This window comes from Streptomyces sp. NPDC007856 (assembly GCF_042868225.1).
Lineage (GTDB): Bacteria > Actinomycetota > Actinomycetes > Streptomycetales > Streptomycetaceae > Streptomyces.
This window is the reverse complement of record NZ_JBIAEC010000011.1, coordinates 110042-165232: the sequence shown is the minus strand read 5'-3', so window position 1 is coordinate 165232 and position 55191 is coordinate 110042. Positions and strand designations below refer to the sequence as shown.

General features: G+C 72.1%; 55 protein-coding genes and 3 pseudogenes (2 of these 58 only partly in view). 33 read left to right on the top strand and 25 right to left on the bottom strand.

Translation table 11 applies throughout. From position 1 onward, the window contains the following. Positions 1–1113: the 3' portion of a transposase gene (locus ACFYOH_RS25760; protein WP_388629717.1), read on the top strand. Its footprint begins 1050 nt before the window's first position; only the last 1113 of its 2163 coding nucleotides appear in the window; the start codon falls outside the window, past its left edge; its stop codon occupies positions 1111–1113. Here ACFYOH_RS25760 and ACFYOH_RS25755 read toward each other — a convergent pair. Both ACFYOH_RS25755 and ACFYOH_RS25750 read right to left on the bottom strand, forming a co-directional pair. Continuing rightward, on the bottom strand, positions 1110–3302 hold the full coding sequence (locus tag ACFYOH_RS25755; RefSeq protein WP_388629714.1) for an MMPL family transporter: 2193 nt from the start codon (positions 3300–3302) through the stop codon (positions 1110–1112). The two genes, ACFYOH_RS25760 and ACFYOH_RS25755, sit on opposite strands and share 4 nt — an antisense overlap. 254 nt (positions 3303–3556) lie before the next feature. Continuing rightward, a complete protein-coding gene (locus ACFYOH_RS25750) occupies positions 3557–4210 on the bottom strand; it encodes a maleylpyruvate isomerase N-terminal domain-containing protein (protein ID WP_388629711.1) in 654 nt (217 codons plus the stop codon). 372 nt (positions 4211–4582) lie between these two features. Between ACFYOH_RS25750 and ACFYOH_RS25745 the strand changes: the two genes are divergently transcribed. From ACFYOH_RS25745 to ACFYOH_RS25735, 3 genes are all read left to right on the top strand, one after another. After that, positions 4583–5017 (top strand): septal ring lytic transglycosylase RlpA family protein, encoded by a 435-nt coding sequence (locus ACFYOH_RS25745; RefSeq protein WP_388629708.1) that lies wholly within the window; start codon positions 4583–4585, stop codon positions 5015–5017. A gap of 136 nt (positions 5018–5153) precedes the next feature. Then, positions 5154–6260, top strand: coding sequence for a glycoside hydrolase family 19 protein (locus tag ACFYOH_RS25740; RefSeq protein WP_388629706.1), 1107 nt, complete (start codon positions 5154–5156; stop codon positions 6258–6260). Positions 6261–6417: 157 nt separating this feature from the next. After that, positions 6418–7200 carry a hypothetical protein gene (locus ACFYOH_RS25735; protein WP_388629703.1) on the top strand — a complete coding sequence of 261 codons (783 nt, stop codon included), beginning with the start codon at positions 6418–6420 and terminating at the stop codon, positions 7198–7200. 147 nt (positions 7201–7347) lie between these two features. On the opposite strand, the gene ACFYOH_RS25730 is transcribed toward ACFYOH_RS25735, so the two are convergent. Then, positions 7348–8199 carry a helix-turn-helix transcriptional regulator gene (locus ACFYOH_RS25730; RefSeq protein WP_388629700.1) on the bottom strand — a complete coding sequence of 284 codons (852 nt, stop codon included), beginning with the start codon at positions 8197–8199 and terminating at the stop codon, positions 7348–7350. An 87-nt stretch (positions 8200–8286) separates the two neighbouring features. Here ACFYOH_RS25730 and ACFYOH_RS25725 point away from each other — a divergent pair, with 87 nt between their 5' ends. Then, on the top strand, positions 8287–9075 hold the full coding sequence (locus ACFYOH_RS25725) for an SDR family NAD(P)-dependent oxidoreductase (RefSeq protein WP_388629697.1): 789 nt from the start codon (positions 8287–8289) through the stop codon (positions 9073–9075). Between the two features lie 13 nt (positions 9076–9088). On the opposite strand, the gene ACFYOH_RS25720 is transcribed toward ACFYOH_RS25725, so the two are convergent. Further along, positions 9089–9961, bottom strand: a complete 873-nt coding sequence (locus ACFYOH_RS25720) for an SGNH/GDSL hydrolase family protein (protein ID WP_388629694.1) — start codon at positions 9959–9961, stop codon at positions 9089–9091. A 361-nt stretch (positions 9962–10322) separates the two neighbouring features. Here ACFYOH_RS25720 and ACFYOH_RS25715 point away from each other — a divergent pair, with 361 nt between their 5' ends. Next, positions 10323–11318 carry an NAD-dependent epimerase/dehydratase family protein gene (locus ACFYOH_RS25715; RefSeq protein WP_388629691.1) on the top strand — a complete coding sequence of 332 codons (996 nt, stop codon included), beginning with the start codon at positions 10323–10325 and terminating at the stop codon, positions 11316–11318. 500 nt (positions 11319–11818) lie between these two features. Here ACFYOH_RS25715 and ACFYOH_RS25710 read toward each other — a convergent pair whose 3' ends face one another. Beyond that, positions 11819–12928 carry a sensor histidine kinase gene (locus ACFYOH_RS25710; protein WP_388629688.1) on the bottom strand — a complete coding sequence of 370 codons (1110 nt, stop codon included), beginning with the start codon at positions 12926–12928 and terminating at the stop codon, positions 11819–11821. Positions 12929–12930: 2 nt separating this feature from the next. Then, the gene (locus ACFYOH_RS25705) at positions 12931–13698 is read right to left on the bottom strand and encodes a response regulator transcription factor (protein ID WP_388629685.1); all 768 of its coding nucleotides are present in this window, start codon (positions 13696–13698) and stop codon (positions 12931–12933) included. 70 nt (positions 13699–13768) lie between these two features. Here ACFYOH_RS25705 and ACFYOH_RS25700 point away from each other — a divergent pair, with 70 nt between their 5' ends. Genes ACFYOH_RS25700 through ACFYOH_RS25690 form a run of 3 tightly spaced genes read left to right on the top strand, consistent with a single transcriptional unit; the run spans position 13769 to position 15866 of the window. Next, a complete protein-coding gene (locus ACFYOH_RS25700) occupies positions 13769–14503 on the top strand; it encodes a glycosyltransferase family 2 protein (protein WP_388629682.1) in 735 nt (244 codons plus the stop codon). Next, positions 14500–15114 carry a DUF2064 domain-containing protein gene (locus tag ACFYOH_RS25695; RefSeq protein ID WP_388629679.1) on the top strand — a complete coding sequence of 205 codons (615 nt, stop codon included), beginning with the start codon at positions 14500–14502 and terminating at the stop codon, positions 15112–15114. The genes ACFYOH_RS25700 and ACFYOH_RS25695 overlap by 4 nt, the downstream gene beginning before the upstream one ends. Then, the gene (locus tag ACFYOH_RS25690) at positions 15114–15866 is read left to right on the top strand and encodes a methyltransferase domain-containing protein (protein WP_388629676.1); all 753 of its coding nucleotides are present in this window, start codon (positions 15114–15116) and stop codon (positions 15864–15866) included. The genes ACFYOH_RS25695 and ACFYOH_RS25690 overlap by 1 nt, the downstream gene beginning before the upstream one ends. A gap of 313 nt (positions 15867–16179) precedes the next feature. Here the strand turns inward: ACFYOH_RS25690 and ACFYOH_RS25685 are convergent, their stop codons facing one another. After that, positions 16180–17412 (bottom strand): molybdopterin-dependent oxidoreductase, encoded by a 1233-nt coding sequence (locus ACFYOH_RS25685; RefSeq protein ID WP_388629673.1) that lies wholly within the window; start codon positions 17410–17412, stop codon positions 16180–16182. 113 nt (positions 17413–17525) lie between these two features. Here ACFYOH_RS25685 and ACFYOH_RS25680 point away from each other — a divergent pair, with 113 nt between their 5' ends. Further along, the gene (locus ACFYOH_RS25680; RefSeq protein ID WP_388629670.1) at positions 17526–18860 is read left to right on the top strand and encodes a hypothetical protein; all 1335 of its coding nucleotides are present in this window, start codon (positions 17526–17528) and stop codon (positions 18858–18860) included. A 670-nt stretch (positions 18861–19530) separates the two neighbouring features. Here ACFYOH_RS25680 and ACFYOH_RS25675 read toward each other — a convergent pair. Then, positions 19531–19974, bottom strand: a complete 444-nt coding sequence (locus tag ACFYOH_RS25675) for a DNA-binding protein (RefSeq protein ID WP_388629667.1) — start codon at positions 19972–19974, stop codon at positions 19531–19533. Positions 19975–20053: 79 nt separating this feature from the next. Next, complete coding sequence (locus tag ACFYOH_RS25670) at positions 20054–21547, bottom strand: long-chain fatty acid--CoA ligase (protein WP_388629664.1); 1494 nt, start codon at positions 21545–21547, stop codon at positions 20054–20056. Between the two features lie 160 nt (positions 21548–21707). Between ACFYOH_RS25670 and ACFYOH_RS25665 the strand changes: the two genes are divergently transcribed. Then, positions 21708–22874, top strand: a complete 1167-nt coding sequence (locus tag ACFYOH_RS25665; RefSeq protein WP_388629661.1) for a PucR family transcriptional regulator — start codon at positions 21708–21710, stop codon at positions 22872–22874. A gap of 38 nt (positions 22875–22912) precedes the next feature. Here the strand turns inward: ACFYOH_RS25665 and ACFYOH_RS25660 are convergent. Together ACFYOH_RS25660 and ACFYOH_RS25655 are read right to left on the bottom strand one after the other, a co-directional pair. Next, positions 22913–23657 (bottom strand): annotated as a pseudogene (locus ACFYOH_RS25660) (class I SAM-dependent methyltransferase). A gap of 207 nt (positions 23658–23864) precedes the next feature. Continuing rightward, on the bottom strand, positions 23865–24530 hold the full coding sequence (locus ACFYOH_RS25655; RefSeq protein WP_388629658.1) for a ScbR family autoregulator-binding transcription factor: 666 nt from the start codon (positions 24528–24530) through the stop codon (positions 23865–23867). Positions 24531–24684: 154 nt separating this feature from the next. Between ACFYOH_RS25655 and ACFYOH_RS25650 the strand changes: the two genes are divergently transcribed. The 4 genes from ACFYOH_RS25650 to ACFYOH_RS25635 all read left to right on the top strand — a co-directional run bounded on the left by ACFYOH_RS25650 (position 24685) and on the right by ACFYOH_RS25635 (position 27439). Next, positions 24685–25659 (top strand): TIGR01777 family oxidoreductase, encoded by a 975-nt coding sequence (locus ACFYOH_RS25650; RefSeq protein WP_388629656.1) that lies wholly within the window; start codon positions 24685–24687, stop codon positions 25657–25659. Positions 25660–25739: 80 nt separating this feature from the next. Next, positions 25740–26138 carry a DUF1731 domain-containing protein gene (locus ACFYOH_RS25645; protein ID WP_388630167.1) on the top strand — a complete coding sequence of 133 codons (399 nt, stop codon included), beginning with the start codon at positions 25740–25742 and terminating at the stop codon, positions 26136–26138. A gap of 117 nt (positions 26139–26255) precedes the next feature. Then, a complete protein-coding gene (locus ACFYOH_RS25640; protein WP_388629653.1) occupies positions 26256–27125 on the top strand; it encodes a class II glutamine amidotransferase in 870 nt (289 codons plus the stop codon). Positions 27126–27205: 80 nt separating this feature from the next. Then, positions 27206–27439, top strand: coding sequence for a hypothetical protein (locus ACFYOH_RS25635; protein ID WP_388629650.1), 234 nt, complete (start codon positions 27206–27208; stop codon positions 27437–27439). A 158-nt stretch (positions 27440–27597) separates the two neighbouring features. On the opposite strand, the gene ACFYOH_RS25630 is transcribed toward ACFYOH_RS25635, so the two are convergent. From ACFYOH_RS25630 to ACFYOH_RS25620, 3 genes and pseudogenes are all read right to left on the bottom strand, one after another. Beyond that, the gene (locus tag ACFYOH_RS25630; RefSeq protein WP_388629647.1) at positions 27598–29304 is read right to left on the bottom strand and encodes an LCP family protein; all 1707 of its coding nucleotides are present in this window, start codon (positions 29302–29304) and stop codon (positions 27598–27600) included. Positions 29305–29625: 321 nt separating this feature from the next. After that, positions 29626–29988, bottom strand: coding sequence for an ArsR/SmtB family transcription factor (locus ACFYOH_RS25625; RefSeq protein WP_388629644.1), 363 nt, complete (start codon positions 29986–29988; stop codon positions 29626–29628). A gap of 626 nt (positions 29989–30614) precedes the next feature. After that, positions 30615–31172: pseudogene (locus ACFYOH_RS25620) on the bottom strand (TerD family protein); the annotation flags it as partial. Positions 31173–31426: 254 nt separating this feature from the next. Between ACFYOH_RS25620 and ACFYOH_RS25615 the strand changes: the two are divergent. Further along, positions 31427–31693, top strand: coding sequence for a GlsB/YeaQ/YmgE family stress response membrane protein (locus ACFYOH_RS25615; RefSeq protein WP_388629641.1), 267 nt, complete (start codon positions 31427–31429; stop codon positions 31691–31693). Between the two features lie 194 nt (positions 31694–31887). Here the strand turns inward: ACFYOH_RS25615 and ACFYOH_RS25610 are convergent. After that, positions 31888–32406 (bottom strand): annotated as a pseudogene (locus ACFYOH_RS25610) (transcriptional regulator); the annotation flags it as partial. Between the two features lie 62 nt (positions 32407–32468). On the opposite strand from ACFYOH_RS25610, the gene ACFYOH_RS25605 reads away from it, so the two are divergent. Then, complete coding sequence (locus tag ACFYOH_RS25605; RefSeq protein ID WP_388629638.1) at positions 32469–32714, top strand: hypothetical protein; 246 nt, start codon at positions 32469–32471, stop codon at positions 32712–32714. Positions 32715–32893: 179 nt separating this feature from the next. Beyond that, positions 32894–33304, top strand: a complete 411-nt coding sequence (locus ACFYOH_RS25600; RefSeq protein WP_388629635.1) for a hypothetical protein — start codon at positions 32894–32896, stop codon at positions 33302–33304. Positions 33305–33667: 363 nt separating this feature from the next. On the opposite strand, the gene ACFYOH_RS25595 is transcribed toward ACFYOH_RS25600, so the two are convergent. After that, positions 33668–34270: a hypothetical protein gene (locus tag ACFYOH_RS25595; RefSeq protein WP_388629632.1), complete on the bottom strand. Its 603-nt coding sequence runs from the start codon at positions 34268–34270 to the stop codon at positions 33668–33670. 407 nt (positions 34271–34677) lie between these two features. Between ACFYOH_RS25595 and ACFYOH_RS25590 the strand changes: the two genes are divergently transcribed. Continuing rightward, positions 34678–35190 (top strand): pyridoxamine 5'-phosphate oxidase family protein, encoded by a 513-nt coding sequence (locus ACFYOH_RS25590; RefSeq protein ID WP_388629629.1) that lies wholly within the window; start codon positions 34678–34680, stop codon positions 35188–35190. Here ACFYOH_RS25590 and ACFYOH_RS25585 read toward each other — a convergent pair. Together ACFYOH_RS25585 and ACFYOH_RS25580 are read right to left on the bottom strand one after the other, a co-directional pair. After that, positions 35177–35911 (bottom strand): TIGR03943 family putative permease subunit, encoded by a 735-nt coding sequence (locus tag ACFYOH_RS25585; RefSeq protein ID WP_388629626.1) that lies wholly within the window; start codon positions 35909–35911, stop codon positions 35177–35179. The two genes, ACFYOH_RS25590 and ACFYOH_RS25585, sit on opposite strands and share 14 nt — an antisense overlap. After that, on the bottom strand, positions 35908–36948 hold the full coding sequence (locus ACFYOH_RS25580) for a permease (protein ID WP_388629623.1): 1041 nt from the start codon (positions 36946–36948) through the stop codon (positions 35908–35910). The genes ACFYOH_RS25585 and ACFYOH_RS25580 overlap by 4 nt, the downstream gene beginning before the upstream one ends. Before the next feature lie 191 nt (positions 36949–37139). Between ACFYOH_RS25580 and ACFYOH_RS25575 the strand changes: the two genes are divergently transcribed. Then, positions 37140–38012 (top strand): serine hydrolase, encoded by an 873-nt coding sequence (locus ACFYOH_RS25575; protein ID WP_388629620.1) that lies wholly within the window; start codon positions 37140–37142, stop codon positions 38010–38012. Here ACFYOH_RS25575 and ACFYOH_RS25570 read toward each other — a convergent pair. Then, complete coding sequence (locus ACFYOH_RS25570; protein ID WP_388629618.1) at positions 37972–39096, bottom strand: nitrilase-related carbon-nitrogen hydrolase; 1125 nt, start codon at positions 39094–39096, stop codon at positions 37972–37974. The genes ACFYOH_RS25575 and ACFYOH_RS25570 overlap by 41 nt on opposite strands. Here ACFYOH_RS25570 and ACFYOH_RS25565 point away from each other — a divergent pair. From ACFYOH_RS25565 to ACFYOH_RS25555, 3 genes are all read left to right on the top strand, one after another. Beyond that, on the top strand, positions 39080–39265 hold the full coding sequence (locus tag ACFYOH_RS25565) for a hypothetical protein (RefSeq protein ID WP_388629615.1): 186 nt from the start codon (positions 39080–39082) through the stop codon (positions 39263–39265). The genes ACFYOH_RS25570 and ACFYOH_RS25565 overlap by 17 nt on opposite strands. Beyond that, complete coding sequence (locus tag ACFYOH_RS25560) at positions 39262–39933, top strand: response regulator (RefSeq protein ID WP_388629612.1); 672 nt, start codon at positions 39262–39264, stop codon at positions 39931–39933. Before ACFYOH_RS25565 ends, ACFYOH_RS25560 begins: the two co-directional genes overlap by 4 nt. Before the next feature lie 190 nt (positions 39934–40123). Beyond that, the gene (locus tag ACFYOH_RS25555; RefSeq protein ID WP_388629609.1) at positions 40124–40354 is read left to right on the top strand and encodes a response regulator transcription factor; all 231 of its coding nucleotides are present in this window, start codon (positions 40124–40126) and stop codon (positions 40352–40354) included. A gap of 31 nt (positions 40355–40385) precedes the next feature. Here the strand turns inward: ACFYOH_RS25555 and ACFYOH_RS25550 are convergent, their stop codons facing one another. Further along, positions 40386–42191, bottom strand: coding sequence for an alkaline phosphatase family protein (locus tag ACFYOH_RS25550; protein ID WP_388629607.1), 1806 nt, complete (start codon positions 42189–42191; stop codon positions 40386–40388). A gap of 244 nt (positions 42192–42435) precedes the next feature. Between ACFYOH_RS25550 and ACFYOH_RS25545 the strand changes: the two genes are divergently transcribed. The 10 genes from ACFYOH_RS25545 (at position 42436) to hypA (ending at position 50122) form a co-directional block, all read left to right on the top strand. Beyond that, complete coding sequence (locus tag ACFYOH_RS25545) at positions 42436–42849, top strand: SRPBCC family protein (RefSeq protein WP_388629604.1); 414 nt, start codon at positions 42436–42438, stop codon at positions 42847–42849. Positions 42850–42917: 68 nt separating this feature from the next. Then, positions 42918–43124: a hypothetical protein gene (locus ACFYOH_RS25540; protein ID WP_388629602.1), complete on the top strand. Its 207-nt coding sequence runs from the start codon at positions 42918–42920 to the stop codon at positions 43122–43124. A 416-nt stretch (positions 43125–43540) separates the two neighbouring features. Then, positions 43541–45085: a hypothetical protein gene (locus ACFYOH_RS25535; RefSeq protein WP_388629600.1), complete on the top strand. Its 1545-nt coding sequence runs from the start codon at positions 43541–43543 to the stop codon at positions 45083–45085. 144 nt (positions 45086–45229) lie between these two features. Then, positions 45230–46318: a hydrogenase expression protein HypE gene (locus ACFYOH_RS25530; RefSeq protein ID WP_388629597.1), complete on the top strand. Its 1089-nt coding sequence runs from the start codon at positions 45230–45232 to the stop codon at positions 46316–46318. 63 nt (positions 46319–46381) lie between these two features. Beyond that, a complete protein-coding gene (locus ACFYOH_RS25525; RefSeq protein WP_388629594.1) occupies positions 46382–48175 on the top strand; it encodes a nickel-dependent hydrogenase large subunit in 1794 nt (597 codons plus the stop codon). After that, on the top strand, positions 48168–48728 hold the full coding sequence (locus ACFYOH_RS25520) for a NifU family protein (RefSeq protein ID WP_388629591.1): 561 nt from the start codon (positions 48168–48170) through the stop codon (positions 48726–48728). Before ACFYOH_RS25525 ends, ACFYOH_RS25520 begins: the two co-directional genes overlap by 8 nt. Further along, positions 48725–49321 (top strand): DUF5947 family protein, encoded by a 597-nt coding sequence (locus tag ACFYOH_RS25515; protein WP_388629589.1) that lies wholly within the window; start codon positions 48725–48727, stop codon positions 49319–49321. Before ACFYOH_RS25520 ends, ACFYOH_RS25515 begins: the two co-directional genes overlap by 4 nt. A gap of 21 nt (positions 49322–49342) precedes the next feature. Further along, on the top strand, positions 49343–49549 hold the full coding sequence (locus ACFYOH_RS25510; protein ID WP_388629586.1) for a hypothetical protein: 207 nt from the start codon (positions 49343–49345) through the stop codon (positions 49547–49549). 32 nt (positions 49550–49581) lie between these two features. Beyond that, entirely contained in the window at positions 49582–49758 is a 177-nt protein-coding gene (locus ACFYOH_RS25505) for a hypothetical protein (RefSeq protein ID WP_388629583.1), read from the top strand. 7 nt (positions 49759–49765) lie between these two features. Then, entirely contained in the window at positions 49766–50122 is a 357-nt protein-coding gene (gene hypA, locus ACFYOH_RS25500; protein WP_388629581.1) for a hydrogenase maturation nickel metallochaperone HypA, read from the top strand. Between the two features lie 41 nt (positions 50123–50163). Here hypA and hypE read toward each other — a convergent pair whose 3' ends face one another. The 5 genes in view from hypE to hypB are tightly spaced (at most 3 nt apart) and all read right to left on the bottom strand, a layout consistent with a single transcriptional unit that may run on beyond the window. After that, entirely contained in the window at positions 50164–51237 is a 1074-nt protein-coding gene (gene hypE / locus ACFYOH_RS25495; RefSeq protein WP_388629578.1) for a hydrogenase expression/formation protein HypE, read from the bottom strand. Next, positions 51230–52345 carry a hydrogenase formation protein HypD gene (gene hypD, locus ACFYOH_RS25490; RefSeq protein WP_388629575.1) on the bottom strand — a complete coding sequence of 372 codons (1116 nt, stop codon included), beginning with the start codon at positions 52343–52345 and terminating at the stop codon, positions 51230–51232. The genes hypE and hypD overlap by 8 nt, the downstream gene beginning before the upstream one ends. Next, the gene (locus ACFYOH_RS25485; protein ID WP_388629573.1) at positions 52342–52632 is read right to left on the bottom strand and encodes a HypC/HybG/HupF family hydrogenase formation chaperone; all 291 of its coding nucleotides are present in this window, start codon (positions 52630–52632) and stop codon (positions 52342–52344) included. Before ACFYOH_RS25485 ends, hypD begins: the two co-directional genes overlap by 4 nt. 3 nt (positions 52633–52635) lie before the next feature. Then, positions 52636–54981, bottom strand: coding sequence for a carbamoyltransferase HypF (gene hypF, locus ACFYOH_RS25480; RefSeq protein WP_388629570.1), 2346 nt, complete (start codon positions 54979–54981; stop codon positions 52636–52638). After that, a protein-coding gene (gene hypB, locus ACFYOH_RS25475; RefSeq protein ID WP_388629567.1) for a hydrogenase nickel incorporation protein HypB crosses the window boundary here: on the bottom strand, positions 54978–55191 show its end. Its footprint extends 509 nt past the window's final position; only the last 214 of its 723 coding nucleotides appear in the window; the start codon falls outside the window, past its right edge; it ends in the stop codon at positions 54978–54980. The genes hypF and hypB overlap by 4 nt, the downstream gene beginning before the upstream one ends.

Below are 55191 nucleotides of genomic sequence, written 5' to 3'. Positions count from 1 at the left end.
CGGATCGGGGGCATCGACAGCAACGTCTCCAACCTTTCGGTCGTCTCCTTCCCCAGCACCTTCGAGCCCGCCGACGGCGACATCGAAACAACCCGCATCGAGCCCAGCGACGCGGAGCTTGCCGCGCTGGCGAAAGCCCGCCGCAAGGACCGCGGACGCAGACGCGCCCTCGACCGCTCCCGCCGAGCGTCCAACCCTGCCCAATACCGGCCGTCGAAACGCCAGCAGGCCCGCACCGAACGACGCCAGGCCGCAGGCCTGCCCGCCCGGGCCGTCGAAACCCCCGGCGGGGCGAGGGCAGCGAACAAGGCCGGGGTGCCCAAGCAGGCATTCCGGCGCGATAGCCTGTCGGCCGGCTACCGGCTCAACCGCGCCCGCCTCGCCGAAGCCGCCGCCACACAGGCTGCGGCAAAAGACCACCAAGCCCGCCGCATCGCCGAGACGATCACCACCTACCACGGTGCGAACCTCGTAGTCGAGGACTGCGACATCCGCACCTGGTACCGCAGGTGGGGCAAAGCACTGCAAGCAACCACACCCGGACGGCTCATCACCGCTATCGGCCGGGAATGCGAGAAGACCGGCGGGCGGATGCTCCGCGCTTCCATGTTCACGACGAAACTCTCCCAGACCTGCTTCTGCGGCGAGAAGGTCGCTAAGACCCTCGCCGACCGCATCCATGTCTGCACCGCCTGCGGGCTGACCGGCGACCGGGACAAGGTCTCCGCCGCCCTCTGCGCCCACGTCCACCTCACCGCCCCCGACGACCCAAGCACCGCGCGCCTGGACATCGTCCAGGCGCGCCACACACAGATTCTTTTCCATGAAGGGCTGCAAGAAGCCCTGTCGAGTCAACCGCAGCGCGGTGCCCGCCCCACCCGGGGCCGCACCCACGCGGCAGCCCACAAGCCGGATGCTTCCGGCAGCGGGCCTCTGCTCGACAAAACACCACCACCCGGTACCGGACTTACCCCGAATGAGACCCGACCCGCGAACGAGCGGCACAAGGCCCACGTCGGAACAGCCGGCTGCACGGAGCTGACACGCCACCCAGGCATGCCAGCCCCGCACAGACATCGGGCGGACATCACAGCATCACGTGATGGCTCTTAGTTGCGGCGCCCCGCGGGGTCGTGGGCGATGGAACCCCGGTCGGCGCCGGGCGCCGGCCCGGAACCGCTCACACCGGTGCCCGCGTCGGCCGTCGCGGCCTCGGCCCGGTCGCCGTGCCCCGGCCACCACGCGGCATGGCCGATCAGCGCGGTGAGGCTCGGGGTGAAGAACATCGCCATGACGAAGGCGGCGACGGCGATGCCGAAGGAGACGGCGAAACCCATCTCCGTGAGCAGCGAGTTGCCCGCCAGCATCATCGTGGCGAAGGTCGCCGCCAGGATGAAGCCGGCAGCGGCGACCGTCGGACCGGCGTGCCGCAGCGCCATGCCGGCCGCCTCACGCGGCTCGCGGCCCTCGCGGGCCTCCTCGCGCAGCCGCGCGATCATGAGGATGTTGTAGTCGGTACCGATGGCGACCACGAACAGATACATGATCACCGGGAGCATGAACATCAGACCCGGGTTTCCCTGCCCCTTCTGGAAGATCCACACGGTGGCGCCGAGGGTGGCGCCGAAGCCGAGGCCCACCGATGCCATCAGGTACCAGGGGGCGACGACGCTGCGCAGCAACAGACCCAGGATCACCATGATGAGGAGGGCGGCCACCGGGAAGACCGTCTTGTAGTCATGGTTCACCGCGGTGTTGATGTCCTTGAAGATCGAGGACATGCCGCCGACGATCGCCTCGGTGCCGTCAGGGGCGTCGGCGTGTGCCACATCCCGCACCCGGCCCACGGTGTCGATCGCCTTGTCCGTCGACGCCTCGTACTTGAGCGTGACGGTGAAGTCCGCGGTGCTGCCGTCCTTGTTCACCTGCGTCATTCGGGCGCTCGCGACCCCGTCCACGGCGCCGAGCTTGCGCGCGTACGCGTCGAAGGCGGTCTTGTCCAGCGGCTTGCCGTCGGTGCTGGACAGGTAGACGTCGGTGGGGGCCGCGGCGCCCGCCGAGTACGCCTTCTGCATCTGGTCCTGGACGACCATGGACTCCTTGGTCTTCGGCATGGCGCCCGACGCCAGGTCGAACGTGGCGTGGTAGCCGAGGATACCGAGCGACAGCGCGACCAGGATGAGACCGGACACCCCGGCGGTCAGCGCGGGGCGGCGCTGCACACCGCGGCCGAGGGCGGCGAACCGGGCGTTCTCCGGCTCCTTCTGCCAGGACTTGGAGGGCCAGAAGACTTTCGGTCCGATCAGCGAGACCACGGCGGGGATGAGGGTCAGGCCCGCCACGAGGGTGGCGGCCACCGCGATGGCGAGCGCCGGGCCCATCTGCTTGAGGAAGCCCAGGGTGGACAGCACCAGTGCGAGGAACGCGATGATGACGGCGCCGGCCGCCGAGGCGATGGCCTCACCGACCCGGTCGACCGCGTTGACCATGGCCTGCTTAGGTTCGTCTCCGGCGCGCAGGCGTTCGCGGTACCGGAACATCAGGAAGAGGAAGTAGTCCGTACCCACGCCGAAGAGCACGACGATCAGGATGGACGAGATGGAGCTGTTGGCCTGCAGGTCGAACAGCTTGGTGGCGTACGCGATCAGGCCGTTGGCGATGGCCGAGACCAGGCCGATCAGCACCAGGGGCAGCACGGCCAGAATCGGCGCTCGGAAGATGATCAGCAGGGTCACCAGGATGATCACGAAGGTGCCGATACCGATCAGCGCCTGGCCACGCTTGGACGAGTCCTGCTGGTCGAGCGCCTCCGCGGCGGAACCGCCGAGCTTGACGTCGAGATGCGTGCCCTTGGCCAGCTGCTTGACCTCGTCACGTAACGCCTTGGCCGCATCCGCCTGTTTGGGCTGGCCGGCGTTCTTGCTGTCCATCTGCACCAAAGTCAGGTCATACCTGCCGTCCTTGGACGGCAGGCCGGGGACGACCTTCTGCACCTGGTCGATGTGCTTGTTGCCCAGTTCGGTGGTGATCCGGGCGACGTCCTGCTTGTCGGCGGCGGTCAGTGTGCCGCCGTCCGTGCGCTGGTACAGCGCGATCGCGGACGGGGTGAAGGCGCTGGGGAACGCCTTCTGCTGGAGATCCGCGGCTTTGATGGACTCGTAACTCTTGGGCAGAAAGCTGCTCTCGTCACTGTTCGAGGGCAGACTTGGAGCGGTGGCGACGATCGCCACCGCGGCAATCAGCCATGCCACGATCGTCCACACGGGATGTCGGACGACAGTGCTGCCAATACGTCGGAACATGCGGAAGGTCCTCCTGGACAGGAAGATCACCGCAGCCCGGGGAGCGGTCCCTGGCATCGGCGACCCCGATCGGCACGTATGGAACGGGCCGGTCGAACGGTTGTCTTGCGGCCATATGGTAGTGACCGAACGCGAAGATAATCTTGTCATCTGGTCTCGGTTTCCGGCCATGTCCGAGTGCCCGGGGGGCGTTTGAGCACTCGTCCGGAGAACGACGACAGGGCCGGTCAGGCCGGTCGGGCCGGTCGGGCCGGTCAGCCGAGAACGAACGGCAGCCTGTCGGCCAAGTCGCCCAGCGCGGCCTGCTCCTCCTCGGTCGGCGTCCGTCGTCCGGTGCCGATCAGCAACGCGTCCTTGTCGGAGAACGAGGCGGGGAACGGAGCCCCGGCGATCTTCTCCAGCGACACGCGTGCCGCCGCGAGCGTCTCGGCGGGCGGCTCGGCAGCCGACGACAGATGGGCGATCAGGTCGAGGTGGTGCAAGGTCCACTCGACCACGTAAGCGGACAGGTAGTCCCCGACGGTGAGCACCTCGTCGCGGGTGCCGACACGGGCGGCGGGATCGGCGAGCTGGGCGGCGCGGCCCGCCGCGGAACCGACGTCCGCCAAGTGGAACTTCAGCCACCGCGGCTCGCCGTAGGCGGCAGCCAGCCGAGGGATCAGCGCGTCGAGCGGATCCTCGCCGGTCGGGGGTTCGACCAGGTTCCAGTAGGTGACCGCGTCCACGGTCGGTTCGGTGTCGGCGGGTGTCACCAGGGTGATCAGGACGTCCTGGGCGTCGATGACCAGGTGGCACACCAGGTCCCGTACCAGCCAGCCGGTACAGCCGGACGGCCGCTCGAAGTCCTCGTCCGGGAGTTCCGCGACGGCTGTGCGCAGTGCGGTCCATGAGCGTAAGAAGAGATCCACTGGCCGCACGCTAGTGCGGGGCCGACACGGTGGACAACCGAATTCGGTGAGCCGTGTCCGGTCCCCGGTCGGCGGCTCAGTGCACCGACGGCGAAAGCCGGTAGGAGGCGGCGAGGTCGCGCACCTCCACCGAGAGGAACAGCCGATCCCGCCCCCTTGCTCGCCGTGTCCCCGTACCTCACCCTCGGCTACTCCTCCAGCGAGCCGCAACTCCCTTTCCTCATGGCTTACTTCAGACCTTGACCCTCAATGGTCTGTACCTCTAGCTTCACAGCTCAGCCATGCATCGTGCGCCGTGCTCACCGTCGGCCCTCCCTTCCGGAGGCGCACGCTGCCCGATGCCCACCCCCCACCCGAAAGGCCGCCTCCCCCATGGCCAGGTCCGTTTCTGTCGCCGTTCTCACAGCTGCGCTGGGCCTCTCCGCATGCCTGCTCACCCCTTCCCCGGCCCAGGCAGGCGCGGACGCGCCGGCAGCGCAGGCATCCGACACCTGCTGGGCGACCCACTACGGTCCGCAGCCGCCCGGCGCCCTGACGGCCAGCGGCGAACTGTTCGACAACAACGCCGACACCGCGGCGACCTCGCTCAGCCGTCAGCCCCAACTGCCCTTCGACACACGGGTCCAGGTGACGAACACCGCCAACGGCAGGTCGCTGGTGGTCCGCATCAACGACCGGGGCACGTTCGCCTGGACTCCGCAGGTGCCCAAGTGCCTGGACCTGACCGACGGCGCCTTCGGCCGGCTCGGCGGAAGCCTCGATCCCGACGCCGGTCACATCGTCGTCACGGAGACCGTACTCGGCTGACGGCCCCGTGCCCACACCACCGTCCGGCAGCACGGCACATCCGCCGGCACCGGCGCCGAACCCCGTCCCCCGACCAGGACAGGAGCACCTGTCGATGCACCCCCGCCTCGCCGAACTCCCGTACAGACCCATACGCTTGGGGCGTCTCGGACGCTCGCTGACCGGCGGCGTCGTCGCCGCCCTGCTCGCCGCGCTGTTCGTCGCCATTCCCGCCCGGGCCGCGGACGGCCAGATCACCGGGCTGGCCGGCAAGTGCGTGGACGTGGCAGGAGCCAACAGCGCCAACGGCACCGCCGTACAGCTCTACGACTGCAACGGAACCAGCGCCCAGAACTGGTCGAACCCGGGTGACGGCACCCTTCGGGCGCTCGGCAAGTGCCTGGACGTCGTCGACCGGAGCACCACCGACGGCGCGGCGGTCCAGCTGTGGGACTGCTCCGGCGGCGCCAACCAGCAGTGGGTGGTCACCTCGGCCCACGACATCGTCAACCCGGCCGCGAACAAGTGCCTGGACGTACGGGACAACAACAGCGCCAACGGTACGCGGCTGCAGATCTGGACCTGTACGGGTGGGGCGAACCAGAAGTGGAACGCTCCGCCCGGCGGCGGAACCGGCACTCCCTCCGGATTCGTCGTCTCCGAAGCCCAGTTCAACCAGATGTTCCCGAACCGGAACAGCTTCTACACCTACGGCGGCCTCGTCCAGGCCCTGAGCGCCTACCCCGGCTTCGCGAACACCGGCAGCGACACGGTCAGGAAGCAGGAGGCCGCCGCCTTCCTCGCCAACGTCAGCCACGAGACCGGCGGGCTGGTGTACGTCGTCGAGCAGAACACCGCCAACTACCCCACCTACTGCGACTGGAGCCGGCCGTACGGCTGCCCCGCCGGACAGGCCGCGTACTACGGGCGCGGCCCGCTCCAGCTCAGCTGGAACTTCAACTACAAGGCCGCCGGTGACGCACTCGGCATCGACCTGCTGAACAACCCCTGGCAGGTGGAGAACAACGCCGCCGTGGCCTGGAAGACCGGCCTGTGGTACTGGAACACCCAGTCGGGACCGGGCACGATGACCCCGCACAACGCCATGGTCAACGGCGCCGGATTCGGCCAGACCATCCGGTCCATCAACGGCTCCCTGGAGTGCGACGGCAGGAACCCGGCCCAGGTGCAGAGCCGCGTCGACGCCTACCAGCGCTTCACCCAGATCCTCGGCGTCCCGCCGGGGAACAACCTGTACTGCTGATCACGTCTCCCAGCCTGGGGGCGCATGCCCCCAGGCGCTTGGCCGCCCGACAAGATCAAGACGCGTTTCATCACAGGTTCACCGGCGTGTACGGCTTCGGACCGAGCATCCCAAGGGTTCGGCATCCCAGCCCATTGACGACGGAAGGCCCGGCCTCATGGAACGACGTGCACTCGCCGCCTACCTTGCAGCCGCTCTCGCCGCACCGGCGGTCCTCGACATGCCTCCGGCCGAGGCCGCCGAGGAGGCTGCTGCTGGCGCGGCCACGGGGCTCACCGAGCACATGGGGACGGTGCTGGGCCGGGAGATCGACGACCGGGACACGGCTCGCGCGCTGGTGCCGGAACTGTACGACGTCGGTTTCGAGTGGCACCCGGAGACGGCGGAGCTGGACCGGTTCGACTTCATCGTCGGCTACTCCTTCGGCAACCGGCCCGCGCAGTCGGGTGACCAGGAGGAGGTGCTCCCCGAACCCGGCCCCGTCAACGAGGAGTTGGCGGACACGATCGCCCGGATCCGCGAGCGGCGGAACGTGCCCGTCTACGCGCAGTGGGAGATCGCCCGGTTCCTGCGGTCCGCGCACGGCATGGACGACGTGACGTCGATCGAGCCCGTCGTCGCGGAGGACGGCACGATCACCTACCTGAGCACGGACGGGGTCGCCGGACAGGTGCTGGCGTACCGCAAGAAGGCGTCCGGCGGCATCGGCACCGCCTGTGTGGTCGGGTTCCGTGATCACCACAAGCGGTGTGTTCGGACCACGCGGGACCGGGGGATGTCCGCGTACGCGCCGCGCGGCTTCACCATGCCGCACACCTACGACCCGCACTCGGGGCAGCCGTGGACGCGGCGCCGGGATCTGTACCTGGTGCACGACATGGCGGCCCAGTGGCAGGTGCTGCGAGCCAAGCTCGTCGCGCAGGCCTACCCCAACGGGTGAGGCGGCCGGAGTCCGGGCGCGCCGGTCGGTCCGCCCAGGGTGGGCGCGGGCGCGGTCCGGATCGGGTGGGCCTGAATCAGCTCGGCGCCGGCCGAACGCTTCGCCGAGGCCGACCCGGAAGAGCCGGCACCGTACGGTGGGTTCGGCTCAGTGGGCGGTGTCCATGCGCTGGGTGCCGATGACCGCCAGCAGGCGCAGCGCCTCCTCGGACGGGGTGTCGGGGACGGCGGTGTAGATCACGACCTGCTGGTCCCGGTCGGTGAGGTCGAGGGCGTCGCAGTTGACGGTGACCGGCCCGACCAGCGGATGCCGGAACGTCTTGCGGAGTGTGCGTTCCCCGTCCACGTCGTGGGAGTCCCACAGCCGGGCGAACTCCTCGCTGCCGGCGCGCAGTTCGCGGATGAGCCCGGTCACTTCGGGATCGTCGGGGTAGCGGGCGGCGGCCGTGCGCAGCCGGCGTGCCGCGTGCCGGGCGAACGCGTCCGCGTCGGACACGCCGTACAGCCGCTGTCCCTCGGAGCGCGGCCCGAGAAAGACGCGCCGCGCGAGGTTGCGCTCGCGGCGCGGCAGGGCCGAGAAGTCCTCCATCAGGGCGGCGGCCAACTCGTTCCAGGCGAGCACCTCCAGCGTGGCCGAGGTGACGAAGGCGGCGGACTGCGGCAGCCGGTGGATCAGGTCGAGGATGCTCTGCCGCACCTCGCGCGGGGGGCCGGGCGGGGGCTCCGGCGGGGCGCCGGCCAGGAGGTGGAGGTGCTCGCGCTCGGCGTCCGACAGCCGCAGGGCGCGGGCCAGCCCGGCCAGCACCTCACGGGACGGACGCGGGCCGCGGGCCTGCTCCAGCCGGGTGTAGTACTCGGTCGAGATGAACGCCAGATGCGCCACCTCCTCACGGCGCAGCCCCGGTGTGCGGCGGCGCGGCCCGGCGGCCAGGCCCACGTCGGCCGGACTGATCCGCTCGCGCCTGCTGCGCAGGAACCCCGCCAGTTCTGCTCTGTCCATTCCCTCAGTGTGCGCGGGTGCCGCGCGACCGATCCAGGTACTCCCGGTGCCTGGATGGGTCCGGGACCCGGGCGCAGGCTCGCTGCCATGGACAACACCACCAAGGACACCCCTGGCCACGGCCTGCTGGCCGGCAAGGTCGCCTTCATCACCGGTGCGGGGCGCGGGATCGGTGCCGCCGCGGCGCGGCTCTTCGCCCGGGAAGGGGCCCGGGTCCTGCTCGCGGCCCGCACCGAGGCCCAGCTGAAGGCGGTCACCGAGGAGGTGCGGGCGGCGGGCGGCACCGCGGACCACGTCGTGTGCGACCTGGCCGACACGGCGAGCGTGCGGGCCGCCGTGGACCGTACCGTCAACCTTTACGGCCGCCTCGACATCGCCTTCAACAACGGCGCCACGATCCAGCCGCCCGGCCCCATGGACCAGCTGCCGGAGGCCGAGTTCGACCATGTGTACACGGTGAACCTCAAGAGCGTCTGGCTGGCCATGGTCGCCGAGGTCGCCGCCATCCGGGCCACCGCCGGAACGGGCGCCATCGTCAACAACTCCTCCGTCGGCAGTCTGCGGGGCAACCCCGAACTGCCCGCGTACGGTGCGATGAAGCGGGCGGTGAACAGCCTCACCGAGTCGGCGGCAGTGACGTACGGTCCCGAGGGCATCCGGGTCAACGCGATCGCGCCCGGCAACACCCTGACGGAGATGATCCGGGCCTGGGAGGCCGAGGCTCCCGGACTTCAGGACCGGCTCACGGCGCTCACCCCGCTGCGCCGCGCCGCCGTCCCCGAGGAGATCGCCGAGGCCGCCGCCTGGCTGCTCAGCGACCGATCCTCCTTCGTGACCGGCACGGTGCTGCGGGTCGACGGCGGCGCACGCGCCTGAGCGACCGGGGGAGTCAGCCCAGGCCGAGAACGCCCACGGCGCGCTCGGCCATGCGCTGCTCGCCGAGCGCGTTGGGGTGGACCGGGACGAGGTTCTGCCCGAAGAGGAGCGGCTCGATCCACCGGGTGCCGACGGCCTGACACGCGTCATGGCCTTCGGACGCCTCGGAGAAGTCCACGTACGTGGCGCCGGTCTCCTCGGCGGCGCGCTGCACGACGGCGTTGAGGTGGGCCTGCAGCGCGTGCAGGTACGGCACGTCGCCGGACGCGATCGGCATTCTGGCGAAGCAGGACGGGTCTGCCTCGGCCGGCGTGATCCACGGGTAGCCGAGCACCGCCACACGGGCGTCCGGTGCCTTGGCCCGCACGGCACGCAACGCGGTCTTCAGCGCGGGGTAGGTCTTCGCGTCGATCGCGTCGTCGAAGGAGGTGCCGTACGTGTCCTTGCAGGGGCTGCCCTGGCCTGCGCTGAGGAGGCCCGCGGTGCCGCAGGCCAGCATGGCGTTGATGAAGGTGCCGTTGTCGTTGCCGCCGATCGTCAGGGTCACCAGATCGGTGTCCGCGGCGACCGCGTCCGCCTGCGGGGCGACCCCGGGGTACTGGGACTCGGTGAAGTCCTTGGTCCGGGCGGCGCCACAGGTGACGTCCGTCAGCCGGGCGGCCGTGCGGGCGGCGATGACGTGGGGGTAGTCGGCGGTGGAGCGCAGGCAGATCGGATTGCTCGCGTCGACCGGCAGGACCCCGGAGCCGGCGCTGTAACTGTCGCCCAGAGCGGCGTAGTTCAGGGGTGTCGTGGCGTCGGCGGGTACGGCGGTGAGGCCGAGGGCCAGCGCGCCGGCGAGCGCGGACGTCGCGGCGACGGCACGGCGCAGGGCAGGCTTGGGCATGGGCGGGTGCTCCCTCTTCTCGGGTGGGGACACGGAGCAGGCGGGCATGGCAGTGCCCGCGTGGGTGCTGGTGCGCGAGAATGCGGCGGCTCGGAGCAAGGAGAGGTACCGGCGTGGGGTGCCGGATCGCGGGATCACCGCTGAGTTCTACCGCTAGGTAATGTGCGGGCATCCACCTGCGGAGTCAACGTTGTTGACACGGATTCTTGAAACCGCCACGAACGGAAGTGAACCGCGGCGCCGGGGCCTCCGTGGGCGCGTCCGACGTCACCCCGCGACTCACGGCGTCGACCCCTTACGGAGTCATGACGTGCCGGTCGCGTCGCCCGGTCCCGGTGCCGTCCGCATCTAGCGTGGCCGTATGCGTGTACTGGTCACCGGCGGTGCCGGGTTCATCGGATCCCATGTCGTCGAGGCGCTGCGGGCGGGCGGGCACGAGCCGCTCGTGTACGACGTCCGGCAGGATCCCGGCGCGGACGTGCGCAACCCGGCGTCCATGGCCCGGGCGCTGGCCGGGGTGGACGCCGTCTGCCACCAGGCGGCGATGGTCGGGCTCGGCAACGGTGTCGTCGACGCGGCGGAGTACGTCTCGCGCAACGATCTCGGCACGGCCGTGCTGGTCGCGGCGATGGCGGAGGCGCGGGTGCGGCGCCTGGTGCTGGCGGGGTCGATGGTGGTCTATGGGGAGGGGCGCTACGAGTGCCCTCGGCACGGGGTCGTACGGCCCGGTCCACGGGCCGTGGCCGATCTGGACGCGGGCCGCTTCGAGCCGTCCTGCCCGCGGTGCGGCGCGGAGTTGAGCCCCGGGCTGGTCGGTGAGGACGCTCCGGCCGATCCCCGGAACGTGTACGCGGCGACCAAGCTGGCCCAGGAGCACCTGGCCGCGGCCTGGGCCCGCAGCACGGGTGGGTCGGCGGTGTCGTTGCGGTACCACAACGTGTACGGGCCGCGGATGCCGCGGGACACCCCGTACGCCGGGGTCGCATCCTTCTTCCGCTCGGCACTGGCCCGCGGCGAGGCCCCGCGGGTCTTCGAGGACGGCCGCCAGCGACGGGACTTCGTGCACGTGCGGGACGTGGCCGCAGCCAATGTGGCGGCGCTGGAGGCAGAGGCGGCGCCGGGCGTCCTCGCGGCGTACAACACCGGGAGCGGTGAGCCTCGTACCGTCGGCGAGCTGGCACGGGCACTGGCCGCCGCGTGCGGCGGACCGGAGCCCGTGGTCACCGGGGAGTACCGGCTGGGGGACGTACGGCACATCACCGCCGACTCGTCGCGGCTGCGGGCCGACCTGGGGTGGAAGCCGCAGGTCGAATTCACGGCAGGCATGCGGGAGTTCGCGGCGGCCGGCCCGGTGTAGGGGCCCGTGGACGCGTGAGGGCCACACGGATTGCTCGGCGAGCCAGCCGACTCTGGCCCGGCGGCCGGCGAGCCCCCCTCGGCGCGGCGCGGAACACGCGCCGGCCGGGGTACGGTGCCGGCCGGGACTGCCGAGGATTCCCCAGGGTGCCACAGCCACCGGACCACCCGGGATGCGGCAGCCACTCGATCTCGCCGGCCTCCCGCAGCCCCCAGACCGCCCAGGACGCGGCGTCCACTCTCACTCCGCAGCCACCCGCACTCCGCCGGATGCCATAGCCCCCGACCGCCCACAACGCAGCAGCCGCCCAGACCCCGCAGCACGCCGCAGCCCCCCGCACTCCGCCGGATGCCATAGCCCCCGCTCTCCCCAGGGATGCCACAGCCCCGCACCGCCCACAACGCGGCAGCCGCTCACACTCCGCAGGCCGCCGGAACCGCCCGCCCCCCGAATGCCGCAGCCCCCGAACCCCCCCAGGATGCGGCAGCGCCCCTGACTCCCTAAGGCGCCGCAGGCAGTGTCACCTCGAAGCGGCAGCCGCCTGGGATGTTGCGGACCGTGGCCTGGCCGTGGTGGGCCTCCACGATGCCGCGGACGATGGCCAGGCCCAGGCCGGCGCCCGCCGGCGGGGTGCGCGCGTCACTGCCGCGCCAGCCGGTGTCGAATACGCGCGGCAGGTCCTCCTCGGGGATACCGCCGCAGCCGTCCGTGACGGAGAGCACCACGCCGTCGTCGGTGCGCTCGGCGGCGACCGCGACGGTGCCGTCGGGCGGGGTCCGGCGGATCGCGTTGACCAGGAGGTTGCCGAGGACTCTGGTCATCTCCTTGCCGTCCACCTCGACCGGTACCGGTGCCACGCGGTCGCCCACGAGGCGGACACCGTTTTCGCGGGCCAGCGGGTCGGCGCCGGCCAGTGCGTCGCCGACCAGGTCGTACAGGGAGATCCGGGAGGGGCTCAGCGGGAGGGTGCCCGCGTGGATGCGGGAGAGTTCGAAGAGGTCGCCGACCATGCCGTTGAGCCGTTCGACCTCGGTGCGGATCTGCTTGAGGTAGCGGCCGGGGTCGGCGGCCACGCCGTCCTCCAACGCCTCCGACATGGCGCGCAGTCCGGCGAGCGGGGTGCGCAGGTCGTGCGAGATCCAGGCGACCAGCTCGCGCCGGGACTTCTCCAACGCCCGCTCCCGTTCACGGGATTCGGCGAGCCGAGCGCTGGTGGCGGCCAACTCCCGGCTGAGCGCGTCCAGTTCGGCGGTGGCCGGGCCGTGCGGGGCGGCGAAGGCACCCGCGTCACCGAACGAGCGGGCGGCGTCCATGAGTTCACGGCTGCGCGCGACGACCCAGCGCCCCAGGAGCAGCGCGGTGGCCAGGGAGACCACGGCCGCCATCGCGACGACGGTGGTGACCACGGTCAGGTCGTGCGAGGACAGGAACATCGCCCAGGCGACGGCGAGCGTGCCGGCGAGCATCGCGCCGACGCCGACCGCCGCGACCACGGCGACGGAGGCGGTGAGCGAGCGGCGCCGGATCAGGCGCAGCACGCCCGCGCCCGCCACCCCCGCGGCGGCGGCACCGGCGAAGGCGTAGAGGGCGATGAGAAGAGTGGCGGGCATGGTCAGAGCACCGCCTCGCCGGGCCCGAAGCCCGACTCGAAGCCGGGCCCGAAGCCGGGCTCGAAGCGGTAGCCGACGCCCCACACGGTCTGGATCAGGCGGGGCCTTGCCGGGTCGTCCTCGACCTTGCCGCGCAGCCGGCGGACATGGACGGTGACGGTCGACAGGTCGCCGAAGTCCCAGCCCCAGACCTCGCGCATCAGATCCTCACGGCTGTAGGCCCGGCCGGGGTGCCGCAGGAAGAAGGCGAGCAGGTCGAACTCGCGGAGAGTGAGGGCGAGTTCGGTGCCGTTCTTGGTCGCCCGGCGGGCGTCGGGGTCGACGCTGAGTCCGGCCGCGGCGAGCCGGTGCCCCGTGGCGGCGGGCCGGCTGCGGCGCAGCACCGACTCCACGCGCAGGACCAGTTCGCGGGGGCTGAAGGGCTTGGTGACGTAGTCGTCGGCGCCGACCTCCAGGCCCAGGATGCGGTCGTCCTCGTCGCCGCGGGCGGTGAGCATGATGACCGGCACGGGGCCGCCGTCCCGCATCCGCCGGCACACCTCCAGGCCGTCCATGCCGGGCAGCATGAGATCGAGCACCACGAGGTCGGGCCGGTGCGCGGCGGCGCGGGTGAGGGCGGTCGGGCCGTCGTCGGCGCGGTCGACCAGATAGCCGGCGCGGTGCAGATATCCGGTGACGACCTCGGCGACGGTCGGATCGTCGTCCACGACCAGGATCCGGGCCGTCTCGCCTGCGGCTTCGGTCCCGTGGGGCTCGTACAGCGATTGCATGCCTCCAGCGTCGCACCGCGCGGCCACCGGTGTCCGGCCGCGGGCCGGGCGTCCGCGTTTCGTAAGGACCATGAGTCCGATTTACCCGATTGACGTTCGTAGGGTGAGACCCGTGACGACCACTTCAGCGGACGTCGACGTGGTGCTGCCCTGCCTGGACGAGGCCGAGGCCCTGCCCTGGGTGCTCGACCGGATTCCGGCCGGCTGGCGCGCCCTCGTCGTCGACAACGGTTCCACCGACGGCTCCCCGGACATCGCCCGTGCGCTCGGCGCGACGGTGGTGCACGAGCCGCGGCGCGGTTTTGGCGCCGCCTGCCACGCCGGACTGACCGCGGCCACGGCCGAGATCGTGTGCTTCTGCGACTGCGACGCCTCACTCGACCCCGCGCTGCTCGTTCCCTTCGTGCGGGAGATCCGGGACGGCGCGGCCGACCTGGTCCTCGGCCGGCGGCGTCCCGAGGGCCGGGGCGTCTGGCCGGCGCACGCCCGCGCGGGCAATCTCGCGCTGGCCCGCATGCTGCGCCGCCGTACCGGGCTGCGCCTGCACGACCTGGGCCCGCTGCGGGCCGCCCGCCGTGAGCCGCTGCTCGCGCTCGGCCTCACCGACCGGCGCAGCGGCTATCCGCTGCAGATGGTCGTCCGCGCGGCCGACGCAGGCTGGCGAATCGCCGAACACGATGTGCCCTACCGGCCGCGCACCGGCGCCTCCAAGGTCACGGGCACCTGGCGCGGCACCTGGCAGGCGGTGCGGGACATGAGCCGCGTGCTGGCCGAGACCCCGGCCGACGGGGGGCTCGTACGGTGACCACGCTGCTCGTCATCGCCAAGGAACCGCTGCCGGGGCGGGTCAAGACCCGGCTCACCCCGCCGTTCACCCCGCAGCAGGCGGCCCGTCTGGCGGAGGCGGCGCTCGTGGACACCCTGCACGCCGTTGCTGCGGCGCCCGCGACCCGCAGGGTCCTGGTCCTCGACGGGGCGCCGGGACCGTGGCTGCCGGCCGGCTTCGAGGTGCTGCCGCAGTGCGCGGGCGGGCTGGCCGAGCGGCTGGCGGACGCCTTCGCGCACTGCTCGGGACCGGCGCTGCTCATCGGCATGGACACCCCGCAGGTGACGCCGGAGCTGCTCACCGTGGACTTCGCGGGCTGCGACGCCTACCTCGGCCCGGCCGAGGACGGCGGCTTCTGGGCGCTGGGCCTGGCCGAGCCCGAGCCCGCGCTGCTGCGGGGCGTGCCCATGTCGACGCCGGTGACCGGGGCCGCGCAGCGGGAGCGGCTGCTGGCCGCCGGACTGCGCGTGCGTGAGCTGCCCCGGCTGCGGGACGTCGACACCGCCGCCGACGCGCACGCCGTCGCCGCGCTCGCCCGGCACGGCCGGTTCGCCGCCCAGCTGGCCCGCTGTACGCCGGTCACCCGGTGATGGGCGGCAAGGTCGCCTGGGCGACTGCGGATCCCTACTCCGCCGCCCTGCGCACCGGTCGCGGCCCCCTGTTCCTGCGCCGCACCGACGGCTGGCTGCTGCCGCTGGAGGTGGAGCGCTGGTGCGGCCGAGCCGATCAGGTCGACAGGGAGGTCCTGGACCGCTGCGAGGGCGCCGTCCTGGATGTGGGCTGCGGTCCCGGCCGGCTGGTGGCCGAGCTCGCCGCCCGGGGCCGTACCGTGCTCGGCATCGACGTCAGCGAGGCCGCCGTCGCCCACACCATCGAGTTCGGCGGGCAGGCGCTGCGGCGCTCTGTGTTCGAGCCGTTGCCCGGAGAGGGGCGCTGGGACACCGTGCTGCTCATGGACGGCAACATCGGCATCGGCGGGGAGCCTTCCGCCCTGCTGGAGCGGGTGGCCGCGCTGCTGCGCCCGGGCGGGCTGCTGATCGCCGAGACCGTGCCGGGACACGTCGACGAACGCTCCCGGGTCCAGGTGGTCGACACGGTCGGCGCCGCCCGGGCCACCGGTGCACCGTTTCCCTGGGCGCGCCTCGGCACCCCGGCCCTGCTGCGGTACGCGCGCAGGGCCGGGTGGCGGTCCGTCGCTCAGTGGTCGGCGGGCGGCCGGTGCTTCGCCGCCCTGCGCACGCGCCATCCCAGCAGCAGCGCCGAGCCGCCGAAGAGTACGGCGGTGATCAGCAGCCAGCGGGTGAGGAAACCGTCCGGGGAGAGTCCGGTGGCCGACCGGTAGCGCCCGGCCGTCATGCCGCTGATCAGCGGGAACCAGACGAGCAGGAGCAGTCCGGACAGCAGGACCGGGACGCGCACGTAAAGCGTCCAGTCGCGCCGTCCGGCCGCCCCCAGGCCGCCGGTGACCGCCCGGTCGGCCACCGTGTACAGCGGCAGCAGGACGAGGTCGTGCAGCAGGGCGGCGCCCACGATCCACAGCGCCACCCCGAACCAGTCACCGGCGAGCAGCCGCACCCCGGCGTACGCGGCGAGGGCGAACGAGCAGGCGAGCAGCAGCAGTTGGAAGGGACTGCCCAGGTGTACGCGGCGCGGCATCACAGGTCTCCGAAGGTCAGTCGGGCCACCCACTTGGTGTTGAGCACGCCGGGTGCCGCCGGGACGATGATCCGCGCCGGGTGGCCGTGGTCGGGGGACAGTTCCTCGCCGTTGACGAAGAGCGCGAGCAGCGAGCGTCCGTCGGCCACCTGGTTGGCGCGCAGGGCCGCACGCCGGAACGCTCCATGTCGCTGCAGGGACTCCACCAGCACGTCCGGCGGATCACCGTCGTACCCGACGAGCGCGGCGAGGTCGCGCAGCCGCACCCCGCGCCACCACTGGTCCGCGGTCGACCAGCCCTCCACGCAGGCGATGGGCAACGAGGCGCTGTGCTGCGGCAGTTGGAGCAGCTGGGCGCGGCTGAGCCGGATGGTTCCGGTGCGGCCGGTGACGACGAGCCGCCAGGCGTCCTCGTGGGTGTCGGCCGCGGTGATGCCGGCGTAGGCGGCGGTCTTGTTGATCTGGAAGCCGTTCGGGCCGCCGCCGGGATCGGCGGTGCCGTGCGGGGCGAGCAGGGCCGTACGGCGGAAGGGCCCGCCCAGGCTCTGTCCGACCGTGGTCAGGAACAGCAGCAGGGAGCCCCCGCCGACCAGCCCCAGCGCGCCGCGCCGGGAGACGGTGGGCGCCTCGGGTCGCGGTGAGACCAGGTCGTTCCGCTCCTGCCGACGCTGCCGAACGGCCCGTACCGCCGTGGGTGTCTTCAGCGCGGCGTGTGCGAGGAACGCGGCGAAGAACACCCATGCCCCGTAGAAGTGCAGCGGGTAGAAGGAGCCCGGGAAGACATAGTCCAGCTGGACGTTGAGGACTCCGGTGGTGAACTCGAACAGCCCTCCCCCGACCAGCAGCAGCAGGGAGATCCGCTCCAGCGCGTGTGCGAGGGAGCGGGCCGGCGGCAGGGTGAAGAGCCTCGGCACCACCGACCACAGCTTGGCCAGCAGGACGGGGATCAGGGTGAAGCCGAGGGTGACGTGGACGCCCTGGGTGAGCCGGTACAGCCACACCGGGTCGGTGGGCCAGGCGAAGAGGTAGAAGCCCAGGATGCCCTTGTCCGGAGTCATGTCGTTGACCCGCGACAGGCCTGGGTTGTAGGCGGCGTACGACACCAGGCCGGTCACGAACAGCACGGTGATGCCGACGAGCAGGACGAGGCCGAGCACCGAGGTGAACCAGGGGCCGCGCAGCGGGCTGCGCCAGAAGCCTGGGGACGTGGGAAGCCGGGAATGGTCGCGCATGTCCCGACCGTAGGCCGGGGGACGCCCGGAAAAGGGTCCCTGACCGGTGACGAAACGCTGACGTCCGGTCCGTACGGCGGCCGGTCGCCGCTCCCCCGGCCTAGCGTTCCGGTGTGACCCGATCTCTCCGCCGTGACCTGTACGCCGCCGGTGCCGCCGCCCTCCTCGTGACGGCGGCAGTCCTCGTCGGCCGGCACATCCAGGACACCCGCCACACCCTGTTCGTGCACTGGCCGCCGCTGTTCGCGGACTGGGACCCGCATCTCGGCCCCGGCACCCCGGCGGCCCTGGCGGTGGCGGCGGCCACCGCGGCGTACGGCCCCGCCGTCGCGGCCCGGCTGCCCTGGCGCGGACTGCTCGCGGCGGCCTGGGCGGCCGCCCAGGCCTGGATCGTGTCCCTCGCCCTGGTCGACGGCTGGCACCAGGGCATCGCGGTCCGGCTGACCACCCGCAACGAATACCTCCGGGTCATCGGCCGCTTCCATGACATCCCGGCCACCCTGCGCGACTTCACCCACCACATCGTCAGCGGCACCCCGGACCCCTGGCCCGCCCATATCGCCGGTCATCCGCCGGCCGCCACGCTCACCTTCGTGCTGCTGGACCGGATCGGGCTGCGGGGCGGCGGCTGGGCCGGGATGTGGTGCATCACCGTGGGTGCGACGGGCTGCGTGGCCGTGCTGAACGCGCTCCGCGCGCTGGCCGACGAGACGCTCGCACGGCGGGCCGCGCCGTTCCTGGTGCTGGCCCCGGCCGCGGTGTGGCAGGGCACCTCCGCCGACGGCTACTTCGCGGCCGCCGCCGCCTGGTCGCTGGGTCTGCTCGCGCTGGCCCTGACCCGCCGGTCCCACGGATACGCGGCGGCCTCGGGCCTTCTGTTCGGCCTGACCTGCTACCTCTCCTACGGCCTCACACTGTTCGCCCTGATCGGCGGCGCAGTCGTCGCGCTCGCGCGCCGGGAACTCCGGGAACGCCCCGCCCTGCTGTTGTCCCTGTTCGCCGGACTGGCCGTGTTCCCAGTGGCGTTCACACTCGCCGGGTTCGACTGGTGGCACGCCTACCACCTCCTCGTCACGCGCTACTACCAGGGCATCGGCGGCACCCGCCCCTACGGCTACTGGGTCTGGGCCAACCTCGCCTGCACCGTCCTCATCACCGGCCCGGCCACGGCGGCGGGGCTGCGCCGGACGACCACGACACTCCTCCCCAGGACCGGCGCCCGTCGCCCCGCCGACCTGCGCCTGGCACTCCTCGTCACCGCCGCGCTGCTCGCCCTGCTGGTCGCCGACCTGTCCGGCATGAGCAAGGCGGAGACGGAACGCATCTGGCTGCCCTTCGCCCTCTGGCTCCTCCCCGCCTGCGCCCTCCTCCCCCGTCCCCGACCCTGGCTCATCGCCCAGGCGATCCTGGCCCTGCTCCTCAACCACCTGCTGCTGACGGGCTGGTGAGTGTGCCGGAGCCGCCGGCGCGGCAGGGTGACCCCGCGTGACCCCCGTCCGGTCGGGGCGTTGCCCTGGGCGTGGGGAGGGGCCGCTGTGGCCGAAATCGCGTACTGGTGCGGGATGTGCCGCTGCCACTTGGCTGAACGACGGACGGCAGGCAGGAAGGACCGGGATGGACTTCGGCAGCGTGGGTCGGCGCGGGTTTCTCGGGACGGCGGCGGCAGGGCTGGTCACAGCGGCGGTCTCCCCACGGGCGGCGACGGCGGTCGGGCTGCCGGGCGGGCCCGGTGTGCGGGCCGGCGACGGGGGGCGGTTCCTCATCTGCACCCGGATGACCGGGGGTTCGGTCACCGGCAGCCGGGCCGGCGGTGACCTGATCGCCGAGGTGCAGGGGGTGCTGTGGCGGGTGCCCCGGGACGGGGGGACGGCCGTACAGGTGACCGGCTGGGAGCTGGAGGCGACGCGCCCCGCGCTGTCCCCCGACAGGCCGACGCTGGCCGTGTGCGGCTATCGCGGCGGAGGCTTCCATCTGTGGTCGCTGCGGCCGGACGGCGGCGGGCTGCGGCAGTTGACGGACGTTGCCATCCCGGCGCGGAGGGGTGAGGCATGTGCGATGACTCAGGGGCGGATGTGCAGACTCTCCTTCAGGCCCGGCGGCCGGCGGCCGGTCCAGGTGTCAGGCGTCCTCGTCGTCGGCGGTGGTGCGGTCGGCCAGTCGTTCGTATCGCTGTCTGGCGGCCTGCGGGGTGCCGAGTCCGAGGCCGAAGGCTATCTCGGGCCAGGTCATGCCCCGGCCGCGGGCCATCCGGAGGAGCGAGGCCTCCAGTTCGTCCAGCTCCGCTCGCACCAGCGGCACGAGGCTCAACGCGGCCGTGATGTCGGCCCGGTCCACCTCCGGCTCGCCCTCGTCGAGCAGTGCCGCCCCGCTCAGCAGGAACGTCACGAGCCGGACGGCCTCGTGCGGCGCGAGGACCGACGGGTGGGTCTGCCGACGTCGTTGCCCGTCCGTCGCCGCATGCCGCTCGGCGATGCGGAAGAGGCAGGCGTGGACCCGCTGGGCCCGCGCCTGCTCCGGCCGCGGAGGGTTGAAGGGGTCGGTGTGATCGGCGGTCGATGACATGCGACAAGGGTTGCGTTCAACACGACATGACGTCAACTGCTTATTGTGAACGGCCCGTTCACACGGCCGGGGGCTGAACTCAGGACGTCGGCGCGGTGATCTCCCGCTTGAGGATCTTGCCGCTCGGGCCCATCGGCAGCGCGTCCGTCAGCCAGACCCGGCGCGGGTACTTGTAGGCGGCGACCCGGTCCCGGACGAACCGCTGCAACTCCTCGGTGTCCGCCTGGGCTCCCGGGCGCAGGACGACCGCGGCGACCACCTCCTCGCCGAGCCGCTCGTCGGGCACCCCGAGGACCGCGGCGAGGGCGACGGCGGGATGCTCGTGCAGCACCTCCTCGATCTCGCGCGGGTAGACGTTGTAGCCGCCGCGGATGATCAGGTCCTTCTTCCGGTCGACGATGTACAGATAGCCGTCCTCGTCCTGGCGGGCCAGGTCGCCGGTGCGCAGCCAGCCGTCGGGGATGGCGGCGGCCGTCTCCTCGGGGCGGTGCCAGTACTCCTTCATCACGTTGGGCCCGCGCACGGCCAGTTCACCGACCTCCCCCGGTGCGACGTCCCGACCCGAGTCGTCGAGCAGCCGGACCTCGACGTCGCGGACGGGGGTGCCGATGGATCCGGGCTTGCGCGGACGGTCGGGGTGGTTGAAGGAGACGACGGGGCTGGTCTCGGACATGCCGAAGCCCTCCAGCACCATGCAGCCGTAGCGCCGCTCGAACCCGTGCAGGATCTCCACCGGCAGGGAGGCGCCGCCCGAGACACACATGCGCAGGCTGGACACGTCGGCCGCGTCGGCGCCCGGGTGCTGGAGCAGCGCCGCGTACATGGTGGGGACGCCCTCGAAGACGGTCGCCCGGTCGCGGGCGATGGCGTCGAGCACGGTCTGCGGCTCGAAGCGGGGGACGAGGGTGAGGGACGCGCCACTGCGAACGGCGACGTTCATGGTGCAGGTCTGCCCGAAGATGTGGAACAGCGGCAGGCAGCCGACGATCACGTCGTCGGAGGTCAGCCGCTGGACCTCGGTGACGTTGACCTCGGTGTTGTGGCGCAGCCCGGCGTGGGTGAGCGCGGCGCCCTTGGGACGGCCCGTGGTGCCCGAGGTGTAGAGCAGCACGGCGATGTCGTCGTCGGCGGCGGCCGTCACCTGGTATTCGGGCTCCAGGTACGCCAGTTCGGCGGCGAAGGCGGCCGGTTCGACCGTCAGGTGCCGCACGCCGGCGGCGGCCGCGCCCGCGGCGCCCTCGCCGGGCGCCTGGTGCCACTCGAAGAGCAGTACGGCGCCGGAGTCCCGCAGGTGGTACTCGGTCTCGCGCTCCTTCAGCAGCGGGTTCATCGGCACCACGATGCCGCCGGCGCGCAGGACGGCGTAGTACAGGACGACGAACTCGGGCACGTTCGGGAGCATCAGCGCGACCCGGTCGCCAGTGCGCAGGCCCTCGCCGCGCAGCAGTGCGGCGGCCTGGGCGCTGAACCGGTCGAGCTCGGCGTAGCTGGTGGTCGCCGTGCCGAGCCGCAGCGCCGGGCGCTCGGGCAGCCGTCGCGCCGTGTCCACCAGGAATTCCGCCAGATTGGCCATGATGCCTCCTCGCACGCATGCTCCCGCCACGCTCGCGGGTCCCACCGCGAGCGCTCCCGGCATGGTCGCGTGCACGGTCAGGGGCGTCCATGGTGACGCCCACAGTTCGCCCGTGCCGGAGTTGTTCCCGGGACCAAAATGAGCCTCGTACGCTGCGGGTATGAGTCTGTCGAATGTGGGGGCGGCGCTGCGCGGGCGCCTTCCGGAGCTGGGCGAGCGGATGGTCGAGCGCATTCGTGCGGAGGTCGAGTCGTACGCGGACGACTCGCTGATCCCCTTCACGTCGCTCAGGGAGTCCTGCGAGGGCAACGCCGATCTGCTCCTCGGACGCTTCGCCTACGGCGCGGAACCCGATGTCGGAGCCGCTCAGCAGACCGGACGGCTGCGCGCCGAGCAGGGCGTGCCGCTGGCGGACACACTGCACGCCTACCGGGTCGGTTTCGAGCTGCTGTGGTCGGAGATGGTCGACGAGGCACGCAGGCATCCGGAGGTCACGGACGCGGAGCTGGTGGCGGGGTCCTCGGAGATCTGGGCGCTGTTCGGCCGGTACGCGGAGGCCGTGGCCGCCGCCTACCGCGAGGCCAGCGCCGAGCTGGCGCTGCAGCGGGAGGCCCGCCGGTCGGCCCTGGCCGAGGCGTTGTTCACGGGCGCCCTCGCGGATCGTACGACGCCGTGGGAGGCGGCCCGGCAGCTCGGTCTGCCGGAGCGCGGGCCGTACGCGGTGGTGGCCGCGTCGGTGCCCGATCCCGGACAGGAGCCGCTGCCCGGCATCGAGGCGGCCCTGCGCCGCTCCGGCGTGCCCTCGGTGTGGCGGCTGCTGCCGGACCAGCAGATCGGGCTGGTCTCGCTCGGACACCGGGACGCGGAGACGGTGAGCCTGCGCGCACTGCGCCGCCGGCGCGCCCGGGTCGGCGTCAGCCCACGGTTCGACTCGCTGCGGGACACGCCGCAGGCGCTGCGGTTCGCCCGGTTGGCCCTGGCCGGACTGCCCGGCGAGGGTCCTGGGGTCACCCGGTTCGACGACAGCCCGCTGGCGATGCTGGTGGCCGCCGCCCCGGCGGAGGCGAGCCGGCTGGTCGAGGTGTCCTTGGGCCCGCTCCTCGAACTGCCGGAGGCGGAGCGGGCGCGGCTGCTGCAGACCCTCGGTCACTGGTTCGCCTCGGGCGGAGTGGCCGCCGGGGCCGCGGAACGGCTCTTCGTCCACCCCAACACCGTGCGCTACCGGCTGCGCCGCATCGAGGAGCTGATCGGGCGTCCGCTCACCGACCCGATGGCCCTCGCCGACCTGGGGGCCGCGTTGTACGCGCTGCGGCTGCTGCCTTCCTGATGCCGCATCCGACCGGTGGGGTGGGGCGCCGGGGCCGACTAGCGCGTCAGCGGCAGCCGGTACACCGAGACATGGGAACGCGAGTCGGCGGTGAACTCGCTGCCGGACCAGTCGGCATGCCTGGACTCCCGCTCGAATCCGGCCAGTTGGGCCATGAGGTCGAGCTCGGACGGCCAGATGTATCGGTGCGGGCTGCGGTACAGCCGGGCCTCCTCGGTCTCGTCGAAGCGGAAGTGGTGCGACACGACACGCTGGTTGAGGACGTCGTAGGTGTCCAGCCCGACATAGCCGGCGTCGGCGCGCCACACGGTGGCCTCCTTGCCCGGGGGGAAGCGTGCGCAGCTCCGGCACCCACAGTTCGATCACGAACCGGCCGCCGGGCGCGAGATGGCGGGCGGCGTTGCGGAAGCACTCGACCTGCTCGGCCTGTGTGAGCAGATTGGAGATCGTGTTGTAGACGAGGTAGACGAGGCTGTACGTCCCCGGGGCGAGGGTCGTCGCCATGTCACCCATGACCACGGGGATCGTGGCTTCGTCGGCCTTGGTCCGCAGTTGCTCCACCATCGGCCCGGACAGCTCGATGCCGGTGACGGGAACCCCTCGCTCGGCCAGCGGGACGGCGACCCGGCCGGTCCCGATCGCGAACTCCAGTGCCGCTCCGCCGTCCGCGAGCTCGGCGAGGCGTTCCACCGTGGGGGTCAGAACCTCGGGAGCGAACATGCCGGTGCCGGGCGTGTCGTAGCGCCGGGCGACAGCTGCGTCCCAGATCTTCTCCTGCTCCATTGCACCAACGCTGACCTTCCGTAAAGAAGTTGTCCAACGAATTACGCACGGCCTCGTTGGCGGAATCCCTCCGTGGACTCCCGGGCAGCAACAGGATCGTGGGCATCGACGTCATCCGCTCAACCTGCCGGCATGACAGGAAACCGACCCAGCGGTTTGCTATGAACTGCCATCACGGGCGCCACGGGGCCCAGCACACGGACCGACTCAGCTGTTGACGCCCGCCAGAGTCGCCGCCGGCCGCTGCCGGACCTCCGCGATCACCCTGGCCCCCCGGTCCGGCGCGGTGTCGAGGCGGACGAGGACGGCCGGGGCGGCGATGGCGGGGAGCAGATGGTTGAAGAGGGCCGACATACGGTGGTCGAGGTCGGCCCAGTGCGCGACGGCCTGCGACACGAACTGCACCCCGATCCACGCGCCGAGGAAGACCTGGGCGGTCTCGTCGGGCACCACGTGCGGGAGTACCTCACCGCGCTCCTTGGCCTCCGTCAGGAGCGAGCCGGCCAGCTCGGCCCAGGCCGGCCATGCGCTGCCGAAGACATCGCGGCCCTGCAGGTCGGCCGAGAGCCGGACGCCCGCGAGCAGCATCGGCTCCCGCGGCAGCCGCTCCGCCAGGGTCATGCCCGCGTCCACCCACTCCTGCAACTTCAGTTCCCGGGGGACGTGGTACTCCGTGCTCATCTGCTCCTGCAGCACACCCTGGGCGAGTGCGGCCTTGGAGTCGAAGTGGAAGTACAGGGCGCCCTTGGTCACGCCGGCCCTGGTGAGGATCTCGGCGATGGTGGCCGCCGCGTAGCCGCGCTCGGCGAACACCGCGGCGGCGGCTTCCAGAACAGCACGCCGGGTCCGGACAGCTCGCTCCTGCTGAGCCATGGACCCTCCTCAAGCTGAAAATTAAACCAAACAGCTCGTACCTTACCGCAGCACATGTCAACAGAAAGGTGCTCTTGGGCAGTTGTCGACGCTCATTCTTTTGAACGCGTTCAAATCTAGGGCTACGCTGGGGGTACCGAACCGAGGGGGCTCGATGAAGGTAGTTCTGCCTGGGGGAACCGGACAGATCGGCACGATTCTCGATCGTGCGCTGACGGCGGCCGGTCATGAGGTCATTGTGGTGACCCGGCGTCCGACGGGTGAGCGGCAGGTCGGCTGGGACGGGACCACGCTGGGCCGCTGGGCCGAGATGGTCGACGGCAGCGACGTCGTCATCAACCTGGCCGGACGCAGCGTCTCCTGCCGCTACACCGCCGAGAACCTGCGGGCCATGATGGATTCGCGGGTGACCTCGGCGCGCGTGGTGGGGCGGGCGATCGCCGCCGCCGCGCAACCGCCGCGGGTGTGGCTGCAGATGAGTACGGCGACGATCTACGCCCATCGCTTCGACGCGCCGAACGACGAGGCAACCGGCGTGATCGGCGGCTCGGAGACCGGAGTTCCGGACTACTGGGCCTACAGCGTCGACATCGCCAGGAACTGGGAACGCGCCCAGGCCGAGGCACCGACACCGGCGACGCGGAAGGTGGCACTGCGCTCGGCGATGGTGATGAGCCCGGACCGGGGCGGGGTCTTCGACGTGCTGCTCGGGCTGGCCCGGCTGGGACTGGGCGGGCCGGTCGCCGGCGGTGCGCAGTACGTCTCCTGGATCCACGACACGGACTTCGTACGGGCGGTGAAGTTCCTGATCGACCGGGACGACATCGAGGGCCCGGTCAACCTGGCCTCCCCCGGCCCGCTCCCGCAGCGGGAGTTCATGCGGACGCTGCGTACGGCCCGGGGCGTCCCCGTGGGGCTGCCGGCGACCCGGTGGATGGCCGAGCTGGGGGCCTTCGCGCTGCGTTCGGACACGGAGTTGCTGCTCAAGAGCCGCCGGGTGGTCCCGGGCCGGCTGGCGGCGGCCGGGTTCGACTTCGCGTATCCCGAGTGGCAGCCGGCCGCCGTGGATCTGGTGGGCCGCGCCAGGTCGACGCGGTCCGGGGCGGGCCGGCTTCGTCGCTTTACTTGAAACACAAGCAACCGCTGTATCGTGCGCCATGATTCAAATTTGAAGCCCGAGCCTCTCGGGAGGACGCCACGCGCGTCGCGATCACCGGATCCACCGGACTCATCGGCTCCGCCCTCACCCGCTCCCTCCTCGCCGACGGCCACCAGGTGGTCCGCCCCGCGGCGCTCCGCTTCGCCCTCGACACCGAGGAGCTCTCCGGCCCCGTCAACTTCACGGCCCCCGAACCGCTCACGAACCGCCAGGTGACCCGGGCACTGAGCCGCGCCCTGCACCGTCCGGCGCTCACCGCCGTCCCGGCCTTCGCCCGGCGCGCGGCGCTCGGCGAGTTCGCCGGGAGCATCACATGCAGCGCACGCGTCGTACCGGCCGCCCTGGCACAAGGCGGGTTTCGCCTTCGCTCATCCGACGATCGACGCGGCGCTCGACTCGGTACTGCGACCGACCGCTTGAGGAATCCGTCGGCGGGGCGAAGGCGCTGAGTGCGGGGCCGGATTCCTCCGTGGCGCGAGTGCGCGAACGTACGGGGCGCGGGAGCATGGTCGTCCGGGGCACCGGACGACGGGGCTCGGCGGAGGACGGGTGACGAGGAGGATGTCGTGTGCCGACTGTTCGGGCTCATCAGTTCCCCGCTGCGCACACATGCCACGTTCTGGCTGCTGGACGCGCCCGACAGTCTCAGCGTGCAGAGCCGCCGTGAGCCCGACGGCACCGGGCTCGGGTACTTCGAGGCGGACGGCACGCCGGAGGTGCACAAGGCGGCGATCGCCGCGTACGAGGACCGCGCCTTCGCCCGGGAGGCCCGGGAGGTCGAGTCGGCCACCTTCCTCGCGCACATCCGCTACGCCTCGACCGGCGGGCTGGAGGTGCGCAATACACACCCCTTCGAGCAGGACGGGCGGCTGTTCGCGCACAACGGTGTGATCGAGGGTCTGGAGGAGCTCGACCGCCATCTCGGCGAGGACCGCTCACTGGTGCACGGGGACACCGACTCCGAGCGCTTCTTCGCCCTGGTCACGCGGGAGACGGCGGCGCACGGCGGGAACGTGTCCGCCGGTCTCGCGTCCGCGGCCCGCTGGGTCGCCGGGAACCTGCCCCTGTACGCGCTCAACATCATTCTTGTCACCGCGCAGGAGCTCTGGGCCCTGCGCTATCCCGCCACCCACGAGTTGTACGTCCTGCGGCGCCCGGCAGGCGGTCACCACGGCTCGCGGCATCTCGACCACTCCGGCCGGCACGGTCATCTGCGGGTGCGCTCCGCGCATCTCGGTGATCGTCCGGCGGTCGTCGTGGCCAGCGAGCCCATGGACGAGAGCCCGCACTGGCAGCTCATGGCGCCCGGCGAGTTGCTCCACATCGGCCCCGATCTCCGGGTGACGTCTCATGTCGCCGTGTCCGACGCACCGGCCCACCCGCTCACCCTGTCCGACCTGCGCCCCGAAGCGGCCGCCTCGCAACGACCTGCGTAGTCGGGCCCTGAGATCCACCGGCGGCCGTCGGTGACCCGGCTCACGGGAGCGAAACTTGCGCAACCGCTAAACTTTGCTGCGTGGAGACTACCGAGGTGACGGGTTGGGAGACCGCCGTGCTCGACGGCGGGCCGGCGGACGGGCTGCGGATGAAGGTCTCCGACCGGCCGCGTGTGATCCAGGTGACGTACCCCTGCCAGGTCGAGGCCGCACCGCCCGGCGGCATACGTGCCGAGGCGGTGTATCTGTACCGACGCGACTACACCGTCACCAGCGAGCCCCTGCGCTACGGCTTCGACATCGCCAGCCCCTGACGCGCACGGTGCACGCGGCTCAGTCGGTCGGCCCGCTCTCGACCGTGGGAGCGCTGGACGGCCCGGCGGCGTCGTCCTCCTTCATGGCCTTGGCCTCGCTCTTGACGTGCGGTCTTGCGCAACAGTACGACCGGGTCACCGGCTCGGTCGCCGTCCGGTCAGGAGTCTGAGTCGGGCTTGCCGCGTGCCGCGGCGTAGGCCTGGGCCGGTGTCATGGGGACGCCGTTGAGGTTGACCGTCTTGTAGGGGCTGACCTTGGCGCAGGTCCTGGCCTGGTCGGCGGTGGAGGCGTGGGCGCCTCCGACGGCGGCCTTGGTGTCGGCCGGCGTGGGTGCGGACTTGCCGCCCGGGAAGGTGGTGCCGCTGGGCCAGTCGCTGCCGATGACCAGGGTCAGGCCACTGCCGGTGCCCTGCTTCAGGTGCGAGGAGGACAGGCCGAGCGCCTTGGCGACCGTCTCGGCCTCCGCCTTCTGATCGGTGCCGTAGGTCAGCGTGCTGGTCGTCACCGGGCTCGGTGCGTTGGCCGTGGTCGTGCCGGAGCTGAAGCCCTGGTCGGTCAGGGCCGTCGCGACGGCCGAGGCGCGGCCGGTGACCGTGGTGCCGTTCTCGACCGTGACGGCTATCTGCGAGGCGGGCACGGCCGAGGCGGTGGCCTTCGCGGTCGCCGAGGCCGCCGCGGCCTTCTGGCCGGAGCCGGTGGTCAGCGACTGGTCGTTGGCGATCGTGGAGAACAGCGTCTTGGCACCGGCGCCCACGAGCACCCGGTCCTTGTTGTTCGGGTCGGGGGCCGTCTGCATCGTCGTGAACGTCATCCGCTTGGTCGGCACCTTGTTGACGTCCGACGCGAGCGAGATCAGCTTCTTCACGCTGCCCAGGCCGTCGTCCACGGTCAGCGCCTTGGTGGCGGCGTCCGCGAGGCCGTAGACCGCGGTGGGGTCGGTGAGCGTGCCCGCGCTCTTGAACTTGCGGATCATCGCGCTGAGGAAGATGTGCTGCGAGATCGTACGGCCGAGATCGCTGCCGTCACCGAAGCCGTGCCGGGAGCGGACGAACTCCAGCGCCGCCTCGCCCTTGAGGGTGTGGGTGCCCTGGGACAGCTTCAGATGGGAGTAGGTGTCGTACACGTCGTCGCTGACACAGACGGAGACACCCCCGATCGCGTCGGACATCTTCACGACGCCGGAGAAGTCGAGCTTGACGAAGTGGTCGATCGGGATGCCGGTGAGCTGGTGGACCGTGGCGACCTGACAGGCGGGGCCGTACTGCAGGGCGCTGTTGATCTGGCCGTAGTATCCGGACGTGGACTGGCCCGTCTCACCGTCCTTGCAGGCCGGTACCTGGGCCATGGTGTCGCGCGGGATGCTCATCACCGTCGCGTTGGACCGGTCCGCGGAGACGTGCAGCACCATCTCCACGTCCGCGTTGCTGCCGCTCTGCACCCCGGTCTTCGAGCAGCCGCCGCCGAGTTTGCAGTCGGCCGCACTGGTCCGGCCGTCCGAGCCCATCACCAGGATGTTGATCGGGGTGCGGCCGAAGGCGTCGGCCTTCTCGGCACCGCCCTTGCCGTCGAGCGCGACGCTGTGGATGTTGCCGTTCAGGTGCTCGTAGAACCACCAGCCCGCACCTGCGGTGACCACGATGACCGCCGACATGCCTATGCCGAGGATCTTCAGCGCCTTCGTGCCGCGGCCCACCGGACGGCCTCGGCGCCCCCGACCGCCGCCGCGCCCACGGGCAGCCGCCCGCGCCGCGGCCCGGCCGCCCGGCGGAGGCGACCCGTCGGGCTCGGCTGCTCGCTGTCCGGGCACCCGCGCGCCATGGCTACGCGTGGCCTGCCCGGTGGGCCCGTCCCACGGGTCGCTCATCTCCCACTCCCATGAACGGTCGGGCCCGTCGGACCGGGCCGTGGGGTGTACGGCCCGCCCCGGGCGGCGATGTACGGGCGGGCGAAGCGCGCCGCTCCGCCCTTGCTTGCGTGGTTGCGCAATCTAACAAACTTGCTGCCCGAACTGCACAGATACACACATGATTCACAGGTGAGGCATCTCATGAATCGCCGTGCGGACCGAGCTCGGTACGGGAGCGGGAGTCTACGCGCCTCACATAAGAACGACATATAGACCTTGGACGAGAGAGCGCCACAGAGCAGGGGCCGGTCCTGGGACCGGCCGGTTGGCGCGATGCTCTCAGCCGCCGATCCTGCGCAGGTCGTAGGCCGGGGTGGCGGTGTGCGTCGAGCGCGCGGTCAGCTGCCCCACCATCACCCGGACCAAGGTCACGACGTCGGGATCGTCGATGTAGTAGACCTGCCGCCGGCCCTCACGGCGGGCGCGGACGAGTCCGGCGAGCTTGAGCTTCGCCAGGTGCTGGCTGACCGCCGGAAGCGCTCCGCCCACCCGGTCGGCGAGATGCGTGACATCGCTCTCCCCCTGTGACAGGGCCCACATCAGATGCAGCCGGGCGGAGGACGCGAGCAGGCCGAACGCCGCGGCGGCTTCGGCCAGCACCTCGGCGGGCGGGTCTTCGAAGCCAGCGGCGCTCTCCGTCACAGCCCTCTCCTGTCCCCGCCCTCGTCACAGCCGACGCACATGCGCGCACCCAGTGTAGGGGTCGGTTCCGGAGGTCAGTCCTCGTAGAAGTTGTTGACCACGACCTCCGGCTCGTCGTCGTCGAACGCCTCGTTGAGCAGCGCGCCGCCGATGAGCCCTGCCGCACCGGCACCGATGAGCGCACCCGCGCCGAAGCGCCGGCCGCCGCCCTGGTGATGGTCGTGGTCCGCGTACGGCTCGCCGTACGCCTGCTGGGGGTAACCCTGCTGGGGGTAACCCTGTTGTGGATAGCCCTGCGCCACGGGCTGCGCATAGCCCTGCTGCGGCGGGGTGTAGAACGGCGGCACGGTGGTCTGCACGCGCTGCGCACAGGCGCCGCAGACCTGGACGGGCCGGGGCACGCCCCACTGCGGCGACCAGGTCACGGTCGTCGCGCCAGGGCCGTGGTTGGGGTCGAAGAAGCAGGTCACGCTGGAACTCCCGGTGGTGTGCGGTGATGTGGGGAATGCCGGGGCCGACGAGGCGGCGACCGGCGGCTTCGATGGGGCGGGCGGCACATGCGTGCCGGCGTGCGTCCGCGATGCGGCGACCGGGTCCGAGACCGGGCTCGGGGACGTCTCCCTGAGCACGGAGACGCCGTAGTCGGTGGCGATGCCGGCGAGCCCCGAGGCGTAACCCTGCCCGACCGCGCGGAACTTCCACTCCGCGCCGTGCCGGTACAGCTCGCCGAAGACGAGTGCGGTCTCGGTCGACAGACCGCCGGACGCGAGGTCGTAGCGGGCCAGTTCGGTGCCGGTTTCCCGGTCGAGGACGCGGATGTGCGCGCGGTGCACCTGCCCGAAGGCCTGGCCGCGGCTCGCGCCCTCGTACAGCGACACCGTGAAGACGATCTTCTCGATCTCGCCCGGGACCCTGGTCAGATCGACCTGGATCCGCTGGTCGTCGCCGTCGACCGGGCTGCCGCCGCCCAGATGGCGGACCGAACCGTCGGGACTGCTCAGGTTGTTGAAGAAGACGAAGTGCTCGTCGGACGGCACCTTGCCCGACGGGGCGCACAGCAGCGCGCCCGCGTCCGGTTCGTACCCGGTGTTCGCCTGCCAGCCCAGCCCGACCGTCACAGCAGTCAGACCGGGGGCCTGCTTGCTCAGCGACACATTGCCGCCCTTGGTCAGGGTCACACTCATCCACGCCCTCCGCAGCCGCTCGCACTTCCGGCATCCATCATGATCGACGTCCGGGGACCACTCCGAGTTCCACGATTGCGCAATGTCTTAATCATGTAGCAGAACCTCGACGGGTCATCACCAGAGCCTCGCCGGAGGCCAACGCCCCTTGTCCGGCCCCCTCGACCGGCCCCTAGCCTTGCGCAAGCAGGAAAACAAGTGTCGGTCTCCGGCGCACTCGGCGCGGATCCCGACCCGACGGGAGGAACAACTCCATGGGCATCATCGGCTGGATCATCCTGGGCCTGTTCGCCGGAGCCATCGCGAAGATCCTGCTGCCCGGCCGCGACCCGGGCGGCCTGATCGGCACCACCCTCATCGGCGTCGCGGGATCCTTCATCGGCGGCTGGCTCTCCGCCCGCTTCCTCGACCGGCCGGTGGAGAAGCACTTCTTCGACCTCTACACCTGGGGCGCGGCGATCGCCGGCTCCCTGGTGCTGCTCATCGGTTACCGCATCCTGTTCGGCAACTCGCGGGACTGATCCAGGAGGGAGACGGCGGGCGGCGGAGCCCGATCGGCGCCGTCGGCGCAGGGAGCGCTGAGACACGGGCGCTCGCGACGCTGTACGAGGCCTGGGTGGATGGGACAGGGGTTCTCCTGCGGGAGGTACGAGCATTGAAGTGGGTGGGGCGGCCCGGGACAAGACCGCGGCGGGCTGTCGGGCTCCTGGTCGTCCCGGTGTGCCGCGGCCGTGGCCAGGGCCTGCTGGGTCGCCGGGTCGGCCGGCAGGAACGCCTCCGGTTTGAGCCCGGCGAGGGTGATGTCGACGGCGGTGGCGAAGGTCGTCACGGTCGTCATCAGCCGCAGTTCGCCGTACGAGGAGCGCAGGTGCAGCGGGACCGCGAAGCCGAGGGGATCGCCTGACGGCTCCAGCTCGGGGATGTATTCGCCGAGTTCGTCCCGCAGGTCGGGCAGGTGACCGAGGCGGTCCAGGATGTGCCGGGACCACTCGGCGAGGTTGCCGATGCGCGGGGCGACCCCGCGCGGATGCAGTGCGAGCCGGTAGACGTTCGTGCCGGGGCCGACGAGTTCCGGGGCCGCACCTTCGGTGAGCACCTCGAACGCCGCGTTCGCGGCGATCAGTTCACCGCCCCGGTCCACGACCAGCGCCGGATACGGCAGATGCCCGCGCAGGATGTGGTCGATCGCCGTACGCGCCGGGGCCAGCCCGGGGCCGTCGAGGGAGCTCTCCGGGCGCCGGGCCCAGGACGTCACGCCGACGTGGCCTGGACGCGTACGCGCGGGCCGTCTACGGCATGCCACTGGCGGAGCTGGAACGGATCCAGGCGGTCGTCACCGGCTCCGCGGAGGAGGTACGCGCCCGGCTCACCCGGTTCGTCGAGGCCGGCGCCCGGCACCTCGTCGTCCGCCTGGGCGCCGTCGACCTGGCCTCCCAGCGCGACCAGCTCGAACGAGTCGCCGCCCTGATCCCGGCGCTGAAGGCGTCGGCTGCGGCCGCCGCACCGGTGGTGCGGCGGGCCCGAGAGGACACAGTGGCCTGAACAGCACGGTCTTGCACCCTTCGGGCGGCCCGCGGGGACAGCCGGGCCACTTTTCATCCCTACGGGTGAATCGGCGGATGGACGTCCGGACTCCTCCCGCCCTCTGCGGTGTGCTGAGCCAGGCAGCCCTGAGGCCGCCACAGGGCCCGGCCTTATCCAGGACAGGGGGATCGGGACGTATGGGAGTCTTCGTTCTGTTCGCGTGGCTGCTGACCGCCGGGCTCGGCGGATACCTCGCCACTGTGTGGGTCCGGCACGGCGGACTGCGGCAGCGCACGCCCGGGGTGACGCGGCTGCCGCTGTGGCTCGTGCTCGGGCATGTGGCCCTCGCCGTGACCGGACTCGCGGCCTGGACCGCCTATGTGGTGGGAGGCGTGCGGAGTTCGGCCTGGGCGGCATGCGCGGTGGTGCTCATCGTGGCCACGTTCGGCTTCATGATGCTGCTGCGCTGGCTGCCCAGTTCCGGGCGCCACTCCCACGGGGACGCCACGGCCGAGCGGCACTTCCCGCTCACGGCCGTGGTCGCCCACGGGACGACCGCCGGCGCCACCGTGCTGCTGGTGCTCCTCGTCGTCCTGCACAAGGCCTGACCCGACGTACCGCACCGGTCGTGGGCGGGAGCCCGGGTCACTAGGAGGCGTCGGGGGGCGGGCCGGGCCCGGGTCGACCGCGGAGGGCTCGGGGCCTGGTGGGACGGCGGTTTCCGTGGTGTGCTGGTACTGGCGGGAAGGACCGAGAACAGACGCGGAGAAGCGGCCGGCAGCCGTGCACCGCGCAATCCGGATCCGCGAGAAGCGGGTGGCCCTTCCCGCCCTGCCGTCCCATCGCGTCGCACCGGTCGTCCGGCGACTGCGCGCGGACGCCTCCTGGAGTCGTGGTCCGGATCCGGCTCCCTCCACCCGAGCCGGGCAGCGACTCCCGGTGCTCGCGGCGCGGGGCCCGGTGCCGAGTGGTCAGCCTCGGCCGCCGCTGAGGTTCCCCCACCGGGGACCGATCTGCTTCCACTCCTCGTCCCACTCGGCCATGCGCCGCTTGATCAGCCGGCTGCGGACCACCCAGCCGGCGCCCCAGACCGCCGCGCCGGCCGACGGGGCGACGAGGACGCCGGTGAGGGCCGCCTGCAGATCGGCGGCGGCGCCGGTGACCGGCGCGGAGACCACATGGCCCGCGCGGTTGGTCCACACGGTCACCTGGGATCCGGTGGGGGCGCCAGGCGCGACCTTGGCCCGGTCGGTGTGCACGGTGCCCTGGGCGTCCGTCCAGCGCACGGTGGCCCACACCCGCCCGTCGTCGTAGCCGGTCCCGTAGGCCGGGGTCCGCGCCGCGCCGTCGGTGAGCACGGCGGACACCGCGTGCACCTGGGCCTCGCGGGCGGAGAACGCCGCGCCGGCGCTCTGGGCCGCCACGAGACCGGCGGCGGCTCCGCCGAGGACGGCGATCACCCAGGTCGCGAGGACTATCCAGGCCTCGACGACGTCACTGTGCCGCCGGAGCGGATTGCGCCGCCAGCGCCACAGCCGTGCCTCCGTGACCGTCGTGGGAGGTGTCCGGTTCATCGTCACCGCCTCCTCTCGCGCACCGGCGGCCTCGCCGCACCCACACCGCGTGCCCCTCGCCGGGCGGATCGGGCCGGGCGGGCGGCAAGCGGGCTCGGGGCGGTCTCCCGGACCCGGCCGTCGAGTGTCACCACACCATCGTGCACCTCAAAGCCGGATGGCGGCGGGGCGAGCGCGCAAGCGCCTCCCGACGACTTCGCGCCACCCCCTGCCGACCGGCGGAATCGGGACATCCGGCCCTGTCGCCGTGGGCCGAAGGACACTGGGTGGACCCCGTGGGCCGCAGGACAGTGGGGAGCAGGAGCGGCACCGATCCCCCGCGGTGCCGCTTCGCCCCCGGGATCGCCGCCGCGCGGCGGGGGCCGGCGAGAGACGGGGAGAGTCATGCACCCGCGAAGAAGACTGGAATGATCCGTAACCGCGAGCCGGCGCACCGGCGCATCGACCTCGAACCGGCGGAGGCGCTGCGGCTGCTGGACAGTGTGTCCCTGGGGCGGATCGTCTTCACGCGGCAGGCACTGCCCACCGTCCGTCCGGTCAATCACGTCCTCGACGGCGGCGACATCGTGATCCGCACCCAAGAAGGCACCGCCCTGACCGCGCACACGCAGCAGGGCGGCGGCGAGGGTGTGGTGGTCGCCTACGAGGCCGACTCGATCGACCCGGACACGCATCTGGGCTGGAGCGTGGTGGTCACGGGCTACGCCCGGCTCGTCACGGATCCCGCGGACCTGGCCCGGGTCCGGACCCTGGTCACCCCCTGGACGCCGGAGGAGGGCATGGACCACGCCGTGCGCATCCGTCCCTCCCTGGTGACGGGCGTCCTCCTCACCGACACGCCGGCCAGGTCCGCGAAGGGCTCCGCGCGGCCGGCGCCTCGGACTCCCGGTCGGTCGGGTACGACGGCTAGGACGGCATGAGCGGCAGATCGTCGGTGTAGGCGTTCACCGGCTGGGCCATGGGGCGGGTGTCCCTGGCGTCGAGGGCCGCCTGCGCGGTCCTGGTCCCGAGGGTGCCGTGAGGGTGCCAGGTGCCGGTCACCGCGAGCCAGGTGTTCGCGGGCCGGGCCTCGGTGCCGTACACGCGGATCTTGACGGTCTGGGAGTCCGCCGCGCAGCACGTGAAGACGATACGGGTCAGGTACCAGCCGTCGCCGTCCTCGGCCGGGGTGACGAAGCCTGTGAGCTGGACGAGCCGGCTCCTGACGGCCCGGCTGGGGTCCTGTTGGACGCGCTTGGTGAAGTCGGTGAGGGTCAGGGGCAGCGGTGAGGTGGCGGGCAGTGGAGCGAATCCTCTCTGCACCGCGACCGGCTTGGAGTTCGAGCGTGCAGCGGTGTACGCGCCCAGGGCGGGCGGTGCGTAGCAGAGCAGGCTGATCGCCGGGAGGAACAGCAGCCAGGCGATGCGCGGGGCGCCGGAGTGGTCGTGACCGGGTGCGTGGTCCTCGTGGGCGGTGTGCTCCTGTCCGCCCTGTGCGGCCGCCGCGGCCAGGCCGAGCAGTAGCAGGACCACGCCGGAGGCGATGAGCGGCGGCCGCAGACCGGACTTGACGTAGCGCAGATAGGTGTCGGTGAACAGGGCCGTGCGCAGCAGGCCGAGGCCGGTCAGGGTCAGGAGCAAGGTCTGGGCCGGGCGTCTCACAGCAGCGCGCCTCCGATCAGAACGCTCGCGGCGACCGCCACGAGGGTGGTGGCCGTGGAGAACCGCCAGGCGAAGGCCCGCCCGAAGGTGCCCGCCTGAAGGGCGATCAGCTTCAGGTCGACCATCGGGCCGACCACCATGAACGCGAGCCGGGCGGCCGGGGAGAACCCGGTGAGCGAGGCGGCGACGAAGGCGTCTGCCTCCGAACAGACCGCCAGCAGCACGGCGAGCCCGGCCAGGAAGAGCACCGAGAGCCAGGGTGAGCCGGAGAAGGCGTCCAGGACGGAGCGCGGCACCGCGACGTTGAAGGTGGCGGCGGCCATGGCGCCGAGGACGAGGAAGCCGCCGGCGTGCAGGAAGTCGTGCTGGAAGCCGAGCCGGAACTCGCGCAGGCGGCTGTGGCCCGGCCGGTGCCCGGAGTGCCGCTGCCGCAGGACCGGCCGCAGCCACTTCTCCTTGCCCAGCCAGAGCCAGAGCCAGCCCATCACGGCCGCCGTGGCGAGGGACGCGAGCAGCCGGGCGGCGACCATCGCGGGGTTGCCCGGGAAGGCGACGGCGGTGGCGGTCAGCACGACGGGGTTGATGGCGGGCGCGGAGAGCAGGAAGGCGAAGGCAGCGGCCGGGGTGACACCGCGCCGGATCAGGCTGTGGGCGACGGGGACGGATGCGCACTCGCACCCGGGCAGCACCGCGCCCGCGGCACCGGCGACGGGCACGGCGAGGGCGGGACGCTTCGGCAGGACCTTGGTGAACAGGTCGGCCGGCACGAAGGCGCTGATCGCGCCGGACAGGACGGTGCCGAGGAGCAGGAAGGGCAGGGCCTGGACGGTGATGGCGAGGCACACGGTGCGCCAGGCTTGGACGGCCGGCTGGTTCACCCACCGGGTGCCGGCGAGGACGAGCAGGGCGACGGCACCGAGCGCGATCACGAGGGCGGCACCGAGCGGCCACGGCCGGATGCGGCGTACGGACGGCGAACCGACGGGGACGGCCGTCACGCCGTCGACGACACCAACCAGTTCATCCGCCTTTTCCATGATCACTCCGGATGTCGGTGTCTGGCCGACGATAGGCGAGGCCCCGGCTCCCACCCCGTATCGACCCGCGCCCGGACGGCGGATGCGTCCCATCGGCGGCGTCGGTGGCTCTTCTCACAATTCGCCGCGAACAGACCCGAAGGTGACCGCCGCCACGCCGCCCGGCACGCGATTTGTCTACGTTCGACGCCATGCCGTCTTACCCATTCCTCACCTTCGCGCGCACGCGGGCCGGCGCCCTGCTGGCCTCGGCCGCGGCCCTTGCCTCCGTCGGCGTGCTGCACCCGGCACCGGCCGCGGCCGCTTCCGCCCCCGCGCGGGCCGCCTCCCCGCACGCCACGGCGGCCGTGCTCGACCTGGACGCCACCGGCCGCACCCCCGTGGTGCACGGGGAGGACACCGCGTACGACACCGCCAGCATCGTCAAGGTCGACATCCTCGCGGCGCTGCTGCTCCGGGCACAGGACGCGGGACGACAGCTCACCGCCGCCGAGCGCGGCCACGCCGAGCCGATGATCGAGCGCAGCGACAACACGGCGGCCAACGCGCTCTGGCGCGAGATCGGCCAGGCCTCCGGGCTGGCGGCGGCGAACAAGCGACTGGGACTGACCTCGACGACGGGCGGGCCTGGCGTCAAGTGGGGCCTGACCCGGACGACCGCGAGCGACCAGATGCGGCTGTTGCGGGCCGTGTTCGACGGGGACGCAACGGGGAAGTCCGGCTCCACCGGGAAGTCGGCCCTGAACGCGCAGTCCCGGACCTACGTCCGCAGCCTCATGGGCAAGGTCATCCCGGAGCAGACCTGGGGAGTCTCGGCCGCCGGCGGCTCCGGCAGCGCGCGGGCGCTGAAGAACGGCTGGCTGCAGCGCAACACCACGGGCCTGTGGGACGTCAACAGCGTCGGGCAGGTCACCGTGAACGGACACCGCTGGCTCGTCGCGGTCCTGTCGAACGGCAGCGCCTCGATGAGCGACGGCATCTCCCTGGTCGAGCGGACGGCGCGCGCCGCCGTCGCCCAGCGCCTCAGCGGTCCTCCGGGCGCCGGGGCCGGACGACGGCGGTGACCGCGAACACGGCGAGCGCGGCCAGGCAGAGCCAGGCGAAGGTGTCGCCGATGCGGTCGTAGACCGTCGTGACGCCGTGCACGGGGACGTAGGCCACCATGGTCTGCCGGTCGGTCGCGAAGTAGTCCGAGGTGGCGAGGACATGCCCCTCGGCGCCGTAGGCGGCCGAGAACCCTTCCGCGTCCTGGCGGATCAGGCTGTACCCGTTCTCCACGGCGCGCAGGCCCGCCTTGTCGGTGTGCGCGGCGCCGTACTGCTTCCAGTCGTGCGAGGGGACGAGCATGATGTCGGCCCGGGTGCGCATCAGGGCCGGAAAGTCGGCGTCGTAGCAGATGACGCCCGCGAGCCGGCCGTACGGTGTGCGGACGACGGGGACATGGCCGTCGCCGGGCGTGAAGCGCTCGGAACCGGGAATGGGATGGGCCTTCTGATAGGTCCAGAGCAGCTTGCCGCGGGGGTCGATGAGCAGGGCCTCGTCCCGTCCGTATGCGGGCGGGGTCGCGCTGTAGACGCGGACCCCGATCCCCAGGTAGACGCCTGAGCTGCGGGCCTGCCGCTGTGCGGCGGCGATGGCGGCGGCCTCGTCCGGCTCCCGGGTCCGCACGGCGTTCTCCGGCCAGATCACGATCTTCGCGCCGGCGGCGGCCTCACGGCGGGTGGCCGCGAGCAGGTCGTCCTCGACCGCGGTCATCGCGGGCCGCACCGCGGCGGCGGGGGCGGCGGCTACGCCTCCGGGCCCGTTGCCGAACCGGGCGAGCGTGGCCTTGAGCGGGTCGGTGACGCCACGACCGGGGGTGACGCCGGCGATCCGTACGGTTGCGCCCTGCGGCGGGAAGAAGGCAAGCCGGGCACCGCCGGCGAGCAGCACAGCGAGCAGGACGGCAATGCACGCGAGCCCGCTGCGCCAAGAGGCCTGCTCCCAGAGGCGGTTGACGGTGCTCGCCACGTAGGCGACCAGGAAGCCGATGCCCCGCGGGCCGGTCACCGAGACGACCTGGAGGAGCGGGAGATCTCCGTGCTGGGTGACGGCGAGGGAGCCGAACGCCGTGCCGAACGGGGACACCTGGGTGATCAGGAACTCCACGGCGGCCACACCCGGGCGGGGGCTCGTCGGGATGCGGGAGCGAGTGGCGGCCTTCGACGGCGAGCTGGACGCCGGTCCGCACCCGGACGGCGGCTGGCGACTGCGCGCGGTGCTGTCCGCGCGGGCCGCCGACCCGGCACGCCGTGACCCGGCGCAGGGGGACCGATGACCGTACGCGTGCTGGTGGTGGACGACCAGGAGATCGTGCGGACGGCGCTGCGGCTCGTCATCGACCGGCGCGAGGGGCTGTCCGTCGTCGGCGAGGCGGGCGACGGTGAGGAGGCGGTCGCCCTGGCCGTGGCGCTCCGTCCGGACGTGGTGCTGATGGACGTACGCATGCCGGGCACGACCGGTGTGGAGGCGACCCGGCGGATCGTGCGGGAGTGGCCGGGGCCGGGTCCGGTGCCGCGCGTGCTGGTGCTGACCACCTTCGACCTGGACGAGTACGTGCACGCGGCCCTGCGTGCCGGGGCCGTCGGCTTCCTGCTGAAGAACAGCCGGCCCGAACAGCTTGCCGAGGCCCTCCGCGCGGCGGCCGAGGGCGAGTCCGTGCTCGCCCCGACCGTCACCCGGCGCCTCATCGACACCGTCACCGCGCTGCCGCCCGCGCTTGTGCCGACGGCATCCGCGTCCGTGCCGGCGGGCGTGTCGCTGACCGAGCGTGAGGTCCAGGTCCTGGTGCTGGTCGCGCGGGGGCTGTCCAACGCCAGGATCGCCGCGGATCTGGGGCTGAGCGAGGCGACGGTGAAGAGCCGGGTCAACCGCATCCTGACCAGGCTGGGCCTGGAGAACCGGGTCCAGGCCGCGCTGTACGCCCACCGGGCCGGTCTCGCCTGACGCGGTACCCGCCCTTTCCCCGGTCGCGCGCGCCCTCACCTGCCACCTCAAAAGTGGTCCAAACCAATTCCCTTTCCCTGTGACGCGGCTGTGACAGTCGGCGGACACGGCCATGACGTCTGCCGAGCAATCTGGAGGAACAAGGGCAAATCGCACTAAACGGCCAGATGTCTCGCCGGAGGACAGTCCCATGATCGCCACTCTCGCCACGCCGCACACCGAAGCCCCCGCCCCCGCGCTGGCTCCGCGCGAGCGGGAGACGCTCCGGCACATCGCCGCCGGCCGCACCTATCTCCAGACGGCCCGCCACATGGGACTGTCCACCCATACCGTGGACGCCTATCTGCGCCGCATCCGGGCCAAGCTCAACATCACCAACACCGCCGAGCTGACCCGCGTCGCCATCTCCCTGGGCCTGTGAGCCGTCGTGGCGGGTCAGCCGGCGGTTCCGGTCAGCCGACGGTCAGGGAGAACGGTCCGGCGAGGACCGAGTAGCCGTCGTTGGCGAGGTAGTAGACGTCGTACTTCCCCGCTCCGTTCAGTTTGCCGGTCGAGAAGGTCAGGGCGCCGCTGGCGTTCGGCGCATAGGACCAGGTCAGCGAGGACTGCTGGCCCGGGGTGACACCGGCCGGGTAGATGCCGACCCAGTTCTTGGCGTTCACCTGGGCCGTCGACGGAACCGAGTAGCGGAAGGTGACGTTGCCGCCGTCGGAGACCGCGTTCAGGTCGCCGGTAAGCGTCGGCGTGCTCGCGGCGGACGGGGCGAACGCGGCGTTGAGCGGTGTCGCGTAGGTGTCGTTGGCCGTGAGACCGGGCAGGCCCAGGGCGGCTTCGATGGTGCGGCCGATGCCGTAGTGGTCGTAGTGGAACGGGCTGCTGGTGCCGGTCGGGACGGTGCCCTGGGAGCCGACGACGGTGGTGACCACGTGGTTGTAGGCCTCGTTCTGGCTCTCGTCCCAGGTCAGGATCAGCAGCGAGCGCTGCTGGGTCCAGGCGGGGGAGGCGAGGACCGGGGCGAGGGTCTGCTTCAGCCAGCCGTCCTGGGTCTTCAGGCTGGTGGTGTTGCCGTTGCCGGAGGCCTCGCCGTCGTAGTAGTCGTCGGCGGCGATCCAGGAGAAGTTCGGGGTGGTGGCCGCGGACTTCAGGTCGGTGGTCAGCTGCGTGGTGTCGAACAGGTGGGCCGCGCAGCGGGAGGCGTTGCCGCTGATGTCGGTGTAGTTGATGAAGGGCGCGTCGTCCGGCTGGTAGTAACTGTCGTTGTTGTTCTTGGTGTTGCAGGGGGTGCCCATGCCCTGCTCGTACGCCTTCCAGGACTTGCCGGCCGCCTCCAGGGTGTCACCGAGGTTGCGCTCGGGAGAGTTGATGTTCGGGAAGTAGGTGGCACCCTTGGTGTAGGTGTCGCCGCCGGCTACGGCGAGGTAGTTCTCGTCGCTCGGGTGGTAGACGCCGTGGTGGTCGGTGAGCGTGGCGCCCTGGGTCATGAGGCTGTGCATGTACGGCGTGTCCGCCGGGTCGTTCATGACCTCGGAGTAGTCCGTGTTCTCCATCATGACCATGAAGACGTGGTCATAGCCGGGGACCTTGGAGACGGGCGGGGCCAGCGGGGCGGGCGCGGCGACCGGGGTGTCCAGGGTGAGGGAGAGGTTGTCGAGGTAGCCGGTCTCGCTGCTCGTCGACAGGAACTGCACCTCGACCTGGATGGAGCGGGTGCCGACCGGAACCGCGCCGGTGGTGCTGCGCGCGAGGAACTTGGTGGCCAGGCCCCGGTCGCTCGCGGAGACGGTGGGCAGCTTGGCGGCGGCGCCGACAGGGCGGCCGTTCGCGTCGTGGAAGTGCAGGCTCACCGCGACATAGCCGCTGTAGGTGGTCCAGCCGCCGAGCCAGCCGGAGAGGTTGTAGTGCACTCCCCCGCCGTCGACGGCCGAGGCGGCCGAGGAGACGTCGACGGTCTGCGTCATCGCTCCGTCGCCGAAGTTGCCGGGCCCGAAGAACGCCTTGCCCGGCGTCTGGCCGTCGCTGGGCAGCCCGAAGGAGGCGACGCTGTGGCACATGACGTCCGGACCGCCGGCCTCGGTGGTCCAGCCGGGCACCGTGGTGGCGGCCGCCCAGTCGGAGGTGCAGGAGCCACCGCTCTCGGCGTCGCCGTTGACGATCAGGTTGCCGCTGCTCCCGGCCGCTCCGGCGGGGGCGGGAGCGGCGACGATCAGTGCGCCGAGGAGGGTGAGAAGCCCGCCGAGGGATCTCCAGCGCAGTCGCATACGTGGTACCTCGTCCCGTTGGTGAGGATGCCGTGAGGGGCGCCCCCGCACGGCCTGACTGTGCGCAACGAACGGGATATGAGTACTGGTCGTGACTGTCGAGCGGAAGAACCACAACCAAACTTGACCAGACAAGTTCACGGCGTGCGGAGCCCGGTGGCCATGCCGGGGGCAGCGGGCTTTTCGGTCGCCGCGAAAGGGGCACGCGGTCGGGGTACGAGTTCCCAGCGGAGGGCGGTGTGCCATGACCGAGTACGAATGGTCCCGGACGATGCCCGCACAGCCCGAGCAGGTCTTCGACCAGGCGTCCAACCTGGGCCAGCTCGACGCATGGCTGCCGGCCGCCCTGCACGTGGAGGCCGAGGAACCGCCCGCGGTCACGGTGCACGAGGACCGCTCCGGCCAGGACATGGCCGCCCTGCTGCGGGCCCGGCCCGACCAGATGCGCCTGGAGTGGGGCACCCGGGAGCAGGGCAGCTACACCGGCTGGCTGCAGGTCTCCGGTATCGGCAGCGGGGCCAGCGAGGTGACCGTGCATCTGTCGTTCTTCGACCCCGGTGACGATCCCGGCGAGCAGGCGGTGTTCGACGCGCTGGACGGCAGTCTGCGGCGCCTGGAGGCGCAGGTGCGCATGCACGTCGAGAACACGGCCGGCTGAGGCGCCGGACCCGGTGCGGGCAGGCCTGTTCACCTGCGGAAAGTGCCGGGGGGACCCGGGCGCTGGAGGTGATCGTCGTACCCGAACCCGGCAGCAAGAAGTACGACGCGCGCAGGGCGCGGCTGCGCAAGGAGGCGGAGCGTTCCGGCGTCTCCGACCAGGACGCGAACACCGCCGCGAACGAGTCCCTGCAGGAGGAGCCGAAGTGGCGCAGCCGGGGCCCGAAGACGGAACGCGGCCGTGGCCCGAAGGGTGAGCGCCCCGAGGACGAATAGGCGTGCGCGGAGCCTCCCCGGACACTTCCGGGGAGGCCCTGTGTCGCACGGGCGCCTAGCGGCGCAGGGCCGCCAGATTGCGGTAGCCGATGGCAGCGTGCTGCAGGGACTGCGCCGGGTCGGTGGCGCTCGGGGCGTTGTCCTGCGAACGGGGCCCAACTGCCCTGCCGACGGGATCCGGGGGCTGACTCGGACCGTGATCCTCACGCGTGCCGGCGCGCGGAGGCGGATCCGGGGCGGCGTTCGAAGCAGCGGGGGCGGCGACCGCGGCGCGCGCAACACCGGTGTTTCGCGGGGCCCGCCCGCTCGCCGTCCCCTGGGCGGCGCAATGGCGGTGCGTCGGACGAGCGCGGAGCCGTGACGGATGTGACGGTGGTGAAAGGAATGCGCGAGTGAACCGGTGACGAGGAGGCGGCATGTCGGACCGGGCCGGCGTGGGCGGCGTGGGGCTCGCTGCCCTGGTGGACGAGGGTGGCGCCGGAGCGTCCTGCGATGCCTTCGCGCAGGTCGGCGCGGTCGCGGACGCCGTGCTGTACGAGGGCTACCTGCTCTACCCGTACCGCCGGTCCTCGCCGAAGAACCGGGTCCGCTGGCAGTTCGGCGTGCTGCTGCCCCGCGACTGGGTCGAGCGGGACGGGCCGGTCACACCGGGGATCTCGGGCTCCGCCGACTCCTGGTACCAGCAGACCGAGTGCCTGCTGCGAACGCCGCGCGCCGACGCGGTCGTACGGGTGCGGGTGCGCTGTCTGCAGATGCAGGACAAGCAGGTCGAGGCGGCCGGCCCGGACGGACGGTACCGCCCGGTCGAGTGGTTGCGCACGTCCGACGGTGCCACGCATCTGTCGTTCGAGGAGGCGGTGCCGCGCGAGACCGAGCTGGTGCTGCCGCTGCAGGAGTTGCTGCTCGGCGGTCGTACCGCCCTGGTGGGCGCGGCCGCCGGCACGGATGCCGAGGCGCTGCCCGACGGGGCCGGGCGGACGGTCCGGCGGCGCCGGGAGCTGCGGGCCGTGACGACGGTCGCGGCCGAGCCGCTCGCGCCGGAGCTGTACCGGCTGCGGGTGCGCACCGAGAACACCGGCGAGGTGACGGATCCACAGGCCCCGCGCACCGAGGCTCTGCGGCAGGCGCTGCTCGCCACGCACACCCTCGTCGGCGGGGACGGCCTGGAGTTCGCCTCGCTGATCGATCCGCCCGCCGGTCTGGCGGAGCACGCGCGGGGCTGCCGGAACGCGTTCACGTTCCCCGTGCTCGCCGGCCCGCCCCAGCAGGGCACGACGGGCGCCGTCATGCTCTCCGCCCCCATCATCCTGCCCGACTGGCCCCAGGTGGCACCGGAGAGTCCGGGCGATCTGCACGACGCGGCGGAGATCGACGAGATCCTCACCCTGCGCACGATGCTGCTGACCGACGAGGAGAAGGCCGAGGCCCGGGCCACCGATCCACGGGCGGCGCAGATCCTCGACCGGGTCGACACCATGCCCCGGGAGGTCTTCGCCCGACTGCACGGCGCCGTCCGCTCCCTGACTCCGGCACAGACCCGGTCCGGCACCGAGCGGCCCGTCTGGTGGCAGGAGGACGGCGACCCCGGTCTGTCCCCGGCGACCGACACGGTGCTCGTGGACGGCGTGCCCGTCGGCGGCGGCAGCCGGGTCCGGCTGCGTCCGCGCGCCCGGGGCGCCGACGCCCAGGACATGTTCCTGGCAGGACGGACCGCGCAGGTCGGCGCCGTCTTCCACGACGTGGACGGCAGCGTGCACCTGGCCGTCACCGTGGACGACGATCCCGCGGCCGAACTGCACGGCTGGTACGGCCGTTTCCACTACTTCCGGCCCGACGAGGTCGAACCGCTCGGCGACTCCGACGCGCCGGGTCCGGTCACCTCACCCCGGCCGCAGACCCCGCGGCCCCCCGAGCGTCCGGCCGACCGGCCGGAGGAGGGACGGTCCGATGGATGGCCCTGAGGCCGCGCGGCACGACCGCCCGATGATCGAGCGGTCCTTCCGCGACCGGGCCGCCGCACTCGGCCGCCCCCAGGCCCGGACCCCCATGGTCCCGGCCGTTCCCTACGACCGACTCCGAGACCGGCAGCGACGGAGGCCGCAGCGATGACCACACAGAGCGGTACCACCGATGTCCACGGCGAGCCCAGCGGTGCCGAGGCGCGGAAGGGATTCGACGAGATCACCATCCTCTGGATCTCGGAGGGCATGAGCTGCGACGGCGACACCGTGTCGCTGACCGCCGCCGGCCAGCCGTCCATCGAGGACGTCGTACTGGGCCTGATCCCGGGCCTGCCGAAGGTGAACCTCGTCAACAAGGTGCTCTCACCGAGCCTGGGCGGCGAGGACTTCCTCGCTCCCTACCGTGCCGCGGCACGGGGCGAGCTGGAGCCGTTCATCCTCGTCATCGAGGGTTCGATCCCGAACCAGAACATCATCAAGGGCGACGGCTACTGGACGTCGTTCGGCAACGACCCGGACACCGGTGAGCCGCAGACCCTGAACTGGTGGATCGACCAGCTCGCGCCCAGGGCCTGGGCGGTGGTGGCGGCCGGCACGTGTGCCACGTTCGGCGGTATCCACGCCATGGCCGGCAACCCGACCGGCTGCATGGGCCTCGCGGACTATCTGGGCTGGGAGTTCAAGGCGCGGTCGGGACTCCCGGTGGTCAATGTGCCCGGCTGCCCCATCCAGCCGGAGAACTTCATGGAGACGCTCGTCTGGGTGCTCCAGCACGCGGCCGGTGCCGCTCCCCCGCCGCCGCTGGACCACATGCTGCGCCCGCAGTGGCTGTTCGGGAAGACCGTGCACGAGGGCTGCGACCGGGCCGCGTACTACGAGCAGGCCGACTTGGCGAGGGACTACAACTCCCCCAAGTGCCAGGTGAAGGTGGGCTGCTGGGGCCCGGTGGTCAACTGCAACGTGCCCAAGCGGGGCTGGATGGCCGGCATCGGCGGCTGCCCGAACGTCGGCGGCATCTGCATCGGCTGCACCATGCCCAGCTTCCCCGACGCCTTCATGCCGTTCATGGACGAACCCCCGGGCGGCACGCTGTCGACGATGCTCGTCAAGCCGTACGGAGCGGTTGTCCGCCGGCTGCGCGGCCTGACCAACGACATGGTGAACCACGAGCCCAAGTGGCGCCACAACAAGCGCAAGCTGACCAGCGGTTACGACCCGCACTGGCGTGCCTGACGCCGTCCGTCCCCGTCCCGTCACCGAATCGCCCGACCCGAACAGCGAGGGGCAGTACCGCAGATGACCACCACCGAGTCCCGGCCCACAGAACGCAAACCCGCCCAGCTCGTCGACATGTCCTGGGATCCGATCACCCGGATCATCGGCAACCTGGGCATCTACACCAAGATCGACTTCGCCAACCGGGAAGTCGTCGAGTGCCACAGCACCTCGTCGCTCTTCCGCGGCTATTCCGTGTTCATGAAGGGCAAGGACCCGCGTGACGCCGGGTTCATCACCTCGCGGATCTGCGGCATCTGCGGGGACAACCACACCACCTGCTCCAACTACGCCCAGCAGATGGCCTACGGCGTCAAGCCGCCCAAGCTGGCCGAGCACATCACCAACCTGGGCGAGGCGGCGGAGTACATCTTCGACCACACGATCTTCCAGGACAACCTGGTCTTCGTGGACTTCTGCGAGGCGATGGTCAAGGCCACCAACCCCGGTGTCCTGGCCCGCGCCGAGCGCACCGACGCACCGCGCGGGGACGTCCACGGCTACCGGACGATCGCCGAGATCATGAAGGCCTTCAACCCCTTCGAAGGCGAGGTCTACAAGGAGGCGCTGAAGGTCAGCCGGATCACCCGGGAGATGTTCTGCCTGATGGAGGGGCGGCATGTGCACCCCTCCACGCTGTACCCGGGCGGCGTCGGCACGATGCCGCAGCCGAACACCTTCACCGACTACCTCAGCCGCCTGATGCGCGTCATCGACTTCATCAAGAAGGCGGTGGCGATGAACGACGACGTCTTCGACTTCTTCTACGAGGCCCTGCCCGGCTACGAGGAGGTCGGCAAGCGCCGCATCCTGCTGGGCTGCTGGGGCGCCTTCCAGAACCCGGACGTCGTCGACTACCGCTACGCGACGATGAACGAGTGGGGCCGGGCGATGTACGTCACCCCCGGTGTCATCGTGGACGGCAAGCTGGTCACCAACGACCTGATCGACATCAACCTCGGCCTGCGCATCATGCTGGGCAGCTCCTTCTACGAGGACTGGGTGAACGAGAAACCGTTCGTCACCCACGACCCGCTCGGCAACCCCGTCGACATGCGCCACCCGTGGAACCAGACCACGGTCCCGGTGCCGCAGAAGCGGGACTTCGGCGGCAACTACAGCTGGGTGATGAGCCCGCGCTGGCACCACCCGCAGACCGGCGAGTACCTCGCCCTGGACACGGGTGGCGGTCCGCTGGCCCGGCTGTGGTCCACCGCGCTCAGCGGCCTGGTCGACACGCCGTACGTCAAGGCGACCGGCGGCAGCGTCCGCATCACCCTGCCCAAGGGCGAGAGGCTGCCGGAGCAGACCCTGGAGTGGCGCATCCCGAAGTGGAGCAACACCCTCGAACGGGACCGCGCCCGGCCGTACTTCATCGCCTACGCCGCCGCCATGGCCCTGCAGTTCCTGGAGGAGGCCATGGGGATGCTCAGGAACGGCGACACGAAGGTGTTCGAGAACTTCGAGGTGCCGGACGAGTCGATCGGATGCGGCTTCCACGAGGCGGTGCGCGGGGTCCTCTCCCACCATCTGGTGATCCGGGACAAGAAGATCGCCAACTACCACCCGTACCCGCCGACCCCGTGGAACGCCAGCCCCCGGGACAGCTACGGCACCCCGGGCCCGTACGAGGACGCCGTCCAGGGCCAGCCGATCTTCGAGGAGAACGGGCCGGACGACTTCAAGGGTGTCGACATCATGCGCACCGTGCGCAGCTTCGACCCCTGTCTGCCCTGTGGTGTCCATATGTACATGGGCAAGGGCAAGACCCTGACCACCGTGCACTCGCCCACGTACGGAGCGAACCATGGCTGACACCGCCGTACGGCTCCCCGATCCGGCGGTGGAGGCGCGGCTCGCCCGTCTCGACGAGGTCCTGGCCGGGCTGGAATCCGCGCCCGGCCCGGCGCTGGAGGCGGTGCGGCTGCTGACCGAGGTCTACGGCGAGGCCCTCGCCCGGATGCTGGACCACGCGGACGAGCCGCTGAGCGAGCGGCTCGCCGAGGACGAACTGCTGGCTCATCTCCTGGTCCTGCACGACATCCATCCGGAGTCCCCGGAGCGCCGGGCCGCCCGCGCGGTGGAGCGGCTGCGGCCGGCGGTGCGCGAGCGCGGCGGCGACCTGGAGTGGGCCGGCGTCGACGGGCAGGTGGCGCGGGTGCGGCTGACCTCCGGCGGCGGGTGCGGTTCCGGGTGCGGCGCAGGCTCGTCGGACGTAGGCGAGGCGGTCCGGGCGGCGGTGCTGGCCGTCGCTCCCGAGCTGACCGAGGTGGAGACGGTGCCGGGGACTGCCCGGCGGAAGGCGGCGCCCGCGTTCGTACCGCTGAGCACGATCGAGCGGCGGGCCGTGCCCGAGGAGGCGCGGTGAGGACGGACGGCGCACTCGCCCGGGTCATCCGCTCCGCGGCCGACCGCGCGGCGACGGCCGAGGCCGAGGTCTGCGAGCTGTGCGCCGCCCGTCTGGCCGTCGACCATCCCCATCTCTACGACACGGGTGCCGCCGAGGTGCGCTGCGTGTGCGGCCCCTGCTCGGTGCTGTTCGCCGACGACGGGACGGGCGAGGGCCGCTACCGGCTCGTGCCCCGGCGCCGGCTGCGGCTGCCACCGGTCGACACGGCGGTGCTGGGCGTCCCGGTGGGTCTGGTGTTCTTCGTGCCGCGCTCCGACGGCACGGTCACCGCGCAGGGGCCGAGTCCGGCGGGGGCCATGCGGTGGGAGGTGGACGCCGCGGCCTGGCAGCGGCTGGCCGCCACGGTTCCGCAGCTCGCCGCCATGGCACCCGATGTGGAGGCGCTGCTGGTGAACACCGTGCGCGGCCTCGACGAGCACTGGATCGTGCCGGTCGACGACTGCTACCGGATGATCGCCCTGGTCCGCCGCGAGTGGCGGGGCCTCTCCGGTGGCGGCCGGGTCTGGCCGGCCGTAGAACAGTTCTTCAGGGAGCTGACCGAACGGTCCTGAGGACCCGGAAGGAGAACCGACATGGGCAGCATCCGAGTGGGCCGCGCCCAGGCGAAGCCCGACACCCCGAGCCATGTGCCCGGACTGCACCAGGGCAACAAGGGCCCGTACAAGCACCAGCCCGGACACCACACGGACGGCAGCTCCGACGCGCGCCGCTCCACCGGTATCCACTGGAAACGGCATGACGCCCTGGTGAAGGACATGCCGAACATCTCGCCGGGATGAGACAGCAGGAAGAGACTGCCATGGAGGTTGGCATGAAAAGAAGGACCGCACGGGCCGGGATGTCCGGACGTCAGCTGCTCGTCGTGCAGGCGGCCATGGTCGGTGGCCTGGCCGTGACCCTGTTCGTCAAGGAACTCCCCGGGATCGTACGTGAGTTGCGCATCTACCGGATGACCGGTGGGCTGCGGGCCAACCGCCGGTACCCCTGAGCCGGCCGTGCACGAGCTGTCGATCGCGACCGCGATCGTGGAGCAGGCCGGCGAACTCGCCCGGGCGGACGGCGCGGACGCCGTCTCGGCGGTGACCGTCCGCGTGGGCGAGCTGGCGGGCGTCGTGCCGGACGCGCTCCACTTCGCCTTCGAGGTGGCCCGGGAGGGTACGGCGCTCGCCACGGCCGAACTGGTCGTCGAGCAGGTCACCGCGCACGCCTACTGCGCGCCCTGCGCCGAGGAGTTCGCGGTGGGCATGCCGCCGTTCTTCTGGTGCCCGCGCTGCGACCGGCCCTCGCAGGAGCTGCGCAGCGGTCGGGAGCTGGAGATCACGGGGGTCGAGCCGGTCCCGGCCCCGCGCTGACGGCGGGGCCGGGGGGCCGGTCGCGCACCCGTGTCCGGCGGTCAGCAGATGCGGGGCAACTGCTCCCCTAGCGGCAGGTCCACCACCCGGGTGCCGCCTAGACCGGTGGCGACGACGACCATGCCCGGGTGCTCCGCCACGCACTCGCCGATGCGGGCGGCGCCGGCGCCCTGCGGGTGTGCCCGCATCGCGGCCAGCACTGCCTCCGCGTGTTCCGGGGGCACGAAGGCGACCAGGCGGCCCTCGTTGGCGACGTACAGCGGATCCAGGCCGAGGAAGCCACAGGCGTTCGCGACCTCCTCCGGGACCGGGATGGAACGGTCCCGCAGCCGGACGCCGGTGCCGGAGGCGCGGGCGATCTCGTTCAGGGAGGCGCCGAGGCCGCCCCGGGTGGGGTCGCGCAGGACGTGGATGTCCCGCGTGACCGCCAGCATGGCCGCCACGAGGTCCGCCAGGGGCGCGGTGTCCGAGGCGATCTCCACGCCGAACTCCAGCCCCTCCCGCACGCTCATGATGGCCACGCCGTGCAGGCCGATCGGGCCGCTGACGATCACGGCGTCGCCGGGCCGGGCGCGCTGCGGGCGGATGTCGACGCCGTCGGGGACGAGGCCGACGCCGGCGGTGGTGACGTAGACGCCGTCGCCGTGTCCCGACTCCACCACCTTGGTGTCGCCGGTGGCGACGGTGACGCCCGCGGCCTTCGCCGCCGCGCCGATGGCCCGCGCGACCCGGCCGACGACGTCCAGTTCCACGCCCTCCTCCAGCACGAAGGCCGTGGACAGATAGGCGGGCCGGGCGCCGCTCATCGCCAGGTCGTTGACCGTGCCGTTGACGGCGAGGTCGCCGAGGCTGCCGCCGGGGAAGAACAACGGCCGTACGACGTAGGAGTCGGTGGAGAAGGCCACCCGGGCGCCGCCCAGGTCGAGGACGGCCGAGTCGGTGAGGGCGGCCAGGGTGGGGTTGCCGTAGGCGGGGGCGAAGACCTGCTCGATCAGCTCGGCGGACAGGGCGCCGCCCCCGCCGTGCCCCATGACGACGACCGGCTGGTCACGCAGGGGTGCGGGGCAGGTCCAGTTCGCGGGGTCGACCGCCGCTTCGGTGGTCAGGTCAGCCAACGGGGCTCATCTCCTCCGGGGCGTTCATCCGGCGGTACAGGTAGTAGGCCGCGCAGGCGCCCTCGCTGGAGACCATGGTGGCGCCGAGCGGGGTGCGCGGGGTGCAGGCCTTCCCGAACGCCTCGCACTCGGTGGGCTTGATCAGCCCCTGCAGCACCTCGCCGGCGCGGCACACGGCGGGCTCCTCGGTGCGGATGCCGGTGACGTCGAAGCGGTGTTCGGCGTCGTAGGCGCGGTAGGCGTCGGACAGCCGCCAGCCGCTGGCGGGGATGCGTCCGATGCCGCGCCAGTTGCGGTCGGTGACCTCGAAGACCTCTTCCAGCATGCGCAGGGCCGCCGGGTTGCCCTGCTCGCGCACGGCGCGCGGGTAGGCGTTCTCCACCCGGTGCTCGCCGCGCTCCAGTTGGTGGACGGCGCGGCGGATGCCTTCGAGGATGTCCAGCGGCTCGAAGCCGGTGACGACGATCGGCACCCGGTGCCTGCCGGCCAGCTCCGGGTACTCGGCCGTGCCCATGACGCTGCACACGTGCCCGGCGGCGAGGAAGCCCTGCACCCGGCATTCCGGTGCGGTCATGATGGCCTCGATCGCGGGTGGGACCCGGACGTGGGAGACCAGCAGGCTGAAGTTGGCGATGCCCAGGCGGCGGGCCTGGTGGACGGCCATGGCGTTGGCCGGGGCGGTCGTCTCGAAGCCGATGGCGAAGAACACGACCTGGCGGTCCGGGTTCTTGCGGGCGACGTCGAGCGCGTCCAGCGGTGAGTACACCACGCGTACGTCACCTCCCTCGCCCTTGACCCGGAACAGGTCCCGGTCAGTGCCGGGCACGCGCAGTATGTCGCCGAAGGAACAGAAGATCACCTCGGGGCGGGCGGCGATCTCCAGCGCCTTGTCGATGACGTCGAGCGGCGTGACGCACACCGGGCAGCCGGGGCCGTGGATCAACTCGACGTCGTCCGGGAGGAGTTGGTCGATGCCGTGACGGATGATGGAGTGGGTCTGCCCGCCGCAGACCTCCATCAGCGCCCAGGGCCGGGTGACCGTGGCGCGGATCTCGTCCAGCAGCCGGCGTGCCAGCTCGGGGTCGTTGAACTCCTCGATGTACTTCACTGGGCCTCACTCCCGCTCTCCTGCCGGGCCGCCTGTTCCCAGGCGTCCCCGAACTCCTCGTCCAGCAGCCCCAGTTGCCGGAACAGCTCCAGGGACGCCCGCGCCGACTCCTCGTCCAGGCGCTGCAGGGCGAAGCCGACGTGGACGATGACGTACTCCCCCACCCGGACATCGGGCAGGTACTCCAGGCACGCCTGTTTGCGCACTCCGCCGAAGTCGATCAGCCCGGTCAGGGGGTCGGCGCTCCGGTCGATGGACACGACCTTGCCGGGCACTGCCAGACACATGGGTCACTCCGTCTCGTGGTGGGTTGCTGTGCCCGCGACCATGAGCTGACCGAGCGCCAGCCCTCCGTCGTTCGGGGGGACTTCGCCGTGCCGGAGGACCGTGAATCCGTCCCCGGTCAGCAGCGCGGTGCACTCCTCCTCCAGCAGGGCGTTGGCGAAGACGCCCCCGGTGAGGGCGACCGTGGCCGGCCCGGACGCGGCGCGGGCACGGTGACAGATCTCGGCGACGGCCCGTGCGACGCCCCGGTGGAAGCGGGCCGCGAGGACCGGTGCGGGGATGCCGCGCCGCCGGTCCTCCAGGAGTGCGCGCAGCATCGGCGCCGGATCGATCTCCCGCTGCCGGGCGAAGGCGAAGGGGTACGCCACCGAGTCCGCGTCCCTGGCCTCGGTCGCCGCCGCCTCCAGCTCCATCGCGGCCTGTGCCTCGTACCCCGCCCGGTGGCACACCCCCGCCAGGGACGACACCGCGTCGAACAGCCGCCCCATGCTGGACGTCGGCACACAGGCCAGCCCGCGTTCCAACTGCCGCTCCAGCGTGGCGAGTTCCACCTCCGAGCAGGCGGTGACGCTCGGCAGGTCCGGGGCCCAGGGCAGCCCGGCCGCCCACAACCGGGCCAGCGCCAGCCGGCAGGGATTGGCCACACCGGCGTCTCCGCCCGGCAGCGGGGCGGGGGCGAGGTGGGCGAAGCGCCGGTAGCCGGTGTAGTCGGCGAGCAGGATCTCGCCGCCCCACACGGTGCCGTCGTCGCCGTACCCGGTACCGTCGAAGGCGACTCCGATCACCGGCACGGTGCCGTCCAGCCCGTGCTCGGCCATCGCGGAGGCGATGTGGGCGTGATGGTGCTGGACCAGCCGCAGGGCGCCGTCCGCCAGTCGGGAGGCGCGGCGGCGGGCCCGGCGGGTCGAGTGGTAGCCGGGGTGCCGGTCGGCCGCGACCAGGGCCGGGGTGACGCCGGTCAGGCGGGTCAGGTGCCGCTCGGCGCGCTCGGCCGCCTCCAGCGTGGCCAGCTCGCCCATGTCGCCGATGTGCGGCCCGAACCACGCGTGGTCGCCCTCGCCCAGGCACAGGACGTTCTTCAGGTCGCCGCCGACAGCGAGCGTGGGGCGGACCGGGACCGGGAGGCGCACCGGCCGCGGGACATGACCGCGGGAACGCCTGAGGAGCTGTTCGGTGCCGTCGGCGCGCACCCGCAGCAGGGAGTCGTCGCACGGCGAGGCGATGGGCCGGTCGTGGGCGAGCCAGGCGTCGGCCAGTCCGGCGAGCCTGGTCAGGGCCTCGGCGTCGTCGGTGACGATGGGTTCGCCGGAGCGGTTGCCGCTGGTCATCACCAGCACCCGGGGGCCGGGCGGATCGCCGGGCAGGCCGAACAGCAGGGTGTGGACCGGGGTGTAGGGCAGCATCACGCCCACGTACGGGCTGCCCGGGCAGACCTGTCCGGCGAGACGGAGGCCGTCCGGCGCGGTGCGCCTGCGGAGCAGGACGATGGGGCGCCGGGCGCCGGTCAGCACGGCCCGTTCGGCGGCGGTGAGGACCGCGATCCGCTCGGCGGTGGCGAGGTCGGCGCACATCACCGCGAAGGCCTTGCCGCCGCGTTCCTTGCGGTCGCGCAGGGCGGCCACGGCCCGCTCGTCGGTGGCGTCGCAGGCCAGGTGGTAGCCGCCGACGCCCTTGACGGCGACGATCCGCCCGGCGGCCAGCAGCGCCCGTGCCGTGGCGAGGGCGTTCGCGTCCCGGGCCGGGCGGAGGCCGCCGAGGGCCGGGATCAGGGTGAGCCGCGGCCCGCAGTCGGGGCATGCGACGGGCTGGGCGTGGAAGCGCCGGTCGGCGGGATCGCCGTACTCGCGCGCGCAGGAGGGGCACATCGGGAAGCCGGCCATGGTCGTGGCCGCCCGGTCGTAGGGCATCCCGGTGGCGATGGTGAAGCGGGGGCCGCAGTGGGTGCAGGTGACGAACGGGTGCCGGTGCCGGCGGTCGGCCGGATCGGCCAGCTCGCGCAGGCAGTCGGCGCAGGTCGCGGTGTCGGGCGGCAGCTGGGTGCGGCCGCCGGCCCGCTCGGTGGAGCGGATGGTGAACGGTCCGGTGTCGCCGGTGGCGGGCAGGTCCTCGCCGGCGATGCCGCTCACGGTGGCCAGGGGCGGCGGCTGTTCGGCCAGCGCGGCGCAGAAGCGGTCGACCTCCTCCGCCGGGCCCTCGACCTCGACGATCACGCCGTCGCCGGTGTTGCCGACGAACCCGGCGAGGCCGAGGCCGGCGGCGAGGCGGTGCACGTACGGCCGGAAGCCGACCCCCTGCACGGTGCCGCGCACCGTGAGCCGGCGGCGGACCAGGCCGGTCGCCGGGGCCGTCATACGGTGGGGGCGGGCGCGCCGTGCTGGTGGCCGTGCGGATGCGGCGCGAGGGGTGGCCGGTGGAGGGCGCCGTCCCGGGCGGCCAGGGCGCGGTCCAGGAGGGTGCCGACACCGACGCCGGTGCGGGCACAGGACCGGACGATCTCCACGCCCGGATTGACCCGGTGCACGTTCGCCCGGAAGGCGGTCTCGTCGAAGCCGGCCGGCTCG

Excerpts from the sequence above, each read along its gene's own strand:
- ACFYOH_RS25725 (WP_388629697.1), top strand. The coding sequence starts at position 8,287 with ATGGACAACACCACCAAGGACACCCCTGGCCACGGCCTGCTGGCCGGC.
- ACFYOH_RS25755 (WP_388629714.1), bottom strand. The coding sequence starts at position 3,302 with ATGTTCCGACGTATTGGCAGCACTGTCGTCCGACATCCCGTGTGGACG.
- hypF (WP_388629570.1), bottom strand. The coding sequence starts at position 54,981 with ATGACGGCCCCGGCGACCGGCCTGGTCCGCCGCCGGCTCACGGTGCGC.
- ACFYOH_RS25685 (WP_388629673.1), bottom strand. The coding sequence starts at position 17,412 with ATGCGCGACCATTCCCGGCTTCCCACGTCCCCAGGCTTCTGGCGCAGC.
- ACFYOH_RS25650 (WP_388629656.1), top strand. The coding sequence starts at position 24,685 with ATGAAGGTAGTTCTGCCTGGGGGAACCGGACAGATCGGCACGATTCTC.
- ACFYOH_RS25615 (WP_388629641.1), top strand. The coding sequence starts at position 31,427 with ATGGGCATCATCGGCTGGATCATCCTGGGCCTGTTCGCCGGAGCCATC.
- ACFYOH_RS25735 (WP_388629703.1), top strand. The coding sequence starts at position 6,418 with ATGGAACGACGTGCACTCGCCGCCTACCTTGCAGCCGCTCTCGCCGCA.
- ACFYOH_RS25720 (WP_388629694.1), bottom strand. The coding sequence starts at position 9,961 with ATGCCCAAGCCTGCCCTGCGCCGTGCCGTCGCCGCGACGTCCGCGCTC.
- ACFYOH_RS25550 (WP_388629607.1), bottom strand. The coding sequence starts at position 42,191 with ATGCGACTGCGCTGGAGATCCCTCGGCGGGCTTCTCACCCTCCTCGGC.
- ACFYOH_RS25710 (WP_388629688.1), bottom strand. The coding sequence starts at position 12,928 with ATGCCCGCCACTCTTCTCATCGCCCTCTACGCCTTCGCCGGTGCCGCC.
- ACFYOH_RS25630 (WP_388629647.1), bottom strand. The coding sequence starts at position 29,304 with ATGAGCGACCCGTGGGACGGGCCCACCGGGCAGGCCACGCGTAGCCAT.
- ACFYOH_RS25705 (WP_388629685.1), bottom strand. The coding sequence starts at position 13,698 with ATGCAATCGCTGTACGAGCCCCACGGGACCGAAGCCGCAGGCGAGACG.
- ACFYOH_RS25545 (WP_388629604.1), top strand. The coding sequence starts at position 42,436 with ATGACCGAGTACGAATGGTCCCGGACGATGCCCGCACAGCCCGAGCAG.
- ACFYOH_RS25730 (WP_388629700.1), bottom strand. The coding sequence starts at position 8,199 with ATGGACAGAGCAGAACTGGCGGGGTTCCTGCGCAGCAGGCGCGAGCGG.
- ACFYOH_RS25715 (WP_388629691.1), top strand. The coding sequence starts at position 10,323 with ATGCGTGTACTGGTCACCGGCGGTGCCGGGTTCATCGGATCCCATGTC.
- ACFYOH_RS25600 (WP_388629635.1), top strand. The coding sequence starts at position 32,894 with ATGGGAGTCTTCGTTCTGTTCGCGTGGCTGCTGACCGCCGGGCTCGGC.
- ACFYOH_RS25665 (WP_388629661.1), top strand. The coding sequence starts at position 21,708 with ATGAGTCTGTCGAATGTGGGGGCGGCGCTGCGCGGGCGCCTTCCGGAG.
- ACFYOH_RS25745 (WP_388629708.1), top strand. The coding sequence starts at position 4,583 with ATGGCCAGGTCCGTTTCTGTCGCCGTTCTCACAGCTGCGCTGGGCCTC.
- ACFYOH_RS25505 (WP_388629583.1), top strand. The coding sequence starts at position 49,582 with ATGAAAAGAAGGACCGCACGGGCCGGGATGTCCGGACGTCAGCTGCTC.
- ACFYOH_RS25520 (WP_388629591.1), top strand. The coding sequence starts at position 48,168 with ATGGCTGACACCGCCGTACGGCTCCCCGATCCGGCGGTGGAGGCGCGG.
- ACFYOH_RS25510 (WP_388629586.1), top strand. The coding sequence starts at position 49,343 with ATGGGCAGCATCCGAGTGGGCCGCGCCCAGGCGAAGCCCGACACCCCG.
- ACFYOH_RS25670 (WP_388629664.1), bottom strand. The coding sequence starts at position 21,547 with ATGGCCAATCTGGCGGAATTCCTGGTGGACACGGCGCGACGGCTGCCC.
- ACFYOH_RS25580 (WP_388629623.1), bottom strand. The coding sequence starts at position 36,948 with ATGGAAAAGGCGGATGAACTGGTTGGTGTCGTCGACGGCGTGACGGCC.
- ACFYOH_RS25590 (WP_388629629.1), top strand. The coding sequence starts at position 34,678 with ATGATCCGTAACCGCGAGCCGGCGCACCGGCGCATCGACCTCGAACCG.
- ACFYOH_RS25655 (WP_388629658.1), bottom strand. The coding sequence starts at position 24,530 with ATGGCTCAGCAGGAGCGAGCTGTCCGGACCCGGCGTGCTGTTCTGGAA.
- ACFYOH_RS25575 (WP_388629620.1), top strand. The coding sequence starts at position 37,140 with ATGCCGTCTTACCCATTCCTCACCTTCGCGCGCACGCGGGCCGGCGCC.
- ACFYOH_RS25555 (WP_388629609.1), top strand. The coding sequence starts at position 40,124 with ATGATCGCCACTCTCGCCACGCCGCACACCGAAGCCCCCGCCCCCGCG.
- ACFYOH_RS25700 (WP_388629682.1), top strand. The coding sequence starts at position 13,769 with ATGAGTCCGATTTACCCGATTGACGTTCGTAGGGTGAGACCCGTGACG.
- ACFYOH_RS25560 (WP_388629612.1), top strand. The coding sequence starts at position 39,262 with ATGACCGTACGCGTGCTGGTGGTGGACGACCAGGAGATCGTGCGGACG.
- ACFYOH_RS25595 (WP_388629632.1), bottom strand. The coding sequence starts at position 34,270 with ATGAACCGGACACCTCCCACGACGGTCACGGAGGCACGGCTGTGGCGC.
- ACFYOH_RS25485 (WP_388629573.1), bottom strand. The coding sequence starts at position 52,632 with ATGTGTCTGGCAGTGCCCGGCAAGGTCGTGTCCATCGACCGGAGCGCC.
- ACFYOH_RS25535 (WP_388629600.1), top strand. The coding sequence starts at position 43,541 with ATGTCGGACCGGGCCGGCGTGGGCGGCGTGGGGCTCGCTGCCCTGGTG.
- ACFYOH_RS25675 (WP_388629667.1), bottom strand. The coding sequence starts at position 19,974 with ATGTCATCGACCGCCGATCACACCGACCCCTTCAACCCTCCGCGGCCG.
- ACFYOH_RS25605 (WP_388629638.1), top strand. The coding sequence starts at position 32,469 with ATGCCACTGGCGGAGCTGGAACGGATCCAGGCGGTCGTCACCGGCTCC.
- ACFYOH_RS25525 (WP_388629594.1), top strand. The coding sequence starts at position 46,382 with ATGACCACCACCGAGTCCCGGCCCACAGAACGCAAACCCGCCCAGCTC.
- ACFYOH_RS25530 (WP_388629597.1), top strand. The coding sequence starts at position 45,230 with ATGACCACACAGAGCGGTACCACCGATGTCCACGGCGAGCCCAGCGGT.
- ACFYOH_RS25690 (WP_388629676.1), top strand. The coding sequence starts at position 15,114 with ATGGGCGGCAAGGTCGCCTGGGCGACTGCGGATCCCTACTCCGCCGCC.